The sequence below is a fragment of the Enterobacter sp. SENG-6 genome, assembly GCF_001605945.1.
GTDB lineage: Bacteria > Pseudomonadota > Gammaproteobacteria > Enterobacterales > Enterobacteriaceae > Enterobacter > Enterobacter cloacae.
The window spans coordinates 1-57,297 of sequence record NZ_LOMM01000019.1 but is presented as its reverse complement, the minus strand read 5'-3'; the positions used below and the strand labels follow the sequence as shown (position 1 = coordinate 57,297).

General features: G+C 56.6%; 54 protein-coding genes (1 of these 54 only partly in view). 24 read left to right on the top strand and 30 right to left on the bottom strand.

Going from position 1 to position 57,297, the window contains the following annotated elements:
• The 7 genes from AX755_RS10855 to mdcA all read right to left on the bottom strand — a co-directional run.
• Window positions 1-474: the 5' portion of a malonate decarboxylase holo-ACP synthase gene (locus AX755_RS10855; RefSeq protein WP_062856749.1), read on the bottom strand. Its footprint begins 144 nt before the window's first position; the window shows 474 of its 618 coding nt (coding positions 1-474); the start codon lies at window positions 472-474; the stop codon falls past the left edge of the window.
• A 2-nt stretch (window positions 475-476) separates the two neighbouring features.
• Window positions 477-1,436, bottom strand: a complete 960-nt coding sequence (locus AX755_RS10850; protein ID WP_029882149.1) for an AEC family transporter — start codon at window positions 1,434-1,436, stop codon at window positions 477-479.
• Window positions 1,437-1,559: 123 nt separating this feature from the next.
• Window positions 1,560-2,360 (bottom strand): biotin-independent malonate decarboxylase subunit gamma, encoded by an 801-nt coding sequence (mdcE, locus tag AX755_RS10845; protein ID WP_013099046.1) that lies wholly within the window; start codon window positions 2,358-2,360, stop codon window positions 1,560-1,562.
• Complete coding sequence (locus tag AX755_RS10840; protein ID WP_013099047.1) at window positions 2,360-3,193, bottom strand: biotin-independent malonate decarboxylase subunit beta; 834 nt, start codon at window positions 3,191-3,193, stop codon at window positions 2,360-2,362. The genes mdcE and AX755_RS10840 overlap by 1 nt, the downstream gene beginning before the upstream one ends.
• Window positions 3,186-3,485 carry a malonate decarboxylase acyl carrier protein gene (mdcC, locus tag AX755_RS10835; RefSeq protein WP_029882152.1) on the bottom strand — a complete coding sequence of 100 codons (300 nt, stop codon included), beginning with the start codon at window positions 3,483-3,485 and terminating at the stop codon, window positions 3,186-3,188. Before mdcC ends, AX755_RS10840 begins: the two co-directional genes overlap by 8 nt.
• A gap of 9 nt (window positions 3,486-3,494) precedes the next feature.
• On the bottom strand, window positions 3,495-4,352 hold the full coding sequence (locus tag AX755_RS10830) for a triphosphoribosyl-dephospho-CoA synthase (protein WP_038981571.1): 858 nt from the start codon (window positions 4,350-4,352) through the stop codon (window positions 3,495-3,497).
• Window positions 4,352-6,007 (bottom strand): malonate decarboxylase subunit alpha, encoded by a 1,656-nt coding sequence (mdcA, locus tag AX755_RS10825; RefSeq protein WP_013099050.1) that lies wholly within the window; start codon window positions 6,005-6,007, stop codon window positions 4,352-4,354. Before mdcA ends, AX755_RS10830 begins: the two co-directional genes overlap by 1 nt.
• 228 nt (window positions 6,008-6,235) lie before the next feature.
• Here mdcA and AX755_RS10815 point away from each other — a divergent pair, with 228 nt between their 5' ends.
• From AX755_RS10815 to AX755_RS10805, 3 genes are read left to right on the top strand one after another with little or no spacing between them, the layout of a single operon-like run.
• Window positions 6,236-7,258, top strand: a complete 1,023-nt coding sequence (locus AX755_RS10815) for a hydrolase (RefSeq protein ID WP_048972483.1) — start codon at window positions 6,236-6,238, stop codon at window positions 7,256-7,258.
• Window positions 7,255-7,473, top strand: a complete 219-nt coding sequence (locus tag AX755_RS10810) for a YheU family protein (RefSeq protein WP_013099053.1) — start codon at window positions 7,255-7,257, stop codon at window positions 7,471-7,473. Before AX755_RS10815 ends, AX755_RS10810 begins: the two co-directional genes overlap by 4 nt.
• A 30-nt stretch (window positions 7,474-7,503) precedes the next feature.
• The gene (locus AX755_RS10805) at window positions 7,504-8,373 is read left to right on the top strand and encodes a phosphoribulokinase (RefSeq protein WP_013099054.1); all 870 of its coding nucleotides are present in this window, start codon (window positions 7,504-7,506) and stop codon (window positions 8,371-8,373) included.
• 495 nt (window positions 8,374-8,868) lie between these two features.
• On the opposite strand, the gene AX755_RS10800 is transcribed toward AX755_RS10805, so the two are convergent.
• Window positions 8,869-9,273, bottom strand: a complete 405-nt coding sequence (locus AX755_RS10800) for an OsmC family protein (protein ID WP_028027906.1) — start codon at window positions 9,271-9,273, stop codon at window positions 8,869-8,871.
• Between the two features lie 310 nt (window positions 9,274-9,583).
• Here AX755_RS10800 and crp point away from each other — a divergent pair, with 310 nt between their 5' ends.
• Together crp and AX755_RS10790 are read left to right on the top strand one after the other, a co-directional pair.
• Window positions 9,584-10,216 carry a cAMP-activated global transcriptional regulator CRP gene (gene crp / locus AX755_RS10795; RefSeq protein WP_000242758.1) on the top strand — a complete coding sequence of 211 codons (633 nt, stop codon included), beginning with the start codon at window positions 9,584-9,586 and terminating at the stop codon, window positions 10,214-10,216.
• 57 nt (window positions 10,217-10,273) lie between these two features.
• Window positions 10,274-12,361 (top strand): YccS/YhfK family putative transporter, encoded by a 2,088-nt coding sequence (locus AX755_RS10790; RefSeq protein ID WP_062856748.1) that lies wholly within the window; start codon window positions 10,274-10,276, stop codon window positions 12,359-12,361.
• On the opposite strand, the gene argD is transcribed toward AX755_RS10790, so the two are convergent.
• From argD to ppiA, 4 genes are all read right to left on the bottom strand, one after another.
• Window positions 12,358-13,578 carry a bifunctional acetylornithine/succinyldiaminopimelate transaminase gene (argD, locus tag AX755_RS10785; protein ID WP_173647449.1) on the bottom strand — a complete coding sequence of 407 codons (1,221 nt, stop codon included), beginning with the start codon at window positions 13,576-13,578 and terminating at the stop codon, window positions 12,358-12,360. The two genes, AX755_RS10790 and argD, sit on opposite strands and share 4 nt — an antisense overlap.
• 86 nt (window positions 13,579-13,664) lie before the next feature.
• Window positions 13,665-14,228, bottom strand: coding sequence for an aminodeoxychorismate synthase component 2 (gene pabA / locus AX755_RS10780; protein ID WP_062856747.1), 564 nt, complete (start codon window positions 14,226-14,228; stop codon window positions 13,665-13,667).
• Between the two features lie 30 nt (window positions 14,229-14,258).
• Window positions 14,259-14,843 (bottom strand): putative adenosine monophosphate-protein transferase Fic, encoded by a 585-nt coding sequence (locus AX755_RS10775; protein WP_062856746.1) that lies wholly within the window; start codon window positions 14,841-14,843, stop codon window positions 14,259-14,261.
• Window positions 14,844-14,948: 105 nt separating this feature from the next.
• A complete protein-coding gene (ppiA, locus tag AX755_RS10770) occupies window positions 14,949-15,521 on the bottom strand; it encodes a peptidylprolyl isomerase A (protein WP_013099061.1) in 573 nt (190 codons plus the stop codon).
• A gap of 278 nt (window positions 15,522-15,799) precedes the next feature.
• Here ppiA and tsgA point away from each other — a divergent pair, with 278 nt between their 5' ends.
• Window positions 15,800-16,984: an MFS transporter TsgA gene (gene tsgA / locus AX755_RS10765; protein WP_021242206.1), complete on the top strand. Its 1,185-nt coding sequence runs from the start codon at window positions 15,800-15,802 to the stop codon at window positions 16,982-16,984.
• Window positions 16,985-17,002: 18 nt separating this feature from the next.
• Here tsgA and AX755_RS10760 read toward each other — a convergent pair whose 3' ends face one another.
• The gene (locus AX755_RS10760; RefSeq protein ID WP_062856745.1) at window positions 17,003-18,304 is read right to left on the bottom strand and encodes a cytosine deaminase; all 1,302 of its coding nucleotides are present in this window, start codon (window positions 18,302-18,304) and stop codon (window positions 17,003-17,005) included.
• A gap of 241 nt (window positions 18,305-18,545) precedes the next feature.
• Between AX755_RS10760 and nirB the strand changes: the two genes are divergently transcribed.
• The 4 genes from nirB to AX755_RS10740 all read left to right on the top strand — a co-directional run bounded on the left by nirB (window position 18,546) and on the right by AX755_RS10740 (window position 23,237).
• Window positions 18,546-21,089 carry a nitrite reductase large subunit NirB gene (nirB, locus tag AX755_RS10755; RefSeq protein ID WP_062856744.1) on the top strand — a complete coding sequence of 848 codons (2,544 nt, stop codon included), beginning with the start codon at window positions 18,546-18,548 and terminating at the stop codon, window positions 21,087-21,089.
• Window positions 21,086-21,412 carry a nitrite reductase small subunit NirD gene (gene nirD, locus AX755_RS10750; RefSeq protein ID WP_013099065.1) on the top strand — a complete coding sequence of 109 codons (327 nt, stop codon included), beginning with the start codon at window positions 21,086-21,088 and terminating at the stop codon, window positions 21,410-21,412. The genes nirB and nirD overlap by 4 nt, the downstream gene beginning before the upstream one ends.
• 135 nt (window positions 21,413-21,547) lie before the next feature.
• Window positions 21,548-22,921: a siroheme synthase CysG gene (cysG, locus tag AX755_RS10745; RefSeq protein ID WP_013099066.1), complete on the top strand. Its 1,374-nt coding sequence runs from the start codon at window positions 21,548-21,550 to the stop codon at window positions 22,919-22,921.
• A gap of 145 nt (window positions 22,922-23,066) precedes the next feature.
• Window positions 23,067-23,237: a YhfL family protein gene (locus AX755_RS10740; RefSeq protein WP_008503029.1), complete on the top strand. Its 171-nt coding sequence runs from the start codon at window positions 23,067-23,069 to the stop codon at window positions 23,235-23,237.
• 145 nt (window positions 23,238-23,382) lie between these two features.
• On the opposite strand, the gene trpS is transcribed toward AX755_RS10740, so the two are convergent.
• The 12 genes from trpS to AX755_RS10680 all read right to left on the bottom strand — a co-directional run bounded on the left by trpS (window position 23,383) and on the right by AX755_RS10680 (window position 33,339).
• Window positions 23,383-24,387 carry a tryptophan--tRNA ligase gene (trpS, locus tag AX755_RS10735; protein WP_020687783.1) on the bottom strand — a complete coding sequence of 335 codons (1,005 nt, stop codon included), beginning with the start codon at window positions 24,385-24,387 and terminating at the stop codon, window positions 23,383-23,385.
• Window positions 24,380-25,141 (bottom strand): phosphoglycolate phosphatase, encoded by a 762-nt coding sequence (gene gph / locus AX755_RS10730; protein ID WP_029882160.1) that lies wholly within the window; start codon window positions 25,139-25,141, stop codon window positions 24,380-24,382. Before gph ends, trpS begins: the two co-directional genes overlap by 8 nt.
• The gene (rpe, locus tag AX755_RS10725) at window positions 25,134-25,811 is read right to left on the bottom strand and encodes a ribulose-phosphate 3-epimerase (protein ID WP_008503032.1); all 678 of its coding nucleotides are present in this window, start codon (window positions 25,809-25,811) and stop codon (window positions 25,134-25,136) included. The genes gph and rpe overlap by 8 nt, the downstream gene beginning before the upstream one ends.
• Before the next feature lie 41 nt (window positions 25,812-25,852).
• Window positions 25,853-26,665 (bottom strand): adenine-specific DNA-methyltransferase, encoded by an 813-nt coding sequence (gene dam, locus AX755_RS10720; protein ID WP_013099069.1) that lies wholly within the window; start codon window positions 26,663-26,665, stop codon window positions 25,853-25,855.
• Window positions 26,666-26,732: 67 nt separating this feature from the next.
• The gene (gene damX, locus AX755_RS10715; protein ID WP_013099070.1) at window positions 26,733-28,034 is read right to left on the bottom strand and encodes a cell division protein DamX; all 1,302 of its coding nucleotides are present in this window, start codon (window positions 28,032-28,034) and stop codon (window positions 26,733-26,735) included.
• Between the two features lie 92 nt (window positions 28,035-28,126).
• Window positions 28,127-29,215: a 3-dehydroquinate synthase gene (gene aroB, locus AX755_RS10710; RefSeq protein WP_062856743.1), complete on the bottom strand. Its 1,089-nt coding sequence runs from the start codon at window positions 29,213-29,215 to the stop codon at window positions 28,127-28,129.
• 57 nt (window positions 29,216-29,272) lie between these two features.
• Window positions 29,273-29,794 carry a shikimate kinase AroK gene (gene aroK, locus AX755_RS10705; RefSeq protein WP_003861630.1) on the bottom strand — a complete coding sequence of 174 codons (522 nt, stop codon included), beginning with the start codon at window positions 29,792-29,794 and terminating at the stop codon, window positions 29,273-29,275.
• Window positions 29,795-30,080: 286 nt separating this feature from the next.
• Window positions 30,081-31,316, bottom strand: a complete 1,236-nt coding sequence (gene hofQ, locus AX755_RS25110; RefSeq protein WP_062856742.1) for a DNA uptake porin HofQ — start codon at window positions 31,314-31,316, stop codon at window positions 30,081-30,083.
• Window positions 31,231-31,623, bottom strand: coding sequence for a HofP DNA utilization family protein (locus AX755_RS10695; protein WP_062856741.1), 393 nt, complete (start codon window positions 31,621-31,623; stop codon window positions 31,231-31,233). The genes hofQ and AX755_RS10695 overlap by 86 nt, the downstream gene beginning before the upstream one ends.
• The gene (locus tag AX755_RS10690; RefSeq protein WP_062856740.1) at window positions 31,613-32,074 is read right to left on the bottom strand and encodes a HofO family protein; all 462 of its coding nucleotides are present in this window, start codon (window positions 32,072-32,074) and stop codon (window positions 31,613-31,615) included. Before AX755_RS10690 ends, AX755_RS10695 begins: the two co-directional genes overlap by 11 nt.
• Before the next feature lie 3 nt (window positions 32,075-32,077).
• Window positions 32,078-32,566 (bottom strand): PilN domain-containing protein, encoded by a 489-nt coding sequence (locus AX755_RS10685; protein ID WP_062856739.1) that lies wholly within the window; start codon window positions 32,564-32,566, stop codon window positions 32,078-32,080.
• Window positions 32,563-33,339 carry a hypothetical protein gene (locus AX755_RS10680; RefSeq protein WP_062856738.1) on the bottom strand — a complete coding sequence of 259 codons (777 nt, stop codon included), beginning with the start codon at window positions 33,337-33,339 and terminating at the stop codon, window positions 32,563-32,565. The genes AX755_RS10685 and AX755_RS10680 overlap by 4 nt, the downstream gene beginning before the upstream one ends.
• A gap of 120 nt (window positions 33,340-33,459) precedes the next feature.
• Here AX755_RS10680 and mrcA point away from each other — a divergent pair, with 120 nt between their 5' ends.
• Entirely contained in the window at window positions 33,460-36,012 is a 2,553-nt protein-coding gene (gene mrcA / locus AX755_RS10675; protein WP_013099079.1) for a peptidoglycan glycosyltransferase/peptidoglycan DD-transpeptidase MrcA, read from the top strand.
• Window positions 36,013-36,094: 82 nt separating this feature from the next.
• Here the strand turns inward: mrcA and nudE are convergent, their stop codons facing one another.
• Window positions 36,095-36,655, bottom strand: a complete 561-nt coding sequence (gene nudE / locus AX755_RS10670) for an ADP compounds hydrolase NudE (RefSeq protein ID WP_029882167.1) — start codon at window positions 36,653-36,655, stop codon at window positions 36,095-36,097.
• A 325-nt stretch (window positions 36,656-36,980) separates the two neighbouring features.
• On the opposite strand from nudE, the gene AX755_RS10665 reads away from it, so the two are divergent.
• The 4 genes from AX755_RS10665 to hslO all read left to right on the top strand — a co-directional run bounded on the left by AX755_RS10665 (window position 36,981) and on the right by hslO (window position 41,166).
• Complete coding sequence (locus AX755_RS10665; RefSeq protein WP_013099081.1) at window positions 36,981-39,119, top strand: intracellular growth attenuator family protein; 2,139 nt, start codon at window positions 36,981-36,983, stop codon at window positions 39,117-39,119.
• A gap of 62 nt (window positions 39,120-39,181) precedes the next feature.
• Complete coding sequence (gene yrfG, locus AX755_RS10660) at window positions 39,182-39,865, top strand: GMP/IMP nucleotidase (protein ID WP_062856737.1); 684 nt, start codon at window positions 39,182-39,184, stop codon at window positions 39,863-39,865.
• Window positions 39,862-40,263: a ribosome-associated heat shock protein Hsp15 gene (gene hslR, locus AX755_RS10655; protein ID WP_013099083.1), complete on the top strand. Its 402-nt coding sequence runs from the start codon at window positions 39,862-39,864 to the stop codon at window positions 40,261-40,263. The genes yrfG and hslR overlap by 4 nt, the downstream gene beginning before the upstream one ends.
• A 24-nt stretch (window positions 40,264-40,287) precedes the next feature.
• Window positions 40,288-41,166: an Hsp33 family molecular chaperone HslO gene (gene hslO, locus AX755_RS10650; protein WP_013099084.1), complete on the top strand. Its 879-nt coding sequence runs from the start codon at window positions 40,288-40,290 to the stop codon at window positions 41,164-41,166.
• Between the two features lie 34 nt (window positions 41,167-41,200).
• On the opposite strand, the gene AX755_RS10645 is transcribed toward hslO, so the two are convergent.
• Window positions 41,201-42,949 (bottom strand): DUF4153 domain-containing protein, encoded by a 1,749-nt coding sequence (locus AX755_RS10645; RefSeq protein ID WP_062856736.1) that lies wholly within the window; start codon window positions 42,947-42,949, stop codon window positions 41,201-41,203.
• Between the two features lie 335 nt (window positions 42,950-43,284).
• Between AX755_RS10645 and pckA the strand changes: the two genes are divergently transcribed.
• Window positions 43,285-44,904, top strand: a complete 1,620-nt coding sequence (gene pckA / locus AX755_RS10640) for a phosphoenolpyruvate carboxykinase (ATP) (RefSeq protein WP_014833557.1) — start codon at window positions 43,285-43,287, stop codon at window positions 44,902-44,904.
• Between the two features lie 96 nt (window positions 44,905-45,000).
• On the opposite strand, the gene envZ is transcribed toward pckA, so the two are convergent.
• Entirely contained in the window at window positions 45,001-46,347 is a 1,347-nt protein-coding gene (envZ, locus tag AX755_RS10635) for a two-component system sensor histidine kinase EnvZ (RefSeq protein WP_029882169.1), read from the bottom strand.
• On the bottom strand, window positions 46,344-47,063 hold the full coding sequence (gene ompR / locus AX755_RS10630; RefSeq protein WP_006177890.1) for an osmolarity response regulator transcription factor OmpR: 720 nt from the start codon (window positions 47,061-47,063) through the stop codon (window positions 46,344-46,346). The genes envZ and ompR overlap by 4 nt, the downstream gene beginning before the upstream one ends.
• Window positions 47,064-47,295: 232 nt before the next feature.
• Here ompR and greB point away from each other — a divergent pair, with 232 nt between their 5' ends.
• The 5 genes from greB (at window position 47,296) to feoC (ending at window position 53,345) form a co-directional block, all read left to right on the top strand.
• Entirely contained in the window at window positions 47,296-47,769 is a 474-nt protein-coding gene (gene greB, locus AX755_RS10625; protein WP_013099090.1) for a transcription elongation factor GreB, read from the top strand.
• Between the two features lie 86 nt (window positions 47,770-47,855).
• Complete coding sequence (locus AX755_RS10620; RefSeq protein ID WP_062856735.1) at window positions 47,856-50,186, top strand: Tex family protein; 2,331 nt, start codon at window positions 47,856-47,858, stop codon at window positions 50,184-50,186.
• Window positions 50,187-50,520: 334 nt separating this feature from the next.
• The gene (gene feoA, locus AX755_RS10615) at window positions 50,521-50,748 is read left to right on the top strand and encodes a ferrous iron transporter A (protein ID WP_010436417.1); all 228 of its coding nucleotides are present in this window, start codon (window positions 50,521-50,523) and stop codon (window positions 50,746-50,748) included.
• Between the two features lie 30 nt (window positions 50,749-50,778).
• Window positions 50,779-53,097: a Fe(2+) transporter permease subunit FeoB gene (gene feoB / locus AX755_RS10610; protein WP_062856734.1), complete on the top strand. Its 2,319-nt coding sequence runs from the start codon at window positions 50,779-50,781 to the stop codon at window positions 53,095-53,097.
• A gap of 8 nt (window positions 53,098-53,105) precedes the next feature.
• Complete coding sequence (gene feoC / locus AX755_RS10605) at window positions 53,106-53,345, top strand: [Fe-S]-dependent transcriptional repressor FeoC (protein ID WP_013099093.1); 240 nt, start codon at window positions 53,106-53,108, stop codon at window positions 53,343-53,345.
• Here feoC and bioH read toward each other — a convergent pair.
• Window positions 53,317-54,099: a pimeloyl-ACP methyl ester esterase BioH gene (gene bioH / locus AX755_RS10600; protein WP_062856733.1), complete on the bottom strand. Its 783-nt coding sequence runs from the start codon at window positions 54,097-54,099 to the stop codon at window positions 53,317-53,319. The two genes, feoC and bioH, sit on opposite strands and share 29 nt — an antisense overlap.
• Window positions 54,100-54,134: 35 nt before the next feature.
• Between bioH and gntX the strand changes: the two genes are divergently transcribed.
• From gntX to gntT, 3 genes are all read left to right on the top strand, one after another.
• Window positions 54,135-54,818 carry a DNA utilization protein GntX gene (gene gntX / locus AX755_RS10595; RefSeq protein ID WP_044157723.1) on the top strand — a complete coding sequence of 228 codons (684 nt, stop codon included), beginning with the start codon at window positions 54,135-54,137 and terminating at the stop codon, window positions 54,816-54,818.
• A 61-nt stretch (window positions 54,819-54,879) separates the two neighbouring features.
• A complete protein-coding gene (gene nfuA / locus AX755_RS10590; protein WP_013099096.1) occupies window positions 54,880-55,455 on the top strand; it encodes a Fe-S biogenesis protein NfuA in 576 nt (191 codons plus the stop codon).
• Window positions 55,456-55,843: 388 nt separating this feature from the next.
• The gene (gene gntT / locus AX755_RS10585; RefSeq protein ID WP_013099097.1) at window positions 55,844-57,160 is read left to right on the top strand and encodes a gluconate transporter; all 1,317 of its coding nucleotides are present in this window, start codon (window positions 55,844-55,846) and stop codon (window positions 57,158-57,160) included.
• Window positions 57,161-57,297 lie beyond the last annotated feature (137 nt).

Below are 57,297 nucleotides of genomic sequence, written 5' to 3'. Positions count from 1 at the left end.
ACTCAACTGCGACTGCCAGGCGGTAAACGCGTCGGGTGATATCGGCTGCGGGGCGCGGATCAGCAGATCAAGATCGCTGTCGGCATGGATCACCGGAATGCCGGTCGCCAGCGCATAGCCGGTGCTGCCGGTTATGCCCCATGTCCAAGGCCACGACTGCTGAGCAAGCTGTAACGCCACCTGAACCGGTGGCTGGGTGACAAACGGCGAACGCAGCAGATCGGCGGTGACGCACAGCTCTTCAGGTGACACCACGCGTAACACATTCCCGGGCTTCACCCATCCAGCCGCCCGCTGGTCGCGGCGCAGTCCGCGCACGCCAACGGGGATTCGGTCATCGTTATCAACATCACGCCGCACCACCACCGGCAGGCCGGTATGCCAGGCGGCATCCACCCAGGTTTCAGTAATACCTTCCAGCGCGTCGCGCGAGGTAAGCCAGATGAGGTCGTGGGGGCGTAATGTTGTGGTCATGATTACATTCCTGAAGTCAGCGAGATAAACAGCGGCAGCGACAGGATACACAGGACTGAGCTTAACAGCAGTACCGCTTCTGCATCCGGTGACTGCACGCCAAAGCGGTTACCAAACACGACCCCGAAGAAGCCCGCAGACAGTGCAATCATCAGAATGGCGGTGATCGCCACGGAGCCGTGCAGACCGAAGATTAAAACGATACCCCAGGCAATGGCTGGCTGGATCAGCAGCTTAGCGATGGTGGAAGTGATCACCATGGTGTTGATCTGCAGCTTACGGGCAGAGAGGATCACCCCAGTCAGGAACAGCGCCGCAGCGGTGGCAGACAGCCCCAACGGTTTAATTGCAGAGAGGACCAGTTCCGGCATTTTGATGCCGATGGCGGATAAAATCACGCCCAGCAGAGGCCCCATCACGATCGGTTTTTTAATGGATCGCCACATCAGCACCGGCAGCATAGAGAGGGTTGAGCCGGAGGTATTGCCCTCAGCGCGCGCTTTTTCCCGCTCCAGGATCAGCAAACAGAACGGCGTCATCAGCACGGACCCGCAGGCAATAGAGACCGCCACAGACAGAGACGTGGTAGATCCTTCACCCAGCACGCTGCCCAGAATCGGCAGACCAAGCGCCGCATAGTTTGGCAGCGCGACGGTGAGCGTCAGCACGGCCGCATCCTGGGGGGATTTTTTAAAGACCTTCGTGGCAAGGAAATAGATGGCTGCGTAGGTGATCCACATCGCCAGGGTCAATACCAGGATCAGTGGCGACTGCGCCACGATGCCGGTCCACGGGGTTTGTACGGTCGCGCTGAACAGCGCGGCAGGCAGCGCAAAATCCATGACGAAGATATTGAGCAGGGAAACATTTTTGTTATCGACCATCTTTGCCTTACCGGCCCAGAATCCCAGCAGCATGATGACGAAAATCGGTGCGAGAGCATGAACAATTACGTAAGTCATAAATCACCTGTGATTAAAAAGAAGTAGCACTGGCGCGATGATTATTATTTTCAGGATGCAGTTTCCCGCACGGGCGTAACGGATACGCCCGTGAGGTTGTGCATCTGGCAGGTCTCTTTTTACTTACCAGCTGGCGCGCATACGTTCGCGTACAAGCGCCGAGCTGCGGCGATTGTCAGCACCCAGACGGCTTTTCAGCGTCGGATCCTGACGAGCGTCACTGATGGCCTGTTGCAGGGTGGTTTTCACCAGCGTCAGGTCGCTATCGGATGGGGCATCCGGGTTGCTGATATCCAACAGGCTCGAGAGCAGCCCCAGCGTGGCGTAGTTGCTGATGTCATACGCCATAGGTGGAATAGTGGCGGCCAGTTTTTCCAGCGCCTCCACGCTGCGCAGGGTGATCCGCGCGGCAGACGCTTTCCCCATGGCATGGATGAGCACGCCTTTATCGTTAAAAGCAATCAGGCGGTTGGCCTGGTAGCCATGCGCCAGAAACGCGCCGGACATGGCTTTACCCACAATCAGGCCAATCACCGCATGACCCGCCAGGCGCGCGTTGGCGTAGGCGGCCGCAGCGCCTGCCAGCGCCTGGTGGATACCAAACGCCTCTTCGCGACGGCCATAAGCCTGGCTTGGGACGTCGATCACCGCCACAATCGGGCGCTTAACGGCTTTATCAGCATCTGCCGCGACGGTTTCGCTGACCACTTTCGCCAGCGTCCAGCCTTCAAGCAGGCCGACTTCCCCTTTCGCCGCGCGCGGGAAGTGGTTGTTGGCATCCGGCACTACGGCGATAAAACGCACCGTTTCACCGTTCAGCTCGCCGTCTGCCGCCTGCACGGACGGGCACAGCCCCTCAATACGTTTAGCATTCGGGGCGAGGGTTTCCAGCCAGCGTTCGCCACGGCTCATTGCGTTACTCATCATTTCACCTCCCGGGCAAAAAGCGCGTTAATCTGTTCGGCATCGGCCTGTTTGCGGGTGTCGAAATTCATCAGGCGGTTCAGGTAATCGTCGTAGTTATCGGTGCGATGTTTTGCCGGGACGCCTTTGGCGATGGCCTCGTTCATCGCGGCTTTCACCGCATTCACGCCATCGCCGACCAGCGCGTCCACCAGCCCGCTCTGATAGCGCACCTCACCGCCGGTCATGCTCCAGATAAACGGACGGTCGCGGGAGTCGTACTCTTCAATGCCCGCTTCCTGCTCAATAACCTGCGGACCGTTTAACCCCAGACGCGCTTCGCGGGTCACAATCAGGTAGCTGCAAAGCGCCGCCGCGATGGACATGCCGCCGAAGCAGCCCACGGTCCCGGCCACAATCCCGATAACGGGCGTGTAGCGACGCAGGTCAACAATCGCCGCGTGGATATCGGCAATCGCCGCCAGGCCGAGGTTAGCTTCCTGCAGGCGTACGCCGCCGGTTTCGAGGCACAGCACCGCCTGAGTCGGAATGCCGTTGCGGTTATCTTCCGCCGCCAGCTCCAGCGCTGCGGCCATTTTCGCGCCGGAGACCTCGCCCATGCTGCCGCCCTGGAACGCGCCTTCAATCGCCACGACGACCGCAGGCTGGCCGTTGATAGTCCCTTTCGCGACCACCATGCCGTCATCGGCCTGCGGCACAATGCCCTGTGGCCCCAACCACGGAGAGATAATGCCTGCAAACGGATCCAGCAGTTCGCGGTAGCTGCCCTCGTCGAGCAACGCCTGCGCACGCTGGCGCGCTTTTAATTCGATAAAGCTGCTGTCATCACGCATGGCTCACCCCTTCAAAAACCTGTTCGATACGAATGCGCGCCACGCCCGGCGTCGCGCCAAAGTCGTGGATGGTCAGTTTGCCTGCGGGCAGACTGCTGACGGTCTCCAGGCGGCTGAATAATGCCTCCCAGCGTCCGCGGCTGTTGTCGACGGAGGTGGTGATATCAATGGTTAAGGTCTGGCCCGGTTCGGCGGTGAACAGCACCTCCATATCCCCGGATCCAACTACCCCTGCCAGCGCCCGGCCGCTTAACGTGCGGCTGGCTGGCATGGTCAATGTGATTTTTTCCATAACATCCTCTTAATGCTTTGAATAGGGCGTTTCGACACGGTCAAGAAACAGCGTGGCGGCGAGCAGGTCGGCGGCACCACCCGGTGAGGCATTGAGCGTCAGCATCTGGCGATCTAACCGCGCCAGCGCCTGCTGCCCCGCGAGCGTTGTGCATCCTCCGGCGTTCAGTACCGCCCGGGCGCCGTTCTGCATGGCGTCCAGCCCCTCCATTCCGGCGCGCGACAGCACGCAGGTATCGGTGAGCGAAGTCATGATTGCCATCAGCGCGTCGAGTCTGGCGTTTGTTTCGCTGCTGCCGTTGAGACGGCTCAGGCGAAGCTGCGGCAGCGCGCGCTGCATGATGTGCGGAAACGCCTGCTGAGCCTCTTCACGCGCGCCCGGTACGCGGTAGCGGTGCGTGGCGCGTAACCCCTTACTGAACACCTTCGGTGCGGCGTCGTCCGGGAGTTTCGCCAGCTGTGCGGCGGTGTTAGCGACGGTTTGCGCGCGGGCATCGCCGCCCAGCATCGCCACCGCGCTCACCAGCAGTCCCAGCGCCCAGATTGCGCCACGGTGCGTATTCACGCCGTCGGTGGCGATCATCATCTGCCGTTCGCCTTCACGGCCAAGGCGGCCAACGGTTTGCCGTAGGGCAATATCCGCCGGACGCTGCCAGCTCTGCTGCGCCAGCGCCTGAAACGTGGAGGTCAGGCTGTGCGCGGAGCGCTCCATCAGCGCAAGCGATAAATCGTGGTGCGCGCCGTTCCCCCGACTGTCCACCAGACCGGGTTTCGGGCTTAAGCGTGCTTCGTCAATCAGACACTGCGTGGCGGTTCGCGCCAGCCATTCGGCACCGCCTTCAACCTGAATCTGGGGCAGAAGTGTCATTACCAGCTCCGGAATTTCGCAGGTGGGTTGTAGAGACCGCCGGACCACTCAACGAGGTCAGCCACGCTACCCGCCGCCAGCAGAGAGCGGGTGGCATCGGTACGGCGAATCCCCATGTCTTCCGGGTACACGACCTTACCGCTCTGGCGCAGTTCCGCCACGCGTCTGGCATCCACGCCCAGACCGATATCGGTGATACCGGCCACGGCTGCGACCATGGCGCGACGCTCTTCCAGATCTTTTGCCCGGTAGAGGTAGGCAATCCCCTCTTCCGTCAGCACGTGGGTGACGTCATCGCCGTAAATCATCACCGGTGCCAGCGGCATGCCGGAGGCTTTCGCCACGTCAACGGCGTCCAGTTTTTCCACGAAGGTGGGCTTCACGCCCGCCTGGAAGGTTTCCACCATCTGCACGACCAGTTTTTTACCGCGTTGCATCGGGTCGGGTTCGGTGATCATGTTCAGCCAGGCCGGAGTGGCGTGGCGACGGCCGTGTGGATCATGGCCCATGTTCGGCGCGCCGCCGAAGCCGGAGAGACGACCGCGGGTCACCGTTGAGGAGTTGGCGTAACCATCCACCTGCAGGGTTGAGCCGATAAACATATCCACCGCGTACTGGCCCGCCAGCTGGCAGAAGGCGCGGTTGGAGCGCATGGAGCCGTCAGCACCGGTGAAGAAGACGTCCGGACGGGCGCGGATGTACTCTTCCATCCCCAGTTCGCCGCCGAAGCAGTGCACGCTCTCCACCCAGCCGCTTTCAATTGCCGGGATCAGCGTCGGATGCGGGTTCAGCGTCCAGTGTTTACAGATTTTGCCCTTCAGGCCGAGCTGTTCACCGTAGGTGGGCAGCAGCAGCTCAATTGCCGCGGTGTTAAAACCGATCCCGTGGTTCAGAGACTGCACCTGGTGTTCAGCGTAGATGCCTTTGATGGCCATCATCGCCATCAGGATATGTTCCTGTTTGATCAGGCGCGGGTCGCGGGTAAACAGCGGTTCGATAAAGAATGGCTTGTCGGCCACCACCACGTAGTCAATCCAGGAGCCTGGGATATCAACACGCGGCAGGTCGCATTCGTCGTCCACCAGCTCGTTAACCTGTGCGATGACGATGCCATCGTGGAACGCGGCGGCCTCCACCAGCGCCGGGGTATCTTCGGTACTTGCCCCGGTGTAGAGATTGCCTTTGCGGTCTGCTTTAAACCCGGCGATCAGCGCCACGTTTGGTGAAAGGTCGACGTAGAGACGCGAATACAGTTCGATATAGGTATGAATAGCACCGATTTCGAGTTGACCATCCTCCAGCAGCTGGGAGATGCGCAGGCTCTGTGTGCCGGAGAAGGAGAAGTCCAGCTTACGGGCAATGCCCTTCTCAAAGATATCCAGATGTTCACTGCGGCCAACGCTTGGCATGATCATGTGCAGGTCATGCACAATTTGCGGGTTTACTTCGGCCAGCGAGCGGGAAAGAAAATCCGCCTGCTTCTGGTTGTTGCCTTCCAGAACGACCTTATCGCCTGGCGCGATCAGCTTTTCCAGCATGGCGACAAGGTCGCCGGTTGGCAGAACCTTGCCCTGCACCGGTACGGAGGCCAGACGACGCGCTTTTTCGCTGCGTCGGGTGTTCCATTGCCGGGTGGGTATTTGCCCAGATAACATTATTAACCTCCTGATTCAGCACATCATTTTGATTTGCTTAACGCTGAGTAAAGTCTGCACCCTGGCGGAAAAGGCATCAATTAAGCGTAGAGTGGAATCATTAGCCTGAGAGTAATAATCAAGGTAAATATTTGTGATCGGGATCAGTTCATGCTTCGGAAAACCAGGCTAAACGGGGTACAATTCGGAAGGTATAGTAAATTTCTGACAAGAATCAGCATCGCCCTTATGACCCAAATCATTCCCTCAGACTTCGACCTCACCGCCGAAGACAGCACTGATTTCGTGCCCATGCGCGGCGTGGCCAACTGCCACCTGCAGACCATGCTGCCGCGCCTGATCCGCCGCAAGGTGCAGTTCACTCCGCACTGGCAGCGGCTGGATTTGCCGGACGGTGATTTTCTGGATCTCGCCTGGAGCGAAGATCCCGAACAGGCGCGCCATAAACCCCGCCTGGTGGTGTTTCATGGTCTGGAAGGCAGCCTGCACAGCCCGTATGCCCATGGGTTAATCCAGGCGGCAAAAATGCGCGGCTGGCTGGGCGTGGTGATGCATTTTCGGGGATGCAGCGGCGAGCCGAATCGTCAGAAACGCATCTATCACTCCGGCGAAACCGAAGATGGCACCTGGTTTTTGCACTGGCTGCGGGATAATTTCGGCACCGTGCCGACGGCGGCGGTGGGCTATTCGCTCGGCGGAAATATGCTGGCCTGTCTGCTGGCCAAAGAGGGAGACGCGGTACCGCTGAATGCCGCGGTGATTGTCTCTGCCCCCTTCATGCTGGAACAGTGCAGTTACCACATGGAGAAAGGCTTTTCCCGGGTCTATCAGCGCTATCTGCTCAACCTGCTAAAAGCCAATGCGGCGCGCAAGCTGAAGGCCTATCCGGATACCCTGCCAGTAAGCCTGCGTCAGTTGAAAAAGGTCCGCCGCATTCGTGAGTTCGACGACCTGATCACCGCCAAAATTCATGGGTTCGCCGATGCCATTGACTACTATCGTCAGTGCAGCGCCATGCCGCTGCTCAGCAAGATTACTCAGCCGACGCTGATCATTCACGCGAAAGATGACCCGTTTATGGATCATCACTCCATCCCTGCACAGGAATTTCTGCCCGACAACGTTCACTACCAGCTGACCGAGCACGGCGGTCACGTGGGGTTTGTCGGCGGAACGCTGCGTCGCCCGAAAATGTGGCTGGAGACGCGCATTCCTGACTGGTTAACCCCTTACCTGGACGGTGCAACATGATTATCCCCTGGCAGGATCTGGCGCCCGAAACGCTCGATAATCTGATTGAAAGCTTTGTCTTGCGTGAAGGCACCGATTATGGTGAACATGAACGCTCGCTTGAGCAAAAGGTCAACGATGTTAAACGCCAGCTTAAAAGCGGCGACGTGGTGCTGGTGTGGTCTGAACTGCATGAGACGGTCAATATCATGCCCCGCAACGCGTTTCACGGCTGATCTTTCAACCTTTCCAGTCAGGGAGTTGCTATGTCTGCCAGACATCCGGTTATTGCCGTTACGGGGTCGAGTGGTGCGGGAACCACCACCACCAGCCTCGCGTTTCGCAAGATTTTCGCCCAGTTGAATCTCCGCGCGGCGGAGGTCGAAGGCGACAGCTTTCACCGCTATACGCGCCCGGAGATGGACATGGCCATCCGCAAAGCGCGTGATTTGGGCAAACACATCAGCTACTTCGGCCCGGAGGCCAATGACTTCGGCCTGCTGGAGCAAACGTTTCAGGAGTACGGCCTAAGCGGCAAAGGCCAGTCCCGCAAATATCTGCACACCTACGACGAAGCCGTTCCCTGGAATCAGGTCCCGGGCACCTTTACCCCCTGGCAGCCGCTGCCGGAACCTACCGACGTGCTGTTTTACGAAGGATTACACGGCGGCGTTGTGACGCCGCATCACGACGTGGCGCGACATGTGGATCTGCTGGTCGGCGTGGTGCCAATCGTTAACCTGGAGTGGATCCAGAAGCTGACGCGAGACATCAGCGAGCGCGGCCATTCACGCGAGGCGGTGATGGATTCGGTCGTGCGCTCAATGGAAGATTACATCAATTATCTGACACCACAGTTTTCCCGCACCCACATCAACTTCCAGCGTGTGCCGACGGTGGACACCTCCAACCCGTTCGCGGCCAAAAGTATCCCGTCGCTGGATGAGAGCTTTGTGGTGATCCATTTCCGCAATCTCGACGGCATCGATTACCCCTGGCTGCTGGCGATGCTGCAGGGTTCGTTTATTTCTCACATGAATACGTTAGTGGTGCCCGGCGGAAAAATGGGGCTGGCGATGGAGCTGATCATGACGCCGCTGGTGCAGCGGTTGATGGAAGGGAAGCAGATCGCATAATCATATTCCCTCTCCCGGTGGGCTGAGGGTTCCCCACAAAATAATACCTGCACGGAGGACTCCCTCTCCCTTGAGGGAGAGGGCTGGGGTGAGGGGGAACATATGGCTGTAGAGGTAATTCCGTTCACTTTACGTTCCTTGCAGCTCTGTAACAACATGACCCGTGAACGTGCCAGGGTGGCTCAGTCGCCACCACCCTGGCAACCCGGGCTCCCGGCGGTAAATCGCCGCTTCGCGGTGCCTTCGGTTTATTCCTTCCGGCTTATCGGGGACGGGCGGATGTAACGTCCCTGTAAAGCCGCCCTCTCGGCGCATCCATGCGCCTCGCCCCGGCCTGCAGGAAACGCCTCAGCGATTTACAGCCGGACCAGGGCGTCGCTGTAAATCATTCATTTTCCTGAAACAACTTTCGTCGCTTTCGGTAAAAAAATTACTGGGGATCCCTCAGCCCGGTGGGAGAGGGTGAGGGCATCAACACGCACGATGCCCCATCAATCACGCCTCGATCACTTCATACGAATGGGTAATTTTTACCGCTTTCTCCAGCATTAACGCCACAGAGCAGTATTTCTCCGCAGACAGATCCACCGCGCGTGAGACGGCAGCATCTTTCAGCGCTTTCCCGGTGACAACAAAATGCAGGTTAATGTGCGTGAACAGGCGTGGCGCCTCTTCGCGACGTTCTGACGTGAGCTTGACTTCACAGTCGGTCACATCATGACGGCCCTTTTGCAGAATCGACACCACGTCAATCGCGCTGCATCCCCCTGCCGCCATCAGCACCATCTCCATTGGGCTGGGTGCTTTATCGCCGGAGTTACCGTCCATCAAAATCTGGTGTCCCGACGAAGACTCGCCCAGGAACGTTAAACCTTCTACCCATTTCACGCGCGCTTGCATATTCATTAGCTCCAACGTTGCATTTTTGGTGACAGATTACGCGTGCGTTACATTTCTCGCAATGGAAGGCGACCTGCGTCATGCTGAAGCGAGACACCAGGAGACACGCGGCGAAAGCTATGCTAAAACACTCTGGATGCTACAGTAATACATTGACGTTACACATGTATGCAGAGGACATCAAACTTTACTGGCTGCGAAACGTTACGACAGCCGACTTCCCAGGTATGGGTAAGAATTCGATTGCAACCCCAGAGTCCGGATGCATCTTATGACTCTGGTGACAGCTTATAACAGAGGATAACAGCGCATGGTGCTTGGCAAACCGCAAACAGACCCGACTCTCGAATGGTTCTTGTCTCATTGCCACATTCATAAGTACCCATCGAAGAGCACGCTGATTCACCAGGGTGAAAAAGCGGAAACGTTGTATTACATCGTCAAAGGCTCGGTGGCAGTGCTGATCAAAGATGAAGAAGGGAAAGAGATGATCCTTTCTTATCTGAACCAGGGCGATTTTATCGGTGAACTGGGCCTGTTTGAAGAAGGCCAGGAACGTAGCGCCTGGGTTCGTGCAAAGACAGCATGTGAAGTGGCTGAAATTTCCTACAAGAAATTCCGTCAGTTGATTCAGGTTAACCCTGACATCCTGATGCGTCTTTCTTCGCAGATGGCTCGCCGTCTGCAGGTGACATCAGAGAAAGTGGGTAACCTCGCCTTCCTGGACGTGACCGGCCGTATCGCGCAGACCCTGCTGAACCTGGCGAAACAGCCAGACGCTATGACCCACCCTGACGGCATGCAAATTAAAATTACCCGCCAGGAAATTGGTCAGATCGTCGGTTGCTCCCGTGAAACAGTGGGCCGTATCCTGAAAATGCTGGAAGATCAGAACCTGATCTCCGCCCACGGTAAAACCATCGTGGTTTACGGAACCCGTTAATCCCGATAAAACGGCGTGCCATCGCAAGGTGTCACGCCGTTTTTGTCTCTACTCCCCATGTGGCGCAGGCTGATTTATCACCCGGAAGTTAGCTACGCACTGCGACAAACGCTGGTGTTGTGCCTTCCTGTGGCCGTGGGCCTGATCCTTGGGCATCTTCAGCAGGGGCTGCTGTTTTCACTGGTTCCCGCCTGCTGCAACATTGCCGGTCTCGACACCCCGCATAAGCGTTTTTTCAAACGTCTGATTATCGGCGGTTCGCTGTTTGCCGGGTGTAGCCTGGCCGTGCAGCTTTTGCTGGCCCGCGATATTCCGCTGCCGCTGATCCTGAGCGTGCTGGCGATGACGCTGGGGGTGACCGCCGAAATCAGTTCGCTGCACGCGCGTTTACTGCCCGCCTCACTCATCGCGGCCATCTTTACCCTGAGTCTCGCAGGTAATATGCCGGTGTGGGAGTCGCTGCTGATCTACGCCCTTGGTACGCTATGGTATGGCCTGTTTAACTGGTTCTGGTTCTGGCTGTGGCGGGAACAACCGCTGCGTGAATCCCTGAGCCTGCTCTATGTCCAGCTTGCGGAGTACTGCGAAGCCAAATACACGCTGCTGACCCAGCATAGCGACCCGGAAAAATCGCTACCGCCGCTGCTGACGCGCCAGCAGAAGGTGGTGGATCTGATAAGCCAGTGCTACCAGCAACTACACATGCTGGCCGCTAACAAGAACCACGAATATAAACGGCTGCTGCGCACCTTCCAGGTGGGGCTGGATCTGCAGGAGCATATCTCCGTGAGCCTGCACCACCCGAAGGAGGTGCAAAAGCTGGTGGAGCGCAGCCATGCCGAAGCGGTGATCCGCTGGAACGCGCAGACCGTGTCCGCACGCCTGCGGGTACTGGCCGACGACATTCTTTATCACCGCTACCCCACCCGCTTTAACATGGACAAGCAGCTCGGCGCACTGGAGAAAATCGCCCGCCAGCACGAGGATAACCCGGTAGGCCAGTTTGCCGCCTGGCACTTCAGCCGTATTGCCCGCGTCCTGCGTACCCAGCGCCCGCTCTATCCCCGCGATCTGATGGCGGATAAGCAAAAGCGCCTGCCGCTGCTGCCTGCGCTTAAAAGCTATCTCTCGTTTAAATCTTCCGCCCTGCGCAACGCCGCCCGGATTAGCGTGATGCTGAGCATCGCCAGCCTGATGGGCATGGCGCTGCATCTGCCCAAACCCTACTGGATATTAATGACGGTACTGTTTGTTACCCAGAACGGCTACGGCGCCACGCGAGTGCGTATTCTGCACCGGGCGGGCGGAACCATGGCGGGGTTGATTATCGCGGGCGTAACGCTGCACTTCCACGTGCCGGAAGGCTATACGCTGGCAGGCATGCTATTGATTACCCTGGTGAGCTACCTGATCATCCGCAAAAACTACGGCTGGGCGATGGTGGGCTTTACGGTCACGGCGGTATACACCCTGCAGTTGCTTACGCTCAATGGCGAACAGTTTATTGTCGCCAGGCTTATTGATACCCTGATTGGCTGTCTGATTGCCTTTGGTGGTATGGTCTGGCTGTGGCCACAATGGCAAAGCGGCCTGCTCAGGCAGAACGCCCACGACGCGCTGGAGGCCGACCAGCAGGCTATCCGCCTGATCCTGAGCGACGATCCGCAGCCCTCCCCGCTGGCGTATCAGCGGATGAAGGTCAACCAGGCACATAACGCCCTGTTCAACTCGCTGAATCAGGCGATGCAGGAGCCCGGCTTTAACTCGCACTATCTGGCGGATATGAAGCTCTGGGTGACGCACAGCCAGTTCATCGTCGAACATATCAACGCGATGACCACGCTGGCGCGTGAGCATACCATGCTGACGCCAGACCTGGCGCAGCGCTATTTGCAGTCGTGTGAGATTGCCCTGCAGCGGTGTCAGCAGCGTCTGGAGTATGACGCGCCGGGTGAATCGGGGGATTCGAACATTCTGGAAGCGCCGGAAACGCTCACCCACGGGCCAATGAGCACCCTGGAGCAGCATCTGCAGCGCATTCTGGGGCATCTGAACACCATGCACACCATTTCGTCGGTGGCATGGCGTCAGCGTCCGCATCACGGCATCTGGTTAACGCGGCGGTTAAAACGAACCGAGTATTAGCCTTTAACGATCTTCGCGACCGCCGCAGCAAAGCGGGTTAATCCATCTTCAATATCCTTCTCTTCAACCACCAGCGACGGCGCAAAGCGCATCACGTCCGGGCCGGCGTTGAGTACCATCACCCCTTCGTGAGCAGCGGCGTGCAGGAAATCGCGTGCGCGGCCTTTGTACTGCGGCTTCAGCTCAGCGCCAATCAGCAGTCCCATGCCACGGATCTCGCTGAAGACGTCGTACGTTTCGTCGATCTGCTGCAGATGTTTCACGAACAGCTCGCGCTTCGCCTGAACGCCGCTTAATACCTCCGGCGTATTGATGATATCAAACGCCGCACCGGCGATGGCGCAGGCCAGCGGGTTTCCACCGTAGGTGGAGCCGTGTGAGCCGACATGGAACGCGGAAGCGATCTCCTGGGTGGTGAGCACCGCGCTGACCGGGAAGCCGCCGCCGAGCGCTTTGGCGCTGGTCAGAATATCCGGCGTCACGCCGTAGTGCATATAGGCGAACAGGGAGCCTGTACGCCCCATCCCGCTCTGGACTTCATCAAACACCAGCAGCGCCTGATGCTGATCGCACAGCGCGCGCAGCCCTTTGAGGAATTCCGGCGTTGCCGCCGTCACGCCACCTTCACCCTGAATCGGCTCAACCACGACCGCGCAGGTATGGTCATCCATCACAGCTTTCACCGCATGCAGATCGTTAAACGGCACATGAATGATATCGGCGGGTTTCGGACCAAAGCCGTCGGAATACTTCGGCTGGCCGCCAACGGAAACGGTAAACAGTGAACGACCGTGGAAAGCGTTATGGAAAGCGATGATTTTGGTTTTGTATGGGCTGTGGCGTGTGGAAGCGTAGTAGCGCGCCAGCTTGAAGGCGGTTTCGTTGGCTTCGGTCCCGGAGTTCATAAACAGCACGCGCTCGGCGAAAGTCGCGTCAATGATCTTGCGCCCCAGGCGCAACGCCGGTTCGTTGGTAAAGACGTTGCTGGTGTGCCACAGGGTTTCGCCCTGGGTTTTCAGTGCCTCGACCAGTGCAGGATGGCAATGCCCCAGCGCCGTCACCGCAATCCCCCCGGCGAAATCCACGTACTCTTTCCCCTGCTGATCCCAGACGCGGCTGCCTTTTCCCTTTACCGGGATAAACTCGGCCGGTGCATAAATCGGCAGAATGACTTCATCGAATGTCGCGCGGGTAATTGCAGATTGTTCAGTTGCCATGTCATGACCATCCATTTTATGTCACATTGATTGTGAAAATATAATCACAAAATATGCATAAAAAATCACAGCAAGGCAACAGATATTCAGCGATTGAGGAAATTAGCCAGCAGCTGGTGCCCCTGTTCGCTGAGAATACTCTCCGGGTGGAACTGCACCCCTTCGAGATCCCATTCACGATGGCGAATGCCCATGATCTCCTGCGTCTCGCTCCAGGCGGTCACCTCAAAGCAGTCGGGCAGCGTCGGCGGGTCAATCACCAGAGAATGGTAGCGCGTGACGGTTAACGGGTTATTTAACCCACTAAACACGCCTGTGCCGGTGTGGGTAACCGGTGAGGTTTTACCGTGCATCACCCTGGCAGCGCGGACGATAGTGGCGCCAAACACCTGCCCGATGGCCTGATGGCCAAGGCAGACGCCAAGAATCGGCAGCCTGCCGGCGTAGTGGCGGATCACATCCAGAGAAATACCCGATTCCGATGGGGTACACGGCCCCGGCGAGATAACAATTTTCTTTGGGGACAGCGCGTCAATCCCGGTCAGGCTGATGTCGTCGTTACGGCGGACAACCACCTCTGCACCCAGTTCACAAAAATACTGGTAAAGGTTCCAGGTGAAGGAATCGTAGTTATCAATCAGCAGAATCATGGCGGCTCCCGAAAAAAATGCCGCCCTATTCTACTCAGATTCCCGCGCTTCGCTCACTACTTTGGCAAAGATAGCGTTCAGGGCGGACAAATCTCCCGTTGCGCCGCTCTGGTTAGCCGCGACCCACTGCTCAGGATCGATATCGCGCCAGTCCAGCAGGTAACCCGCATGGATCGCCAACTGTTCAAAGAAAACACGTTGCGCAATGCCATTACCGCTGGCAAAAGGATGCAGCATATTGATTTCACAATAGTAATGGCTTATCCGCTCGATAAACTCCTCTTTCTGAAGACCCACCAGGTACCGGTCGCTTTCCAGTGCCGACATCAATTCATTGCCCATCTTCTCAATGTATTCGAAATGGCAAAAAGGAATCTCCCCTTTGAAAATATCGTCCGTACGGTATTCACCTGCCCGTTTCATCTCTCTGCGATACAGATGGCGGTGAATAAGGCACAGATGGGGCAACCCAGGCGCTGAAGGCCCAAGTTCCAGCGTCTCAATATGGGGATCTGAAGGACCATGACCCTTTTCAAGGAGACAACTGGCCTGAAAATTGACGTTACGCTGCTGCTCCCAGAGACGGGATTTTTGCTTATCGGTGAGTTTTTTCACTTAACGCCTCCCTGAATATGTCCGTTTGCCAAAGTATAAGCAGCAAAACGCGCTTTCGCAGGGAGGGCTAACAACACGGGCGAGACGCGCCCGTGTCAAAGAGGATTACGGCAGTACTTTTGCAGAGAGGATCACGACCGGTTTGGATGGTACATTCTGGTATGGCCCAACGTCGTGGGTCTGTACCTGAGAAATCTTGTCCGCCACGTCCATCCCTTTTACCACTTTACCAAACACCGCATAGCCGAAGTCACGCTGGCCGTGGTCGAGGAAGGCGTTATCCGCCACGTTGATAAAGAACTGGCTGGTAGCGCTGTCTTTATCCGCCGTACGCGCCATGGCGATGGTGCCACGGGTGTTCAGCAGGCCGTTGTCCGCTTCGTTTTTGATCGGTGGATTCGGCTGTTTCTGCTGCATCTGCTCGTTGAAACCGCCGCCCTGCACCATAAAGCCTGGGATCACGCGGTGGAAGGTGGTGTTGTTGTAAAAGCCGCTATTTACGTAGTCGAGGAAGTTTTTCACAGAAACCGGGGCTTTCTGGCTATTCAGTTCCAGCTCAATATTCCCTGCGGAGGTGGTCAGCAGAACATGAGGGTCCCCTTTTGCTGCCAGCGCAGCCGGGGAAACGGCAGAAAGAGCAAACACAGCTGCGACAGCCGCCAGTGTTGATTTGAGCATGAGAATTCCTTAACAAAGCGCAGTATAAAAAGCGAATGGCTTGATTCTAAAGAGCAGTATGAACGGAGACCAGCCTTTTACCTAATTTTACGAAATTGAAACAGTTGTTACCGCGCAAACGATTGGTTATGACGCAATTTTATGTGATCACGATCACATAAAAACCTGCAATGAAGCTCATATTTTCTTTAAAAGATATGAATGGATCACTTTCGCGACTAAAATCTGCCCGCTCTCAGCGCCTATCCGGCGCTTTTCTTTTCCTGAACAGGCCAGACATGACTAACAGCAATCGTATCAAGCTCACATGGATCAGCTTCTTCTCCTACGCCCTGACCGGCGCGTTGGTGATCGTCACCGGGATGGTGATGGGAAATATCGCAGACTACTTCCAGCTGCCCGTTTCCAGCATGAGTAACACCTTCACCTTCCTCAACGCGGGGATCCTGATCTCCATTTTCCTGAATGCCTGGCTGATGGAAATTGTTCCGCTGAAAACGCAGCTGCGTTTTGGTTTTGTGCTGATGGTCGCCGCCGTGGCGGGTCTGATGCTGAGCCACAGCATCGCCCTGTTCTCCGCCGCCATGTTCGTGCTCGGTCTGGTCAGCGGGATCACCATGTCGATTGGTACCTTCCTGATTACCCATATGTATGAAGGCCGTCAGCGCGGCGCGCGCCTGCTGTTTACCGACTCCTTCTTCAGCATGGCCGGGATGATTTTCCCGATGGTCGCGGCCGTTCTGCTGGCGCGCAGCATTGAGTGGTACTGGGTCTACGCCTGTATCGGCCTGGTTTACGTGGCCATCTTCATCCTGACCTTCGGCTGCGAATTCCCGGTTCTGGGTAAAAAAGCACAGACCACGGCAGAGCCTGTGGCGAAAGAGAAATGGGGTATCGGCGTACTGTTCCTCTCCATTGCCGCACTGTGCTACATCCTGGGTCAGCTGGGCTTTATCTCCTGGGTGCCGGAATACGCCAAAGGTCTGGGCATGAGCCTGAACGACGCGGGTAAACTGGTGAGCGATTTCTGGATGTCTTACATGTTTGGCATGTGGGCGTTTAGCTTCATCCTGCGCTTCTTCGATCTGCAGCGCATCCTGACCGTGCTGGCAGGCCTGGCTACCGTGCTGATGTATCTGTTCATCAACGGTTCGCCGGAGCATATGCCGTGGTTCATTCTGACCCTGGGCTTCTTCTCAAGCGCCATTTACACGTCGATCATCACTCTGGGCTCCCTGCAGACCAAAGTGGCCTCGCCGAAGCTAGTGAACTTCGTACTGACCTGCGGCACCATCGGCACCATGCTGACCTTTGTGGTGACGGGCCCGATCGTCGCCCACAGCGGTCCGCTGGCGGCGCTGCACACCGCTAACGGCCTGTACGCCGTGGTGTTCATCATGTGCTTCATCCTGGGCTTTGTAACCCGCCACCGCCAGCATAACGCTGCAGCGGCGTCGCACTAATCCCTGCGCCCCTCTGCGCTACGCAGAGGGGCTGTTTCTGGCAAAACTTATCTCTTCTCCCCCGCTATCCATCTTGATCCAGGTCTGCGCCAGCTGCGTGGTGGCAATAATCCGCCCCTGCCGAATGGACCAGCGCACCGGCACCTGACAGCGTACCGCCTCAAACCCACTCTCTGCAGGCAAAATCACCAGGTTCGCCGGGTTCCCCGTCTCAATACCGTAATCGCTCAGGCCAAAGGTGCGGGCGCTGTTATGGGTGATCAGGTTCAGGCCGCTGTCAATTTGCGGGTAGCCCATCATCTGACAGACGTGCAGCCCCATATGCAGCACCTGCAGCATATTGCCGGTACCGAGCGGATACCATGGATCAAACACATCATCATGACCAAAGCAGACGTTAATGCCCGCCGCCTGTAGCTCCTTCACGCGGGTAATGCCCCGACGCTTCGGATAGTCGTCAAAACGCCCCTGCAGGTGGATATTCACCAGCGGATTCGCCACAAAGTTAATGCCCGACATCTTCAGCAGGCGGAACAGCCGCGAGGTATACGCGCCGTTGTAGGAATGCATGGCGGTGGTGTGGCTGGCCGTGACCCGCGCGCCAATGCCAGCTTCATAGGCCAGCGTGGCGACCGTCTCCACAAAGCGGGACTGCTCATCGTCGATTTCATCACAATGAATATCCAGCGGACGGTCGTATTTCTTCGCCAGGTCAAAGGCGATATGCAGGGACTGCACGCCGTATTCCCGGGTGAATTCGAAGTGCGGGATGGCACCCACCACATCCGCGCCCAGCGTTAATGCCTCTTCCAGCAGCGCCGCGCCGTTCGGGTAAGAGAGAATGCCTTCCTGCGGGAATGCCACGATTTGCAGCGTCACCCACGGGGCGACCTCCTGTTTAACCTCCAGCATCGCCTTCAGGGCGGTAAGCGTCGGGTCGGAGACATCCACGTGGGTGCGGACAAACTGGATCCCGTTGGCAATTTGCCACTTCAGCGTTTTCCATGCGCGCGCTTTGACATCTTCATGGCTGAGCAGCGCCTTACGCTCCGCCCAGCGTTCAATCCCTTCAAACAGCGTGCCGGACTGGTTCCAGTGTGGCTCGCCCGCCGTCTGCGTGGTATCCAGGTGAATATGCGGCTCAATAAACGGTGGAATGGCAAGTCCGCCGCGGGCATTCAAGACCTCATAGCTTTCGCTGTGGGTCTCGTCCATGGGCGTGATAGCACCAAACCGACCGTTCTCGATGGCGATCTGCCACAGCCCTTCGCGATCCGGTAAACGAACATTCTGCACAAGCCAAAGCGGTGTTGTAGACATACCTTTCCCCTGAAAAACGCGGCTGAAATTAAGGAGTACCTGTTTTTCCAAAAATAGCCACTCTTTTTGTACATAAAATCGACGACAACGAAAAGCCAGCGATTTCCATAACTTAGAAAAATCCTGACAAATCATACATCTACCACCTAGGGAGTAGGCGAAGGCGTATTTGATTTGCATCAATAAGTGCCCCTGCTGAATCGTTAAGGTAGGCAGTAATAGAAAAGAAATCGAGGCAAAAATGAGCAAAGTCAGACTCGCTATCATCGGTAACGGCATGGTCGGCCACCGCTTTATTGAGGATCTTCTTGATAAAGCCGATGCTGACCAGTTCGATATTACCGTGTTCTGTGAAGAACCCCGCAAGGCGTACGACCGTGTGCACTTGTCTTCCTACTTCTCCCATCATACCGCCGAAGAGCTCTCTCTGGTGCGTGAAGGTTTCTATGAGAAGCATGGCGTAAAAGTGCTGGTGGGCGAACGCGCTATCACCATCAACCGTCAGGAGAAAGTGATCCACTCCAGCGCTGGCCGTACGGTTTTTTACGACAAGCTGATCATGGCGACTGGCTCATATCCGTGGATCCCGCCAATTAAAGGTTCGGAAACACAGGATTGCTTCGTTTACCGTACCATTGAAGATCTCAACGCCATTGAATCCTGCGCACGTCGCAGTAAACGCGGCGCAGTGGTCGGGGGCGGCCTGCTGGGTCTGGAAGCAGCGGGCGCGTTGAAAAACCTCGGCGTTGAAACGCACGTCATCGAATTTGCCCCGATGCTGATGGCCGAACAGCTGGACCACATGGGTGGCGATCAGCTGCGCCGTAAGATTGAAAGCATGGGCGTGAAAGTCCACACCAGCAAAAACACCAAAGAGATTGTGCAGGAAGGCACCGAAGCGCGTAAAACCATGCGCTTTGCCGACGGCAGCGAGCTCGAAGTTGACTTTATCGTCTTCTCCACCGGTATTCGCCCACGCGACAAACTGGCCACCCAGTGCGGTCTGGCGGTTGCCCAGCGCGGCGGGATCATGGTGAACGATACCTGCCAGACCTCCGACCCGGATATCTATGCTATCGGCGAATGTGCCAGCTGGAATAACCGCGTGTACGGTCTGGTGGCGCCGGGCTACAAAATGGCGCAGGTCGCCGTTGACCATATCCTCGGAAACGAAAACGCCTTCGAAGGCGCGGACTTGAGCGCCAAGCTGAAGCTGCTGGGCGTGGACGTGGGCGGCATCGGCGATGCGCATGGCCGCACGCCGGGCGCGCGCAGCTACGTTTATCTCGACGAGAGCAAAGAGATCTATAAACGCCTGATCGTCAGCCAGGACAACAAAACCCTGCTCGGTGCGGTGCTGGTGGGCGACACCAGCGACTACGGCAACCTGCTGCAACTGGTGCTGAACGCCATCGAACTGCCGGAGAATCCGGACGCGCTGATCCTCCCGGCGCACGCTTCCAGCGGCAAGCCGTCTATCGGCGTCGATAAACTGCCGGACAGCGCGCAGATCTGCTCCTGCTTCGACGTCACCAAAGGCATGTTGATCTCCGCCATCAACAAAGGCTGTCACACCGTTGCGGCGTTGAAAGCGGAAACCAAAGCCGGGACCGGCTGCGGCGGCTGTATCCCTCTGGTCACTCAGGTGCTTAACGCCGAACTGGCGAAACAGGGCATCGAAGTGAACAACAACCTGTGCGAGCACTTCGCGTACTCTCGCCAGGAGCTGTATCACCTGATCCGCGTGGAAGGCATTAAATCCTTCGACGAACTGCTGGCCAAGCACGGCCAGGGCTATGGCTGCGAAGTGTGTAAACCGACCGTCGGCTCCCTGCTGGCCTCCTGCTGGAATGAGTACATCCTCAAACCAGAACATACGCCGCTGCAGGACACCAACGACAACTTCCTGGCAAATATCCAGAAAGACGGGACTTACTCCGTTATCCCACGCTCTGCGGGCGGTGAAATCACCCCGGAAGGGCTGGTGGCCGTGGGCCGTATCGCGCGTGAATTTAACCTCTACACCAAAATCACCGGTTCCCAGCGTATCGGCCTGTTTGGTGCACAGAAAGATGACCTGCCGGAGATCTGGCGTCAGCTGATTGAGGCGGGCTTCGAAACCGGTCACGCGTATGCCAAAGCGCTGCGCATGGCAAAAACCTGCGTGGGCAGCACCTGGTGCCGCTACGGCGTGGGCGACAGCGTGGGCTTCGGCGTCGAGCTGGAAAACCGCTACAAAGGCATTCGTACCCCGCACAAAATGAAGTTCGGCGTCTCCGGCTGTACCCGTGAATGTGCCGAAGCGCAGGGGAAAGACGTGGGGATCATCGCCACCGAGAAAGGCTGGAACCTGTACGTCTGCGGTAACGGCGGGATGAAACCACGCCACGCTGACCTGCTGGCGGCCGATCTTGACCACGACACGCTGATTCAGTATCTCGACCGCTTCATGATGTTCTACATCCGTACCGCCGACAAACTGACCCGTACCGCTTCCTGGCTGGATAATCTGGAGGGTGGCATCGACTACCTGAAGTCGGTCATCATCGACGATAAGCTGGGCCTGAACGAACATCTGGAAGCGGAGATGGCGCGCCTGCGCGCGGCGGTGATTTGCGAGTGGACGGAAACCGTCAACACGCCAGCGGCACAGACACGCTTCAAACACTTCATCAACAGCACCCAGCGCGACCCGAACGTGCAGGTAGTAGCAGAGCGCGAACAGCATCGTCCGGCGACACCTTATGAACGTATTCCGGTGACGCTGGTGGAGGAAAACGCATGAGCCAGTGGGTAAACATCTGCAACATTAACGACATTCTGCCGGCAACCGGCGTCTGTGCGCTGCTGGGAAACGAGCAGGTCGCGATTTTCCGCCCTCGCCACGACGAACAGGTTTTTGCCATCAGCAATATCGACCCGTTTTTTGAGGCCAGCGTCCTCTCCCGCGGGCTGATTGCCGAGCATCAGGGTGAACTGTGGGTCGCCAGTCCGCTGAAAAAACAGCGTTTCCGTTTAAGCGACGGATTGTGCATGGAAGATGAAAGCTACTCGGTGAAGCACTACGACGTTCGCGTGAAGGACGGCCAGGTGCAGTTAAAAGCCTAACCCCCCGCCTTTCCTATAGGAAAGGCTTATGACCCCTTATGGGTAACGGCAGGAAAAACCGTATGTTTCCGGCGATTCCTGCTGTTATTCTGACGTCAATTCTTACCCCCTCCATGAATGCTGTGAGGTAATGTCGTGGACCACCTGCCGATTTTCTGTCAATTACGCCATCGCGACTGCCTGCTTGTGGGTGGCGGCGATGTGGCTGAACGCAAAGCCCGCTTGCTGTTAGAGGCAGGTGCCCGTCTTACGGTTAACGCCCTCGCCTTCGCACCACAGTTTGAAGCCTGGGCGAAGGAAGGGATGCTCACGCTGAATCAGGGGGAGTTTAACGAGTCCCTGCTGGATACCTGCTGGCTGACTATTGCCGCGACGGATGACGATGAAGTGAATCAGCGCGTCAGCGATGCCTGCGAAGCGCGCCGTATATTCTGCAACGTGGTGGATGCGCCGAAAGAAGCCAGCTTTATCATGCCGTCGATAATCGACCGTTCACCGCTGATGATTGCGGTGTCGTCAGGTGGCCGCTCGCCGGTTCTCGCCCGCCTGCTGCGGGAAAAACTGGAAGCACTGCTGCCGCAACATCTTGGACAAATTGCCCACTATGCAGGGCAACTGCGTTCACGAGTGAAGCAGACCTTCGCGACCGTGGGCGAGCGCCGTCGCTTCTGGGAAAAATTCTTCGTCAATGACCGGCTGGCCCAGTCGCTGGCCAATCAGGACGTGAAGGCGGTTGAAGAGACGACCGAGCAGTTGCTCTCTGAACCGCTGGATCATCGTGGCGAGGTGGTGCTGGTAGGCGCAGGCCCCGGCGATGCGGGATTACTGACGCTGAAAGGACTCCAGCAGATCCAGCAGGCCGATACCGTTGTGTATGACCGTCTGGTCTCCGATGAGATCATGAATCTGGTACGTCGCGATGCGGACCGGGTGTTTGTGGGTAAACGTGCGGGTTATCACTGCGTGCCGCAGGAAGAGATTAATCAGATCCTGCTGCGGGAAGCGCAAAAAGGAAAACGTGTGGTGCGCCTGAAGGGCGGGGATCCGTTTATCTTTGGTCGCGGCGGCGAGGAACTGGAAACCCTCTGCAACGCAGGTATTCCGTTCTCTGTGGTGCCTGGCATTACGGCGGCATCCGGCTGTTCGGCATACTCCGGTATTCCATTGACCCATCGTGATTACGCGCAGAGCGTGCGTCTGGTGACGGGGCACCTGAAAACCGGCAGCGAACTGGACTGGCACAACCTTGCCGCCGAAAAGCAGACGCTGGTCTTCTATATGGGGCTGAATCAGGCCGCTACGATCCAGGCGAAATTACTGGAACACGGCATGGAAGCGGATATGCCCGTCGCGCTGGTGGAAAACGGCACCTCCATTAAGCAGCGCGTGGTAAATGGCGTGCTGACACAGCTGGGTGAGCTGGCGCAGCAGGTTGAAAGCCCGGCGCTGATTATTGTCGGCCGCGTGGTCGAGCTGCGCGATAAACTCAACTGGTTCTCAAATCACTAGCGCATATTCTCCCTTCTTCGAGTAGTCCTTAACCGGACTACTCCCCTGTTACTGCTGTCGATAACATACCTCCCGCGAAATGGAACTTTTCCATTTATTCCCTCGTGTTACATCCAATTTAGTTTTTTTAAGACAAGGAATGCGTATGTTCAAACTGGCTAAAGCTGCCGTTCTGGTAGGCCTGTTATCGACTCTGACGGCCTGCACTGGCCACGTGCAAAACACCAAAAATAACTGCAGCTACGATTACCTGCTGCACCCGGCGATCTCCATTTCGAAGATCATCGGGGGTTGTGGCCCGGCGGCACAGCAGTAAGCTGTTTTACAGGTGTAAAAAAACCGGGGATTCCCCGGTTTTTTTGTTTAGAAAAGTGCGGCGTGATGCCCTCACCCTGGCCCTCTCCCACAGGGAGAGGGTACAAACCCTAAAAACGGTAACGCCGTTACCGTTTTGCTTTTACCTACGGCTTCGCAACAAACCCAATCGCTTCGTACACCGCTTTCAGGGTTTCTGACGCGCGCGCGCTGGCTTTTTCAGCGCCCTCTTTCATCACCTTCTGCAGGAAGGCTTCATCGTTACGGTAGCGATGATAACGCTCCTGCAGCTCGGTCAGCATACCGGAAACGGCATCCGCCACTTCGCCTTTCAGGTGGCCGTACATCTTGCCTTCAAAGTGCTGTTCCAGCTCAGGAATGCTCTGGCCGGTCACACCGGAGAGGATATCCAGCAGGTTAGAGACCCCCGCTTTGTTCTGCACATCGTAGCGCACAACAGGCGGCTCGTCGGAGTCAGTCACGGCACGCTTGAGCTTTTTAACCACCGATTTCGGATCTTCCAGCAGGCCGATTACGTTGTTGCGGTTATCGTCAGACTTGGACATCTTTTTGGTCGGCTCCAGCAGCGACATCACGCGTGCACCGGATTTTGGAATAAATGGCTCTGGCACTTTGAACACTTCGCCATACAGGGCATTAAAGCGCTGGGCGATATCACGGCTCAGCTCCAGGTGTTGCTTCTGGTCTTCACCCACCGGCACCTGGTTAGTCTGATACAGCAGAATGTCAGCCGCCATCAGCACCGGATAGTCAAACAGACCGGCGTTAATGTTCTCGGAATAGCGCGCGGATTTATCCTTGAACTGCGTCATACGGCTCAGTTCACCAAAGTAGGTGTAGCAGTTCAGCGCCCAGCCAAGCTGTGCATGTTCCGGCACGTGAGACTGAACGAAGATGGTGCTCTTTTCAGGATCGATCCCGCAGGCCAGATAGAGCGCCAGGGTGTCCAGCGTGGCTTTACGCAGCTTCTCAGGATCCTGACGGGCGGTAATAGCATGCAGATCCACAATGCAGTAAATGCAATGGTAGTCATCCTGCATGCTAACCCACTGACGTAACGCACCCATGTAGTTACCAATGGTCAATTCACCTGACGGCTGGGCGCCACTAAAAACGATGGGCTTAGTCATTTTTCAATTCCTGATGTTCACTGTATGAAAGCCCGAGTGCGGGCAACAAATCTTTGAAGCGATCGAACACGACGTCCGGCTCACTCAGGGTAATGGCCTCACCGTAGTTGTAGCCATAGGTTAACCCCACGGAGGGACAACCCGCCGCTCTGGCAGCCAGAATATCATTGCGTGAATCACCGACAAAGAGCAGCTCAGCAGGTGTTAAGGATAATTTTCCTGCCACCAGCAACAGCGGTTCCGGGTGCGGCTTTTTATTCTGTACGTCATCACCGCCCACAATCACGGTGAAGTATTTCGCGATATCCAGCGCGTCCAGCAATGGCGCAACAAACGGCGTCGGCTTGTTGGTAACCAGCCCCAGCGGAATGCCTTTCGCATGCAGCGCGCTCAGCGTTTCCTTCACGTCCGGGAACAGGAAGCTGCCTTCTTCAACGGTTTCTGCGTAGAAACGGTCAAACAGTTTGCGCAGAATACGCAGCTGTTCTTCCTGCGGGATATCCGCGTGATCAACGCTCGGTTTACCCTGTGCGGAACGTTGTGACGCACGCTCCTGGCGAGCCCACGTCAGGGCGCGCTCCATCAGGACATCTGCGCCATTACCAATCCACGTCACGACGCGATCTTCGCCCGCGACGGGCAGTTCAAGGGCGTACAGCGCCTGGTCGACGGCGCTCGTTAAGCCCGGCGCGCTGTCAACCAGCGTGCCATCGAGGTCAAATGCAATACCCCGGGTTGCCTGCAATTTATCCATGACTTACCTTCGCCAGCTCGCGGCGCATTTCATCTATAACTTTTTTGTAATCCGGTTGGTCGAAAATTGCCGAACCGGCAACGAACATATCCGCGCCCGCAGCCGCAATTTCACCAATGTTATTCACCTTCACGCCACCATCCACTTCCAGACGGATGTCATAACCTGACTCATCAATACGACGGCGCACTTCACGCAGTTTATCAAGCGTGTGAGGAATGAATGACTGCCCGCCAAAGCCCGGGTTAACGGACATCAGCAAGATAACGTCCAGCTTATCCATCACATAGTCGAGATAGCTCAGCGGCGTTGCCGGGTTAAAGACCAGGCCCGCTTTACAGCCGTTTTCTTTAATCAGCTGCAGCGTGCGGTCAACGTGTTCAGACGCTTCCGGGTGGAAAGTAATGATGCTGGCGCCCGCCGCGGCAAAATCAGGCACGATGCGGTCAACCGGTTTCACCATCAGATGGACGTCAATGGGCGCGGTAATACCGTAGTTACGCAGCGCCTTGAGCACCATGGGGCCAATGGTCAGGTTAGGAACGTAGTGGTTATCCATAACGTCGAAATGGACGACATCCGCACCCGCGGCGAGCGCGTTAGCAGTGTCCTCACCCAGGCGGGCAAAATCGGCCGACAGAATTGAGGGAGCAATCAAAAACTGTTTCATCCGCATCTCCTTGAAATGTGTTTACCGGCGGGCAAAACGGCTCAGGGGCGATAAAGAGCCAGGAGTTCGTCCACCTTTTTACGTGTGCCGCCGTTGCTGCTAATGCTACGCCGCACTTTGACCTGAAAATGCTTCGCGGCTTTGTACCATTCGCGCGTATCAGGGGTATCGTGATTCGAAATTAACACCGGAATTCTTTTGCTGACCAGCTTTTCCGCCATCTCCGCCAGACGGGCCTGCTCGGCCGGACTGAAGCTGTTGGTGTGATAGGCGGTAAAATTCGCCGTCGCAGACAGCGGGGCGTACGGCGGATCGCAGTAAACCACCGAGTCTACGCCCGCCAGTTCCATACACTCTTCATATGAGAGGCAGTGGAATTCTGCATTCTGCGCTTTTTCAGCAAAGTGATACAGCTCGTCCTGCGGGAAGTAAGGGCGCTTATAGCGGCCAAACGGCACGTTGAATTCCCCACGCAGATTATACCGGCACAGGCCGTTGTAACCATGGCGGTTGAGATAGAGGAACAACAGCGCCCGACGGAACGGATCCTGGCTCTGGTTAAACTCAGTGCGCAGCTGGTAGTAAACATCCGGATGATTGTTCTCGGGCGTAAACAGCTTGCGCGCCTCTTCCACATACTCATCGGTACGCAGTTTGACGATGTTATAGAGGCTGATGAGATCGCTGTTGATATCCGCCAGGATATAACGAGAAAAATCGGTGTTCAGGAACACCGATCCTGCGCCCACAAAGGGCTCGATAAGACACTCGCCTTTAGGCAGGTGCTTTTTAATATCATCAAGCAGGGGGTATTTCCCCCCTGCCCATTTCAGAAAAGCGCGATTTTTTTTCATGCTGACTAACTGATTACACCTTCTCCGGCTGTGGAGAAAGCTCCGACAGCATCCTGCGCTTTAAACATTACTTAAGATCGGCCTGAACCTGATGAATGGGCTTCGCCCACGGGTTTTTCGCCTGAACGTCTGCTGGCAGTGTCGCCACGGCACGTTTCGCTTCATCTTTAGAAGCATACACACCGCTCACCAGCACATACCACGGCTGCCCGTTACGGGTCGTCTGATAAACCACGTAGTTTTTCAGATTCGATTTCTTCGCCCAACCGTTGAGGTTGTCATAGTTGGACGAACTGCTCAGCTGCAGCGTGTAGTTACTGGATGGCGCAGATTTCAGTGAACCGACGTTACCCGTCGTTTTACCGGTTGTGCCAGCCGATGCTGTGGCGGTTGCAGCTGGAGCCGTTGTCGCCGCAGGTGCAGTGGTGGTGGCCGTGGCTTTCGGTGCAGTCTGCGTCACTGGCGCTTTTGCAGGCTCGCTTGCCGCAGCGGTTTCAGTCCGTTTCGGCTGCGCCGGGGTCGCTTTGACTTCTGGTGCTTTTACCACAGCCTGAGGTTTGGTTTCACGCTTAGGTTCAATGACCGCCTGCTTACGTTCCTGACGTGGTGCAGTCTGAGTCTGACGCGGCTTGCTTTCGGTTGCTGCGGTTTGTGGCTGAGCGTTGCCACCGCGAACAGGCGCAACGGTTGCAGGTTCAGTTGGCAGCGTAGAGTTCACCACGACGTTATCCACCTGCTGCTGGTTTTGCGGCTGCATCAGCGCGTTGTTCAGATCGCCCTGAACCTCTACACGCTGCTGGCCTTCTGGCGTGGCAGGTGCCTGATTCTGAGCGGGGGTAGAAGAGACTGGCGGCAGGGAAACATCCTGCGGCGTCGTTGTGTTACTGGCGGTCTGCTCTGCGGAGGTGGTCCCCGGCGCTGGCTGTGCACCATTTGCCTGATCTGCCGCATCGTTACCGGAGAGGTTGATGCTCTTCTCAGTGGAAGCCGTTTGCTCGCCAGAATTCGTGGAAGGCGCTTTCAGCGCGGAGCCAATGCCGACAATCAGCAGCACAAGCACCAGAACGCCCAGTCCCATCATGATGTACTGGCGGGAGGCCGGTTTCTGCGCGGCCGCTTTTTTACGTTTACGCGGGCGACGCTCTACTGGCTCTTCGTCCATTGAATCTTCTTCGGACTCATAATCCTCTTCTTCTCGCTCATCACGCGCATTGCGGCTACGTGAAGGGCGACGATCGTCTGCATCCAGATCAACATCGTCAAAGTTGATCTGCGGCTCGTTATCACGTTCTGAAGATTGACGAGAACGACCAGTACGACGATCGCTGGGATCGGGTTTCAGCTCGTCTTCTGGTTTGAATTCATCCATTTAACACCCCACTCAAAGGCTTATGCCTACGACTTTGCATTTCGCCTGAAGCTAAACGACCACTGATAACAGTGGCCTGACCTTTCTAGTTGTTACGCCTGCTGACAATCAGCGATAGCGCCAAGAACGACATCGTGCGGCACTCCGCCGCGCACTTCACTCTTCCCTATTGCAAGCGGGAGTACAAGACGCATCTCACCTGCCAATACTTTTTTATCGCGCATCATGTGGGGTAAATACGCTTGCGCCGACATCTCCTGCGGCCCGGTTACCGGCAAGCCAGCACGTTCCAGCAGTGCGATGATACGTGCCGTATCTTCCGGTTTGAACTGACCCAGACGTTCGGAGGTACGGGCAGCCATCACCATGCCAGCAGCGACAGCTTCACCGTGGAGCCAGTTTCCGTAACCCATTTCGGCTTCAATCGCGTGGCCAAACGTATGCCCAAGATTCAGTAAAGCACGTAAGCCCGTTTCACGCTCGTCTGCTGCAACAACTTCTGCTTTCAGCTCACAACAACGGCGAATGCAGTATGCCAGTTTAGCCTCATCCAGGCGCAGCAGCGCATCCATATTCTCTTCCAGCCAGTTAAAGAACTCGCCGTCGAGAATAATGCCGTATTTGATCACTTCAGCCAGGCCAGAGGCCAGTTCGCGTGCTGGCAGGGTTTTCAGACAGTCGAGATCCACCACCACCGAAGCAGGCTGGTAGAACGCGCCAATCATGTTTTTGCCGAGCGGATGGTTGACCGCGGTTTTGCCGCCAACGGAAGAGTCGACCTGAGACAGTAAGGTGGTCGGAATCTGAATAAAACGGACACCACGTTGATAGCTTGCTGCCGCAAAGCCCGTCAGATCGCCCACAACACCGCCGCCGAGAGCAAGCAGTGTCGTATCGCGACCATGGGGTTTTTGCAACAATGCGGTAAAGACGGTATCCAGTACCGTCAGGCTTTTATACTGCTCGCCATCGGGCAGAATTACACTGTCGACCTTCACGCCCGCCTGCTCAAGCAGGTGGCGAACGCGGTCAAGATAAAGCGGAGCCAGCGTCTCATTGGTGACCAGCATCGCCTGATCACCCGCTTTCAGTGGTAAAAAGGAAGCTGGGTCGTTAAACAAACCAGCCGCGATGGTGATAGGGTAACTACGTTCCCCGAGAGTAACTGTAATCCTCTCCATGACGCGACATCCACCTTTAATGCTTTTACCCGCAGGCGAGTGTATATAAAGCCAGAATCAGTTGCTTTCCAGCATATGAATAATCTGGTTTGCAACCACTTTAGCGCTCTGATCATCAGTACGAATGGTCACATCAGCAATCTCTTCGTACAGAGGATTGCGTTCATCGGCCAACGCTTCCAGAACTTCGCGTGGTGGCGTTTCAACCTGCAGCAGCGGGCGCTTTTTATCGCGCTGCGTACGTGCCAGCTGTTTTTCAATGGTCGTCTCAAGATAGACCACTACGCCACGGGCGGAGAGACGGTTGCGGGTTTCGCGAGATTTTACAGAACCGCCGCCGGTCGCCAGCACGATGCCCTGTTTTTCCGTGAGTTCGTTGATCACTTTTTCTTCTCGGTCACGGAAACCTTCTTCGCCTTCTACATCGAAGACCCAGCCCACATCAGCTCCGGTTCGTTTCTCAATCTCTTGATCAGAATCGTAAAATTCCATATTGAGTTGTTGAGCTAACTGACGCCCAATAGTGCTTTTGCCGGCACCCATAGGCCCAACCAGAAAGATATTGCGTTTCTCTGCCATTTTTTCGGTACTACTAAGACTATTCGTTAATGGTAATCCCCGCTTCGCAGACACCCGGCGTAGCAGGACATGAACTGAAACCTCATATGCAATAGAGCGAGAGTCAGACTAAAAATTATCTCAATACTCCGGCTTGTTTGGCAACTGATTAAATCACCGCACCAGACGCATAAGACAACAAGACGTCAGTCCAACTCAAATCGGTACTCCTTGTATGCTAATTCATGCCCCACGTCAAACATCTGCAACAAACTGAATGCAAAATCATTGCGGGGATCGTTACCCGTCAGTGAATAGCCACCAGACGTGGTGTTATAAACACCACTAATTCACGCCGTTCGTTGTCTTTACCGTCATGACGAAAAAGCTGCCCAAGCCAGGGGATTTTACCGAGCCCGGGTACGCTATCACTTCCGGTTTTATTCTTTTGCGAGAAAATACCGCCCAGCGCCAGCGTTTCTCCACTTTTTACCTCCACCTGAGTCTCTATTTCTTGTTTGTCGATAGCCAGCGTTTCGCCATCGGCCTGTTGCAACACCTGCCCCGGCATATTTTCACTGATATGTAATTTCAGGCGCACGCGCCCGCCCGGTAGCACCACTGGGGTGACCTCCATACCTAATACCGCCTCTTTGAACTCCACAGAGGTAGCCCCACTCTCCCCGCTGGAGACCTGGTATGGGATCTCACTGCCCTGTTTGATACTGGCCGGCTGCATATGTGAGGCCAGCAGTCGCGGGCTGGCGATGATATCGACCTGCTGTTTTTGCTCCAGTGCTGACAGCTCCAGATCCAGCAGCCTGCCGTTAATACGCCCGATGTTAAACCCCACATGGCTGGTGGCGCTGGCCACGGACAAATCACTGCCAAGGGATGTCATTTGCCCAACCTTGCCCGCTTCGCTGGCCTCGGCAAGATTCCATTTCACCCCCAGCTCCCGCAGACTTTTTTCGTTGATGGTGACGATATGCGCCGCCAGTTCGACCTGCTCGACGGGAATATCCATCTGTGTTGCCCAGCGCTGTAGCGTCTCCAGTACGGCTTTATTATCCCTGACCAGCAGCCGGTTGGTGCGTTTATCAAGAGACAGACTGCCCTTCGGACTGAGCAGTTTCTCCGCTGCGTTTTGCAGCTCCCCGGCATCAGCGTATGAAAACGAAATGCTTTGCGAGAGCAGCGGAGCCTCAAGCTGCCTGCGGGCCCGGTCCTGTGCTTTACGCTCCTGCTGTTCGCGCTGCCAGGCCGCCGTATTGACATAGAAAATGCCGCCCTCCTCGCGCAGAACCAGCCCTGCGCTGGCGATCACCGTCTGTAATGCCTGTCGCCACGGAACATGCGTCAGACTGAGCGATAATGTGCCGCTTACGTCGGGTGACACCACCAGATTACGATTCTCCTGCGCCACCAGCGCCTGCAGGACCTGAACCACAGGAACGTCATCCACCACCAGCGTGACCGGCTTCGGTGCGGCGGCCAGCGGAGTGACGATCGTCAGTAACAGCAGCGTTATCCTTAAATTCATTTTTCTTCGTTCCTTCTCGTTGCCACGTCCATTGCGCTGGCTCACAGGTTTCACCCACGTCTACGACGAGTTGCGTCTCATTCATTGCGCTGACCCGCCAGCCCGCCGGTAAACGTTCCTCTAAGTGCAGGCGATACCAGCGCTGTTTCCCGTCCTGCAACAGGCCAACCCCGCCGACCATGCCGCGATAGTGCCACTGCGTCAGCTCGCCAACGGCACAGGGATCGTCGGGCGGATGAAACGGATCGCGCATCCCGGTGAGTAACAGCACTGAGCAAACCAGCAGGTAACGCAGGCTATTTCGCATGGTCTTGCTCCAGCTGCACTCGCAGACGTAACGCCGCGCCCTGAGGCGCAAGCGTAAAGGCGGCAATCCGGACATCTTGCTGCGCCAGCCGGGCGAAAGCCGTCAGGATTGCTGGCCACTCGGCATCCAGCGCCAGCTCTCCACCGCCCGGAAGGGGTTTCCAGTGCACCAGCGTTGCGCCATCAGCCTGAAAATCCAGCGGGGAAAAGCGCACCACCGGGCGTGCGTCAGGCTCAGGTGTCCGGCGCGGCGCGTTGCTGGCGACAGGCCAGAGCGTCGTATGGCGCTGTACGGCGTCGGCCATTTGCTTCTGAAGCGCAGCAAGCTGTGAATTAAGCGGCCTCAGGAACAGGCCCCATGCGGTTCCCCACAACAAGGCAACGCCCAGCCCACCGCACAGGAGCCGGTACCGGCGACGGCTCTCACACCAGCGTTCAAATATTCTGTTCACACGTTACCCCTGGCCTGTGAGCTGAAAAGTGAACATCCAGCGCCCGTGATTATCCTGCCGTATCTCCCCTGCTGACCCTGGGGTAAAACCCGCTATTTGTCGCAGAGCATCACCCATTGCCGACAGGGCGGGCAGTGCTGAGGCATAGCCGTTAATCATCAAAGAGGGCGGTTGGTAACGAAGCTCAGTGAACCAGGCCTGCGCCGGAATGGCATCGGAGAGTGACGCCAGCACCGGGTGCCACGCCATACGCTGTGTCTGGCGCGTGGGAGCGGGTGTGGCAAGAGGTAGACGAGAAGACAGCGCGCGCTGCACGGTCTGTATGCCCGCCAGTTCAGCCTGCAGGGCGTGCAGTTTCAGGTGGGCGTGCATGCTCAAACTGAAGACCGTTGCCAGCGTCAGAATACAGGTGGCCGCAGACAGACCTCCCCAGAACCGCAGGCGGCGCACGCGTCGTTGCTGTCGCCACGGAAGAAGATTGATCATGCTCATTCAGGCACCTCGCTCATGGCCAGCGCCAGCGCGACGGCATAATCGGCACCGCACTCCGGCAGCGGGGGCTGACAGCGAGAGACGATCTCCCACGGGTCGCGCTGGCTATCAAACAGCGCGATATCGTCCGGCGCGAGAGCCAGCAGTGCCGCCAGTTCAGCCACGCTTTTGGCCTCGGTAACGAAGCGGCGCCCCCACTGGTGGCGCATTGCCCACAACCACTGATGTTCGTCTCGCCACGCGACACACTGCGCCGGTGCCACCGCAGGAAGAAAATTTGCCAGCGCGCTGGCATCCGGAGTAATCGTCACCAGCCGTAAATGCAGCGTTTTCGCGAGCGTCAGTAGTGTTTCAACCTCTTTGTTTTGCGCAGCGGTGACATGAAATGTGTTGCTGAACGTGTCCTGCGCGTAATCGAAGCACAGCGCATCAGGGGACATCTCCAGCTCACGCGAGAGCGCAGCCCCTAGCCAGGAGAGCTGTTCGCTGTCGCGCAGGGTGATAGCCGGGCGGGGTAACGATCTTTGCAGGGTACGCGCCGCCGGAAATGAGAGGAACACCCGGTGCTGATGCGGCAACGTACGCCGCCAGCCGCGTAATGCGTCAAACAATTGTTCTGGCTGACAAATTTTCCCGTCGAGGATGATGCCTTCCGTCAGCGGTATCGCCCACCAGCAGCGCAGACACCAGCTGAGACGCTCACGAACCAGCGCGACAATCAGCACCCTATCTTGTTGAATATGAACGCCCGTTTGCCATGTTTTGAAAGCCATGCTTCACGATCTCCTTATCGCCCGTCGCCGTGACGGCTATATCAATGAATCAGGCTTGCCTTTATACTACCGCGCGATTGTTTAGAAACTGCCCAAGTGAAACCAGATGGGAAATCTCCGGTGAAGTTCGTAAAGTATTTATTAATCCTTGCAGTGTGTTGCATTCTGCTGGGAGCAGGCTCGATTTACGGTTTGTACAAATATATTGAGCCGCAGCTACCTGATGTCGCTACGCTTCGTGATGTGCGGCTCCAGATCCCAATGCAGGTCTACAGCGCCGACGGCGAGCTTATGGCGCAGTACGGCGAAAAACGCCGTATCCCGCTGACCTTAAACCAAATTCCCCCTGTGATGGTGAAGGCCTTCATCGCCACAGAGGACAGCCGTTTTTACGAGCACCACGGCGTTGACCCGGTGGGGATTTTCCGTGCCGCAAGCGTTGCGCTGTTCTCCGGGCATGCCTCTCAGGGGGCAAGTACCATTACGCAGCAGCTGGCGCGTAACTTCTTCCTCAGCCCTGAAAAGACGCTGATCCGTAAGATAAAAGAGGTGTTCCTCGCGATCCGCATTGAGCAGTTGCTGAGTAAAGACGAAATCCTTGAGCTTTACCTCAACAAGATCTATCTCGGTTATCGCGCCTATGGCGTGGGTGCTGCGGCACAGGTGTACTTCGGCAAGCCCGTGGAGCAACTGACCTTAAGCGAAATGGCGACCATTGCCGGCCTGCCTAAAGCCCCGTCCACGTTTAACCCGCTCTACTCGCTCGATCGCGCCACCGCACGTCGCAATGTCGTTCTGTCACGTATGCTGAGCGAAGGCTACATCAGCCAGAGTGAATATGAGCAGGCACGCAACGATGTCATCGATGCCAACTACCATGCGCCGGAGATCGCCTTCTCTGCCCCGTATCTGACCGAAATGGTTCGCCAGGAAATGGTCAGCCGTTATGGGGATAAGGCCTATGAAGATGGTTATCGCGTATACACCACGGTTACCCGTAAAGGGCAGCAGGCGGCACAGGATGCGGTGAGAAATAACGTGATGGACTACGATATGCGTCACGGCTATCGCGGCCCGTCCAACGTGCTGTGGAAGGTGGGCGAAAGCGCCTGGGACAGTAAAAAAATCACCAGTACGCTGAAAGCGCTGCCTACCTACGGCCCGCTGCTGCCTGCGGTGGTGACGCAGGCCACGCCTCAGGAAGCCGTTGCAACGCTTGCGGATGGCACCTCAGTCTCCTTGCGTATGGACGGGATCCGCTGGGCGCGTCCGTACCGCTCTGACACCTTACAGGGACCAACACCACGCAAAGTGACCGATGTCGTACAAACCGGACAACAAATCTGGGTGCGTCAGGTAGGCGATGCCTGGTGGCTGGCGCAGGTGCCAGACGTCAACTCCGCGCTGGTCTCCATTAACCCGCAAAACGGTGCCGTGCTGGCGCTGGTGGGTGGGTTTGATTTCAACCAGAGCAAATTCAACCGCGCGACGCAGGCGCTGCGTCAGGTCGGTTCGAATATCAAACCGTTCCTCTACACGGCGGCGATGGATAAAGGCTTAACGCTTGCCAGTATCCTCAATGACGTGCCGATCTCTCGCTGGGATGCCGGTGCCGGTTCCGACTGGCAGCCGAAGAACTCGCCGGCGGAATACGCAGGCCCTATTCGCCTTCGTCAGGGGCTGGGTCAGTCGAAAAACGTGGTGATGGTGCGTGCAATGCGTGCGATGGGCGTCGATTACGCGGCAGAGTATCTGCAACGTTTTGGCTTCCCGGCACAGAACATCGTGCGCACCGAATCGCTGGCGTTAGGCTCGGCATCGTTCACGCCGCTGCAAGTGGCGCGGGGGTATTCGGTCATGGCCAACGGCGGCTTCCTGATCGACCCGTACTTCATCAGTAAAATCGAAAACGACCAGGGCGGTGTGCTGTTCGAAGCGAAACCGAAAATTGCCTGTGCGGAGTGCGATATTCCGGTGATTTACGGCAATACGCCGAAGTCTGACGTGCTTGAAAACAAGGACATGGAAGATGTCGCCGTGTCGCAGGAGCAGCCGAACGGCGTGGTGCCGCAGCCACAGCTGGAACAGGCAAACCAGGCGCTGGTGGCGCAGAGCGGTGCGCAGGAGTATGCCCCACATGTGATCAACACCCCGCTGTCATTCCTGATCAAGAGCGCGTTGAATACCAACATCTTCGGTGAACCGGGCTGGCAGGGTACCGGCTGGCGTGCCGGGCGTGATTTACAGCGCCACGATATCGGCGGTAAAACCGGGACCACCAACAGCTCGAAAGATGCCTGGTTCTCCGGCTACGGTCCGGGCGTGGTGACTTCGGTCTGGATCGGTTTTGACGATCACCGCCGCGATTTAGGCCGCACCACGGCGTCTGGCGCGATCAAAGATCAGATTTCCGGCTACGAAGGTGGGGCCAAAAGTGCGCAACCGGCCTGGGATGCCTATATGAAATCCGTTCTTGAGGGTGTGCCGGAGCAGCCGCTGACGCCACCGCCGGGCGTGGTCACGGTCAATATCGACCGCAGCACCGGGCAGTTAGCCAACGGTGGCAATAGCCGTGAGGAGTATTTCATCGAAGGTACGCAGCCAACCACGCAGGCGGTACATGAGGTGGGTACAGAGATTATTGATAACGGCGAGACGCACGAGCTGTTCTGACAACAAAGCAAAACGGCAACCTCGGGTTGCCGTTTTTGTGTTTGCTCCCTCTCCCGTGGAAGAGGGTTGGGGCATCAGGCCACTACAGCCGCCCCTGCCCCTTCAGCCATTCCCGCACCAGGAACAGCGCGCTCACGTTACGCGCCTCATTGAAGTCAGGATCTTCCAGCAAATCCATCAGGTGCGCCAGTGGCCAGCGAACCTGGGGCAGCGGCTCCGGCTCGTCACCTTCCAGCGATTCAGGGTAAAGATCTTCAGCCACCACAATGTTCATTTTGCTGGAAAAATAGGAGGGAGCCATGCTCAGCTTTTTCAGGAACGATAGCTCTTTCGCGCCAAACCCAACCTCTTCTTTCAGCTCACGGTTTGCTGCTTCAAAGACCGTTTCACCGGGGTCAATAAGCCCTTTCGAGAAACCCAGTTCATAAGATTCCGTGCCCACTGCATATTCGCGGATCAAAATCAGATGGTCATCAACAATGGGGATGATCATCACCGCTTCACGCGATGAGGGGCGCATACGTTCATAAACGCGACGCACGCCGTTGCTGAACTCCAGGTCCACACTTTCGACATTAAACAGCCGGGATTTCGCGACAGTTTCAACACTCAGAATGGTGGGTTTTTGTAGTGGTTTGCTCATCTTGACGGGTCTTTGAAGTGTGAACTGACTTTATTGTGCGATACGCCGCACGGTTTCGGCAATGTCAATTGTTCTTTATTTACATTTGTGCAACCTGACAGGAATCAATCCTCAAATCAAAACAAATGTCAAGAGGTTGAAATGTTTCCAGGAATTTGCTGATATCGCGCCATGACAGGCTTTGCTATCATCATCGGTCACTGGGATGCGCTGCAGAATGCTCAAGTTCGACTCCATGCTTGCCGATAGCCAACCACAGACTCTCATTCATTGTTAAAGGTGCACTGACTACACCTGTAAGAAGATAAAGTAAGATGGGGAAAGCATGAGCACCATTTTGATCGTTCTCGCTGCTATGCTGGCCGGCGCTTTAGTTGCAGGGTGGGTATACAGGCGTCGCGTACAGCGTCGTTTCAGGCTGCCCTTTTTAACGGCCTTTGCCGGTGCCACAACGCGTAAACTCACGCAAGAAGAGCGCGATGCTGTTGAGAACTATCTCGAAACCCTCAACCGTTCCCAGTTAACGCCCGGGCCAACGGGGGCTACGGCTGCGCCTGTCACCCTCAATCTGAACGCACAAAGCGACACCGTGCTCTGCGTGACGCGCTCCATCACCCGTTATGGCATCACGACGGACGATCCCAATAAATGGCGTTACTACCTCGACTCCGTTGAAGTGCATCTGCCTCCCTCCTGGGAGCAGTACATTAATGATGAAAACAGCGTTGAGCTTATCCATACCGATTCGCTGCCGCTGGTCATCTCCCTGAACGGCCATACGCTGAATGAGTACATTCATGAAGCACCGCGCTTTGCGCTGGAACGCGCGAGTTCAAAGCAGGCCTCCATTCGCGGTGAAGAGACCGAGCAAATTGAACTGCTGAACATTCGTCAGGAGACTCATGAAGAGCACGCCCTGAGTCGTCCGGATGGCATTCGCGAGGCGGTCCTGATTGTGGCCGCCTTCCTGCTCTTTTTCTTCTGTCTGTTGACGCCGGATGTGTTTGTCCCATGGCTCGCGGGCGGTGCGCTGCTGCTGTTGGCCGCCGGGCTGTGGGGGCTGTTTGCGCCTCCGGCCAAAACCTCTTTGCGTGAAATTCACTGCCTGCGCGGCACCCCTAAGCGCTGGGGCCTGTTCGGTGAGAACGATCAGGAACATATCAACAATATCTCCCTCGGGATTATTGACCTTATCTATCCGCGCCACTGGCAGCCATGGATTGCACAGGATTTGGGGCATAAAACCGATATTGATATCTACCTTGACCGCCATGTTGTGCGTCAGGGGCGCTTCCTCTCCCTGCACGATGAAGTGAAAAACTTCCCGCTTCAGCACTGGCTACGCAGTACGGTTATCGCCGGGGGCGCAGCGCTGGTCTTTGCTCTGTTGCTGCTGTTCGTGCCGCTGGATATGCCCATCAAATTCACCCTGTCGTGGATCAAAGGGGCACAAACCGTAGAAGCCACCAGCGTTAAGCAGCTGGATGACGCTGGCGTGCGGGTGGGTGATACGCTCCGTCTGAAGGGTACCGGGATGTGTAACATCCACACCCCAGGGGCATGGAATACCCGTCAGAACTCGCCGTTCATGCCGTTCGACTGCTCGCAAATCGTCTGGAACGATGCGCCGCCGTTGCCGCTGCCAGAATCGGATGTCGTCAATAAAGCCACTGCGCTCACCCAGACGCTCAACCGCCAGCTGCACCCGAAAACCGATGATGATTCACGCGTCAGCCCTGCCCTGCGTTCTGCCATTCAGAAATCCGGGATGGTACTGCTGGATGACTTTGGCGAAATCGTATTGAAAACGCAGGATTTATGTTCAGCACAGGATGAGTGCGTTCGCCTTAAAAATGCGCTCGTGAACCTGGGTAACAGCAAAGACTGGGACTCGCTGGTGAAGCGCGCCGAAGCGGGTCGTCTGGACGGCGTGAACGTGCTACTGCGCCCGGTGAGTGCCGAATCGCTGGATAACCTGGTGGCGACCTCTACCGCGCCGTTTGTGATGCGTGAAACCACCCGTGCGGCCCAGGCGCTGAATAGCCCGGCGCCTGGCGGTTTTGTGATTGTCAGCGATGAAGGCAGCGACCTGGTCGATCAGCCTTATCCGCAGATTGCCCTGTACGACTACCCGGCTCAGGAACAATGGGGGCAGTTCCAGCGTCTGGCGCAGATGCTGATGCAAACGCCATTCAGTGCCGAAGGGATTGTGACCAGTATCTTTACCGATGCCAACGGTACGCGCCATATCGGCCTGCACCGGATGCCTGACAGCGCGGGTTTATGGCGTTATATCGGTACATCACTGCTGATGATCGCCATGCTGGTGTCTATTTTCTGGAACGGCATCATGGCCCTGCGCCGTTACCAGCGTTCGCGCACCCGGCTTGCTGAGATCCAGCAATACTACGAAAATTGCCTTAATCCTAAGCTGGTCCCCTCCTCTGAGAGCCTGATCGGATAACATCGCTGCGCGACAAGTTGTGCTACCCTGTCGCGCACGTTTCTTCTGGCTGGAGTTCCCCTATGCATCTTGATATCGCCTGGCAGGAGGTTGATACCGTCCTGCTGGATATGGACGGCACGCTGCTCGATCTCGCCTTTGATAATTACTTCTGGCAAAAGCTGGTCCCGGAGACCTATGGCGAACAGCAGGGTATCTCCCCGGCAGAAGCGCAGGAATTCATTCGTTCGCAATATAGCGCGGTGCAACATACGCTAAACTGGTACTGTCTGGACTACTGGAGCGAACGACTCGGTTTGGATATTTGTGCCATGACCACCGCCCAGGGCCCGCGCGCCGTACTGCGTGAGGACACTGTGCCCTTCCTGGATGCGCTGAAAGCAAGCGGCAAGCGCCGTATTTTGCTGACCAACGCCCATCCGCATAATCTGGCCGTGAAGCTGGAACATACGGGTCTTGCGTCACACCTTGATTTATTACTTTCCACCCACACATTTGGTTATCCGAAAGAGGATCAGCGGTTGTGGCATGCGGTGAAGGAAGAGACCGGTATACAGCCGGAACGCACGCTGTTCATTGATGACAGCGAGCCCATTCTGGATTCCGCCGCGGCGTTTGGCATTCGCTACTGCCTGGGCGTGACCAATCCTGACTCCGGCCTGGCGGACAAAAGCTATCTGCGGCATCCGGGGCTGGGTGACTATCGTCAGATGATCCCCTCACTGACCGTGAAGGAGACGCCATGAAAGAAAAACCCTCAGATGGGGTAAGACTGGATAAATGGCTGTGGGCAGCCCGTTTTTATAAAACGCGCGCCCTTGCCCGCGAGATGATCGACGGCGGAAAGGTGCATTACAACGGCCAGCGTAGCAAGCCGAGTAAGCTGGTTGAACTGAATGCCACCTTAACGCTGCGTCAGGGCAACGATGAACGAACGGTGGTGATTAAAGCCATTACCGAACAACGACGGCCCGCATCTGAAGCCGTACAGCTTTATGAAGAGACGGCTGAGAGCATTGAAAAGCGCGAAAAGACCGCGCTGGCGCGCAAAATGAATGCGCTGACCATGCCCCACCCGGACCGGCGACCGGATAAAAAAGAGCGCCGCGATCTGATGAAATTTAAACACGGTGAGACCGAGTAACCCTCACCTGCACGAGAGACTATTATGGCCCAACACGACCAATTACACCGCTATCTGTTTGAACAATTCGCCGTGCGTGGCGAGCTGGTCACCGTATCCGAAACCTGGAAACAGATTCTGGAAAACCACAACTACCCGCTGCCGGTGAAAACCCTGTTGGGCGAACTGCTGGTTGCCACCAGCCTGCTGACCGCCACGCTGAAGTTTGCCGGTGATATCACCGTGCAGCTGCAGGGTGATGGCCCGATGTCGCTGGCCGTGATCAACGGTAACAATCAGCAGCAGATGCGCGGCGTCGCACGCGTTCAGGGCGACGTTCCTGAAAATGCCGACCTGAAAACGCTGGTGGGCAATGGCTACCTGGTGATCACCATCTCCCCGGAAGAAGGTGAACGCTATCAGGGCGTGGTCGGTCTGGAAGGCGATACCCTGGCCGCCTGTCTGGAAGATTACTTCATGCGTTCAGAACAGCTGCCAACTCGCCTGTTCATCCGTACCGGTGAAGTAGACGGGCAACCCGCTGCGGGCGGTATGCTGCTGCAGGTTCTGCCCGCACAGGATGCGCAGACCAATGATTTTGAGCACCTGGCGACGCTGACCGAAACCATCAAGGCGGAAGAGCTGTTCAACCTGTCGGCGACCGATGTGCTGTGGCGTCTGTATCATGAAGAAGAGGTGACGGTTTACGATCCACAAGCCGTGGAGTTTAAGTGCACCTGTTCACGTGAACGCTGCGCTGGCGCACTGAAAACCCTGCCGGATGAAGAGATCGACAGCATTATGGCTGAAGACGGTGAAATCGATATGCACTGTGACTACTGCGGTACGCACTATGTGTTCAACTCGATGGATATCGCTGAGATCCGCAACAACGCCTCTCCGGCGGATCCGCAGGTTCACTGATCATAAAGCAACGGCTCCACAAGGAGCCGTTTTGTTAACGCACCAGTGCATTATCGTAGTTTATCTCTACGCGTTCACCGAAGATCTCAATATCTGCCCACGGCTTCACAACGGGTTTCACCTTCCCCTGCTGCACTGCGCGTTCCAGCTCTTCCCGTGATAAACCATCAGGCATTTTCCAGGTATCGCCTGCCAGCTTCCAGCCGGTACCGGTTTGCGTGTACACCACAATCGTGCGGTCGCTAAACTGATAAATCACCGCTTCAGGCTTGCCGTCGCCGTTCAGATCCAGCGACATCAGTAAACAGGTTTTCCGCTCGCGGCTGCAGGAATCAAATCGGTACTGGTTATTCAGCATCGCCTGCCATAACCCCTTGTCGGGGCGAGACGTACCCGGTGCGAGTGTGAACTGCTTCTCAAGCATCCCGGCTGTCATCTTCCCTGCTCCGTCCCGGTTTCCGCTGAGAAGGCCGTACAGCTCACGCTGGCGCTTTGGCTCAGCCATAAACTGCCGATCGTATTGCAGCGTCTGCATGGCTTCGCGTCCCTTACGCCCGCTGTTGCTGAGCATATACAGGCTGACCTGATCCGCGTTGATGCGCCCGTCATGATAACGGGACATGTGGCTTTCAACGCTGATACGCCACGGATCAAGCACCGGCGTATGAATCAGGATCAGGAGAATAAGCGCAAGTAACCCCGTTAGCGGGATAACGGACGCCTGCAGCTTTTGTGCCTGGCGGCGACAGAAGACAACGCTTATGCAAAATCCTACCGCCCAGACCAGCGCCACCAGCGTAATGAGCACGCCATACAGACGCTCCGGCGACCAGCCATATTGCGAAATGCGCAGCCATAACGCCCACCCTGCTAACACCGGATAGGCGGGAACGATAGCGATGGCGAGACGAACCATCCCGTTGAGAAGCGCATAGTAAGGTAGCGTCTGACGCTGCGGATGCCAGACAATCGTCACCAGAAAAAGGAGCAGTAGCGCTAAGGCGGTCAGCAGGCCCGCCGCGGATATCCGTGCGGAAATGGCCTCAAAGCCCATCACGGGCAATGCGCCAATGAACAGCAGGGCTAAGGCCGCCATCAGAGGCAACAGGCCGGTGGCGATCAGGGTAAGCAGGTTCTGTAATGCGCGCATCAAGCGCACCTGCATACGCGCCAGCACGGCGACACTGGCAGAAACCACGCCAATCGCCACTGAAATAAACCAGTCAGACTGGAAGAAAAGGCGATCAAAAAACTGAATGCCAATGAGTTTGAAGAGTTCAGCCCAGAGGAAAAGCACCAGCCAGAAGAGGCCGTTGGAGATAAAAATAGTGAGTATAGTCAGCGCGTTGTGCCAGTGCTTATCGTAAAAATCACTGTAGAACGAGGCCGTCGTCGCAGGCGACAGACGCCTTTGCAGCCATGGCAACATCAATAGCATCATCAACAGAAGATGAAAGCCCCAGACAAGCACGGCCTCTTTAATTTCCCAGTGTTCAAGCCCGGACACGCTCCACTTAAGCCAGGCGCCCATACCGGCGACAACAGCGCCAACGATCGCGAGCGCCAGCCAGAGTAACGGTTTTCTGAATGACGTCACGGAAAGCGCGACAGTGGCGGTCATCGCCACCGTTGCAGGCATCACGCACAAAGACCACACCGTATCGGATGGCAATTTCGCATACGCGATGTACTCGCTGATCCCGTAGCAAATCAGTCCCTGTAAAGCACCCACCAGCACGACGGCCAGGCGCATTGAAGGGGATAACGTTTCACTGTTTTCCATCTCTCATCCCTTTTCCAGAAAAGCGTATTGTTTCATCAATCCGCGGACGACATGAATCGTTTTCATACTGTAACCCTTACGTAATTTTCTTACGTGTATGCGATTACATTCACATTCTTTCCGATAAAATCACCAGCCATTAACCTTTTCGGAACATTTTCCCCAACAAAAAAGCGATTCCTGCGATAATCCGCCTGCCCTGTGACTGGAGTCGCAGCGTTTTCCGTTAGTAAGGGTTTTGACCAGATACGTAAATCTATGAGCCCCGTCGCGGTTAACAACCTCAGAAAAACCCTACAATTTCAGGCAGTACATATTGGCTAAGGAGCAGTGATATGCGTGTTACTGGTTTAACCCCGCAAGATCTCAAGGCTTATGGTATTCACGACGTCCAGGAAATCGTCTACAACCCCGATTACGATACGCTGTATCAGGAAGAGCTCAATCCAGCACTGGAAGGATACGAGCGAGGTGTGTTGACTAACCTTGGTGCTATCGCCGTCGATACCGGTATCTTTACCGGTCGTTCGCCGAAAGATAAGTATATCGTCCGAGACGAAACCACCCGCGATACGCTGTGGTGGGCTGACAAAGGCAAAGGGAAGAACGATAACAAACCGCTCTCCCCGGAAACCTGGCAGCATCTGAAAGGGCTCGTCACCCAACAACTTTCCGGCAAGCGTCTGTTCATTGTCGACGCTTTCTGCGGCGCTAACGCCGACACCCGTCTTTCCGTGCGTTTTATCACCGAAGTGGCCTGGCAGGCGCATTTCGTGAAAAACATGTTTATTCGTCCAACCGACGAAGAGCTGCAGACGTTCAAACCCGATTTCATCGTGATGAACGGTGCCAAATGCACCAACCCACAGTGGCAAGAGCAGGGCCTGAACTCCGAGAACTTTATCGCCTTTAACCTGACCGAGCGTATCCAGCTGATTGGCGGTACCTGGTACGGCGGCGAGATGAAGAAAGGCATGTTCTCGGTCATGAACTACCTGCTGCCGCTGCGCGGTATCGCCTCTATGCACTGCTCAGCGAACGTCGGTGAAAAAGGGGATGTGGCGGTGTTCTTCGGCCTGTCCGGCACCGGTAAAACCACCCTGTCTACCGATCCAAAACGTCGTCTGATTGGGGATGACGAGCACGGCTGGGATGACGACGGCGTGTTTAACTTCGAAGGCGGTTGCTACGCGAAGACCATTCGTCTGTCTGAAGAAGCTGAGCCGGATATCTTCCATGCCATCCGCCGCGATGCGCTGCTGGAAAACGTCACCGTACGTGCCGACGGCTCTATCGACTTCGACGACGCATCCAAAACCGAAAACACCCGCGTTTCCTACCCGATCTACCACATCGACAACATTGTGAAGCCGGTGTCGAAAGCGGGTCATGCGACGAAGGTGATTTTCCTGACGGCGGATGCGTTCGGCGTGCTGCCGCCGGTTTCCCGCCTGACCGCCAGCCAGACGCAGTATCATTTCCTCTCCGGTTTTACCGCCAAACTGGCGGGCACCGAGCGGGGCGTGACGGAGCCAACCCCAACGTTCTCCGCCTGCTTCGGCGCGGCCTTCCTGTCGCTGCACCCGACGCAGTACGCAGAAGTGCTGGTAAAACGCATGCAGGCCTCCGGGGCGCAGGCGTACCTGGTTAACACCGGCTGGAACGGTACCGGCAAGCGTATCTCCATCAAAGATACCCGCGCCATTATCGACGCCATTCTGGATGGTTCTCTGGATAACGCTGAAACCTTCACCCTGCCGATGTTTGATCTGGCTATTCCAACGGCGCTGCCGGGCGTGGATACGCATATCCTTGACCCGCGTAACACCTACGGTTCCCCGGAACAGTGGCGTGAGAAAGCGGAAACGCTGGCGAAGCTGTTTATTGAGAACTTCGAGAAGTATACCGATACCCCGGCGGGTGAAGCGCTGGTGAGTGCGGGACCGAAGCTGTAGGTAAAAGCAAAAAGGCAACGAAAGTTGCCTTTTTTAATGGTTTCGCCCTCTCCCCGTGGGAGAGGGCCGGGGTGAGGGCATCAGGCCGCACCCCGATTACCCCTCTTTCACTTGCCCCCGCGTCACCGGCACCGGCAACCAGGCGCGAATGCTCAACCCACCCCGCTCGCTGGTACCAATCTCCAGCAACCCGTTATGGTTATCAACAATACGCTGCACAATCGCCAGGCCTAAACCGGTTCCGCTGGTGCTGCGCGCGCTGTCGCCGCGCACAAACGGCTGGAACAGATGCTTACGCTGCTCGGGCTTGATACCCGGACCGTCATCTTCCACCTGGAACCAGGCGCGGTTGAGTTCCGATCCGCTGCTGACTTTAATCCAGCCATTACCGTAGCGGGCCGCATTCACCACCATGTTTGCCACCGCGCGCTTGATGGAGAGCGGGTGCATGCGAACCTGAATTTCACCGGCCTGAAGGTCGGTATCAATCTCACGCTCGTAGCCGCTTTCAGCCGCCACCACTTCGCCCAGCACCGCGTTCAGGTCAGCCATCTCCATCGGCATCTCCTGCCCGGTACGCAGGTAGTCAATAAACTGCTCAATGATGGCGTTACACTCTTCGATATCCTTGTTGATGGACTCGGCGAGATAACCGTCCTCTTCGCCCATCATCTCCGTCGCCAGTCGGATACGCGTGAGTGGCGTACGCAGATCATGGCTGACGCCCGCCATCAGCAGCGTACGGTCATCCGCCAGCTGTTTGACGCCAGCCGCCATATGATTAAACGCGCGCGTCACCGAACGCACCTCCGATGCGCCATATTCACGCAGCGGCGGCGGAATGATCCCTTTACCGACCTGGAGCGCAGCGTGTTCCAGGTCGACCAGCGGTCGGTTCTGTATACGGATAAACAGCCACGCGCCGCCTATCGCTAACAGCATGATGGCGAGGGTGTAGCGGAACAGCGGCGAGAAGTCGCCCTGGTGGATTTCGGTCAGCGGAACGCGCACCCAGATATTGGGTGACAGCCAGGTTTTCAGCCAGACGACCGGCGAGCTTTTGTTGACCTCAACACGCACCTCCGTCGGGCCCCCCAGCTGCTGCGCCATCTGCTGGCTGAGGAATTCATAGTGCTGCGCCCAACGCAGACCCGCGTCTTCCGCCGCTTCATTCGAGTAGAGCGAAATGCCCAGTTCACGGTAGATTTCACGGCGAAACGCCGGAGGAACCACTAACTGCGTGCCGTCCTCCAGCTGCAGTTTATCGGTCATCAGCATACGTACTTCGTACGCCAGGACCTTATTAAACTGCTGAAGGCTCGGCAGGATCGCAAAGTTCAGCACCACCAGGTAGGTTGTCACCAGGCTGACAAACAGCAAGGTGACAATCAAAAGCAGGGTACGGGCAAACGAGCTTCGCGGTGAGAAGCGCATTCGCCTCATGCTTTAGCGCCGTCCGGGACGAACACGTAGCCCAGACCCCATACGGTCTGAATATAACGAGGATGCGCCGGATCTTCTTCCACCATGCGGCGCAGACGAGAGATCTGCACGTCGATGGAACGTTCCATTGCCGAGTATTCACGGCCGCGCGCCAGGTTCATCAGCTTGTCACGGGAGAGCGGCTCACGCGGGTGGCTGACCAGCGCTTTCAGTACCGCGAACTCACCGCTGGTGAGCGGCATTGGCTCGTCTTCACGGAACATCTCACGCGTACCGAGGTTCAGCTTGAACTTCCCGAACGCAATCACCGCTTCTTCCTGCGACGGTGCGCCTGGCAGTTCGTTCGCCTGACGGCGCAGCACGGCCCGAATACGCGCCAGCAGTTCACGCGGGTTAAACGGTTTAGGAATGTAGTCGTCAGCGCCAATTTCGAGGCCCACGATACGGTCAACCTCTTCCCCTTTCGCCGTCACCATAATGATTGGCATGGGGTTGCTCTGGCTGCGCAGACGGCGACAGATAGAGAGCCCGTCTTCGCCCGGCAGCATCAGGTCGAGGACCATCAGATGGAAGGATTCACGGGTCAGCAGGCGGTCCATCTGCTCAGCGTTCGCGACGCTACGAACCTGGAAGCCCTGCTCGGTCAGATAACGTTCCAGCAGCGCACGCAGGCGCATGTCGTCATCCACGACCAGAATTTTGTAGTTCTCTTGCATTGTGTGTACTCCCAAAGGTTCGGATAGTCTAATAACAGCGTATTCTAAAAAAGTGCACGGGTTCGACCAGCGAATTCTGGTATAAATTCTAGTCGAAATTGTTACAAAGCATATTTAACAGCAGCTTATCTGCACAATTCATCACATAAATGATTATTAACGCTGTCTGATAGACTACGTGATACGTAATGTGCGCAATGTTTGCAATGAAGTCGAGTCTGAAGGTCACAGTATGAAAACGCCCCTGATCACCCGCGAAGGGTACGAAAAACTCAAAAAAGAGATGGATTACCTGTGGCGCGAAGAGCGTCCGGAAGTGACCAAAAAAGTTACCTGGGCGGCAAGCCTGGGCGACCGCAGCGAAAATGCTGACTACCAGTACAACAAGAAGCGGCTGCGTGAGATCGACCGTCGGGTACGCTATCTGACCAAATGTCTCGAGAATCTTAAAATTGTCGATTATTCACCGCAGCAGGAGGGCAAAGTCTTCTTCGGCGCGTGGGTTGAGATCGAGAATGATGATGGCAATACCCTGCGCTTTCGCATTGTCGGGTACGACGAAATTTTTGGCCGTAAGGATTACATCTCCATCGACTCGCCGATGGCCCGCGCGCTGCTGAAAAAGGAGGTGGGTGATTTAGCCGTTGTCCAGACGCCTGCCGGAGAAGCGAGCTGGTACGTCAATGAGATCACCTACGTAAAATAGTCCGAGAGCGCCCTCCACGGCTGGCATTTTACCGTGTCAGCCCGTATAACTATCCCCTGATTTTTGACCCACAAGATGATAAAGCCATGATGAAAGATTCGCTCTGCCGCATTATTGCGGGTGAACTTCAGGCCAGAGCCGAACAGGTAGAAGCTGCCGTTCGCCTGCTTGATGAAGGGAACACCGTGCCGTTTATTGCACGTTATCGTAAGGAAGTCACCGGCGGTCTGGATGACACGCAGTTGCGTAACCTGGAGACCCGTCTGGGCTACCTCCGTGAACTGGAAGACCGCCGTCAGGCAATCCTCAAATCCATCGGCGAACAGGGCAAACTGACCAGCGATCTGGAAAAGGCCATTAACGGCACCCTGAGCAAAACTGAACTCGAAGACCTCTATCTGCCCTACAAACCGAAGCGCCGTACGCGCGGGCAGATTGCAATTGAAGCAGGTCTGGAGCCGCTGGCCGAGCTGCTGTGGAACGAACCGTCACACGACCCGGAAACCGAAGCGGCCAAATTTATCGACGCTGACAAAGGCGTGGCAGACACCAAAGCGGCCCTTGATGGCGCACGCTACATTCTGATGGAGCGCTTCTCCGAGGATGCCGCCCTGCTCTCCCGTGTGCGTGATTATCTGTGGAAGAACGCCCACATCGTCTCTACCGTGGTGGCAGGCAAAGAAGAGGAAGGCGCGAAATTCCGCGACTACTTCGATCACCACGAACCGATTTCAACTGTGCCTTCTCACCGTGCGCTGGCCATGTTCCGCGGCCGTAATGAAGGCGTGCTGCAGCTCTCTCTCAACGCCGACCCGCAGTTTGATGAGCCGCCAAAAGAGAGCCACTGCGAGCAGATCATCACCGATCACCTCGGCCTGCGCCTGAATAACGCCCCGGCGGACAGCTGGCGTAAAGGCGTGGTGAGCTGGACATGGCGCATTAAGGTGCTGATGCACCTCGAAACCGAACTGATGGGCACCGTGCGCGAGCGTGCGGAAGACGAAGCAATCAACGTCTTTGCCCGTAACCTGCATGATCTGCTGATGGCCGCACCTGCTGGCCTGCGTGCGACCATGGGTCTCGATCCGGGTCTGCGTACCGGCGTAAAAGTGGCGGTGGTTGACGGTACCGGCAAGCTGGTGGCAACCGACACCATTTACCCGCATACCGGTCAGGCGGCGAAGGCTGCTGTAGTGGTGGCCGCGCTGTGCGAGAAATATAACGTTGAGCTGGTGGCTATCGGCAACGGTACGGCCTCCCGTGAAACCGAACGTTTCTACCTCGACGTGCAGAAACAGTTCCCGAAAGTGACGGCGCAGAAAGTGATCGTCAGCGAGGCCGGGGCGTCCGTCTATTCTGCGTCAGAGCTGGCGGCCCAGGAGTTCCCGGACCTGGACGTCTCCCTGCGCGGTGCGGTCTCTATCGCCCGTCGTCTGCAGGATCCGCTGGCGGAACTGGTGAAGATCGACCCGAAATCCATCGGTGTGGGCCAGTATCAGCACGACGTGAGCCAGACGCAGCTGGCGCGTAAGCTGGATGCGGTGGTGGAAGATTGCGTAAACGCCGTGGGCGTGGACCTGAACACCGCCTCCGTTCCTCTGCTGACCCGCGTGGCAGGCTTAACCCGCATGATGGCGCAGAACATCGTTGCCTGGCGTGATGAGAACGGCCAGTTCCAGAACCGCCAGCAGTTGCTGAAGGTAAGCCGTCTGGGGCCGAAAGCGTTTGAGCAGTGTGCGGGCTTCCTGCGCATCAACCACGGCGATAACCCGCTGGATGCGTCAACCGTTCACCCGGAAGCCTACCCGGTGGTTGAGCGCATACTGGCAGCGACCCAGCAGGCACTCAAAGACCTGATGGGCGACAGCAACGCGCTGCGCAACCTGAAAGCGGTCGATTTCACCGACGAGCAGTTCGGCGTGCCGACCGTGACCGACATCATCAAAGAGCTGGAAAAACCGGGCCGCGATCCGCGTCCTGAGTTCAAAACCGCGACCTTTGCCGACGGCATCGAGACCATGAACGACCTGCTGCCGGGCATGGTGCTGGAAGGCGCCGTCACCAACGTCACTAATTTTGGCGCTTTTGTCGATATCGGCGTGCATCAGGATGGCCTGGTGCATATCTCATCGCTCGCCGATAAGTTCGTTGAAGATCCTCATACGGTGGTCAAAGCGGGCGATATCGTGAAGGTGAAAGTGCTGGAAGTGGACCTGCAGCGCAAGCGAATCGCCCTGACCATGCGTCTGGACGAGCAGCCAGGTGAAACCAACGCGCGCCGCGGCAGTAACGGCGGTGGCCGTGAGCAGCAGCGCCCTGCCGCTAAAGGCGCGAAGCCGCGCGGGCGTGATGCGCAGCCAGCGGGTAACAGCGCAATGATGGATGCGCTGGCGGCCGCGATGGGTAAGAAACGCTAAGGTTGTAAATGCCCCTCACCCTAACCCTCTCCCCAAAGGGGAGAGGGAACTTGAACACCCTCTCCCTGTGGGAGAGGGCCGGGGTGAGGGGACAAATTATATCGCAAGAGATGAAACCGATTGCATATCCATATTTAAACCACCATTTATCACTCCGTTAACAAATACATTTATTATTCCCTGCCCCGTAATTCAGCAAATATTGAGCAAGGTCAAACAGGCCGTAAATTAATACGCTTAACAACATTCCGTCACAGTTTTCATATTGCTGATAAAAACTATTCTCATTATCATCCCATAGTAGATAATTTAACCTTCCGTGGAATCAGGCATTATGCAATTCACTCCAGACAGTGCATGGAAAATTACCGGTTTTACCCGCGAAATTAGCCCGGCCTATCGGCAAAAGCTGCTGTCGCTGGGCATGCTCCCCGGCTCGTCATTCCAGGTGGTGCGCGTGGCCCCGTTAGGTGATCCCGTTCATATCGAAACCCGGCGCGTGAATCTGGTACTGCGTAAAAAAGACCTCGCATTAATTGAAGTCGAAGCCTTATCCCAATAACAAGCCAGCGGTTTCAGTGAGTCGAAAACAATGAAAAAATTAACTATTGGCTTAATTGGCAATCCTAATTCCGGCAAGACAACGTTATTTAACCAGCTCACCGGTGCACGCCAGCGTGTGGGTAACTGGGCGGGCGTAACGGTTGAACGTAAAGAAGGCCAGTTCACCACGACAGACAATCAGGTCACGCTGGTGGATCTGCCCGGCACCTACTCCTTAACCACCATTTCGTCACAAACCTCGCTCGATGAGCAGATTGCCTGTCACTATATTCTGAGTGGCGATGCGGACCTGTTAATCAACGTGGTCGATGCATCTAACCTGGAGCGTAACCTCTATCTGACGCTGCAGTTGCTTGAGCTTGGGATCCCCTGCATTGTGGCGCTCAACATGCTCGACATCGCAGAGAAACAAAAGCTGCGTATCGACGCCGACGCCCTCTCCGCGCGTCTGGGCTGCCCGGTAGTGCCGCTGGTTTCTACCCGTGCCCGCGGAATTGACGCACTGAAGCTGGCCATTGACCGCCACGCGGGCAACGCCGACGTTGAGCTGGTGCACTATGCGCAACCGCTTCTGCGCGAGGCCGGTCTGCTGGCGCAGGAGATGGACAACAGCATGCCCGCCAGACAGCGCCTGTGGCTCGGCCTGCAGATGCTGGAAGGCGATATCTACAGCCGCGCCTATGCGGGCCATGCCGCAGACAAACTGGACGTGGCGCTGGCGCGTCTGAGCGATGAGCTCGATGACCCGGCCCTGCACATCGCCGACGCGCGCTATCAGGCCATCGCCGCCATTTGCGACGTGGTCAGTAATGCCCTGACGGCCGAGCCAAGCCGCTTTACGGCCGCCGTGGACAAGATTGTGCTTAACCGCTTCCTCGGTTTGCCGATCTTTTTACTGGTCATGTACCTGATGTTCCTCCTCGCCATTAACATCGGTGGCGCGCTACAGCCTATTTTCGATGCTGGTTCTGTGGCGATATTTGTCCACGGTATTCAGTGGCTGGGCTACACCCTGCACTTCCCGGAATGGCTGACCATTTTCCTCGCCCAGGGGATCGGTGGTGGTATCAACACCGTTCTGCCGCTGGTACCGCAAATCGGCATGATGTACCTGTTCCTCTCGTTCCTTGAGGACTCCGGTTACATGGCGCGTGCGGCTTTCGTGATGGATCGTCTGATGCAGGCCCTGGGTCTGCCGGGTAAATCCTTCGTCCCGCTGATTGTCGGCTTCGGCTGTAACGTGCCGTCTGTAATGGGTGCGCGCACGCTTGATGCCCCCCGCGAACGTCTGATGACCATCATGATGGCGCCATTTATGTCCTGCGGGGCGCGACTGGCTATCTTTGCGGTCTTTGCCGCGGCCTTCTTTGGTCAGGAAGGGGCACTGGCGGTCTTCTCGCTGTATGTGCTGGGCATCGTGATGGCGATCCTGACCGGGCTCATGCTTAAACACACCATCATGCGCGGGGAAGCGTCACCGTTTGTGATGGAACTGCCGGTGTATCACGTACCGCATCTGAAAAGCCTGGCGATCCAGACCTGGCAGCGCCTGAAAGGTTTTGTTCTGCGCGCCGGTAAAGTGATTGTTATCGTCAGCATCTTCCTGAGCGCGCTGAACAGTTTCACCCTGAGCGGGCAGGCGGCGGATAACATCAACGACTCCGCCCTCGCCTCCGTGAGCCGCGTCATTACCCCGGTGTTTAAACCGATTGGCGTGCATGAAGACAACTGGCAGGCGACCGTTGGCCTGTTTACCGGCGCGATGGCAAAAGAGGTGGTGGTCGGCACCCTGAACACGCTTTACACCGCTGAGAATATCCAGGAAGAAGAGTTTAACCCGGCGGCATTCCACCTCGGTGATGAACTGCTCGGCGCGGTGGAAGAGACCTGGCAGAGCCTGAAAGACACCTTCAGCCTGAGCGTACTGGCGAACCCGATTGAAGCCAGCAAAGGCGACGGCGAAATGGCCACCGGTGCCATGGGCGTGATGAGCGAGAAATTTGGCAGCGCGTCAGCGGCCTACAGCTACCTCATCTTTGTCCTGCTCTATATTCCGTGCATCTCGGTGATGGGGGCGATAGCCCGTGAGTCCAGCCGCGGCTGGATGGGGTTCTCCATCCTGTGGGGCTTAAACATCGCCTACTCGCTGGCGACGCTCTTTTACCAGACCGTTAACTTCAGCCAGCATCCGCGCTACAGCCTGGTCTGCATCCTGGCGGTTGTGCTGTTTAACGTGCTCGTTCTCGGTCTGCTACGCCGGGCACGCAGCCGCGTCGATATCAACCTGCTGGCAAACCGTAAAACCGCCGCGACCTGTTGCAACAGCCCGGCGGGCGACTGTCACTAGGGGGAGCCATGGCATCGTTGATTCAGGTTCGTGATTTACTGGCGTTGCAGGGGCGTATGGAGGCAAAACAGCTAAGCCTCAGCCTGCATACGCCGCAGCCGATGATCGATGCCATGCTGGAAAGACTGGAAGCGATGGGGAAAGCCATACGTATTCAGGAAGAGCCGGACGGTTGTCTGTCCGGCAGTTGTAAACATTGCCCGGAAGGGAAAGCCTGTCTCAGGGAGTGGTGGGCACTTCGTGACTGAAGGCGATCAACGCTGAACAAAATTCGGCAGGATGCGAGATAAACGGCGCATGGGCCGCTTTGGCGATTGTCAGCGATTGACTCGCTGGCCACAGTTCATCCAGCAGTGGTACCACTTTGCGTGGAACCAGCCCATCCAGATAACCATAAATGCGCAGGTGCGGCACCGCCAGCGCGGTCAGCGGCTCACGCAGGTCGACCGTTTTCAGTAATTCGAGTCCCCCGTTCAGTACCTCCACATCCGGCATCGGCAGCGACAGCACGGTCTGCTTCAGCAGACGGGCATCCTTACGGGCGCTCTCTGTCCCCATCGTCTGCAGGGCCAGGAAGCGTTCTACCGTTCGCTGGTAATCTTCGCTCAACTGGCGCTGGAAGTTGCTCAGTACGTCCGGCTTAATACCCGGCCACTCCTCCTGCGCACTGAAGTTCGGCGACGAGGCCACCGTTACCAGCGCCTGCACGCGTTCAGGGTTTGTTAATGCAACCTCACTTGCCACCAGCCCGCCCAGACTCCAGCCGAGCCAGATGGCCTGTTGCGGTGCGGCGGCCAGAACCTGCTGCGCCATTTCGTCAAGCGACATCGCCCCATAGCCGCGGCTGCGGCCAAAACCGGGTAAATCCACCAGATGCAGCGTGAAATGCGAGGCAAGTTCCTCATTTACGCAATGCCATACTTCCGCATTCAGTCCCCATCCGTGCAGCAGCACAAGATGGCGATTTCCCGTCCCTACGGTCTGCCACCACAGCGTCTTCATCAGTTACTGTTCTCTTTTTTACATGGAGGTTGTCTATGCTAACAGTGCCCGGCTTGTGCTGGCTATGTCGAATGCCACTTGCGCTGAGCGCGTGGGGAGTCTGTTCCGTCTGCACGCGTTCGCTGGCAAGCCGCATCACGACCTGCCCGCAGTGCGGTTTACCGGCGTACAGTCCACAGTTTCCCTGCGGTCGCTGCCTGAAAAAGCCACCACCGTGGAGCGCCCTGGTGGCGGTCGATGATTACGTTCCACCGTTAAGCAGGCTTATCCACGCGCTGAAGTTTTCCGGCCAGATTGCGCTGGCTCGCCCTCTCGCCCGCCTGTTATTGCTGGCGGTGTTGCAGGCACGGCGCACGCGCGCGCTGCCGAAAGTGGATATGGTGCTGAATGTGCCCTTATACCGGCGCCGTCACTGGCGACGCGGCTACAACCAGAGCGACCTGCTCTGTCGCCCGCTCGCCCGGTGGCTCGGCTGTCAGTACCCAGCCGCTGCGCTGACGCGCCGCCATGCCACCGCCATTCAGCATCAGCTGAGCGCCCGGCTTCGCAAAAGGAACCTCAAAAACGCCTTTCGCCTTGAATTCGCCGTCAAAGGGCTCCATATCGCGATTGTGGATGATGTCGTCACCACAGGCAGTACCGTTGCTGAACTTTCCCGACTGCTTTTGCAAAGCGGCGCCGCGTCGGTTCAGGTATGGTGTCTGTGCCGTACCTTGTAGCCCTTCTCCAATGGGCGTATGATTATACCCAGGTAATTTAGTCAACTATTAGGCCAAAGCTATGATCCGTATTTCCGATTCTGCACAAGCGCACTTTGCCAAACTGCTGGCAAATCAGGAAGAAGGGACGCAGATCCGCGTGTTTGTGATCAATCCAGGCACTCCGAATGCAGAATGTGGTGTCTCCTATTGTCCGCCAGACGCGGTGGAAGCAACTGACACTGCCCTTAAATTTGACCAGCTCACGGCATATGTTGATGAGCTGAGCGCGCCGTATCTTGAAGATGCGGAGATCGACTTCGTCACCGACCAGCTGGGCTCGCAGCTGACGCTGAAAGCGCCAAACGCCAAAATGCGTAAAGTATCTGACGATGCCCCGCTGATGGAGCGCGTAGAGTATCTGCTGCAATCCCAGATCAACCCGCAGCTGGCCGGTCACGGTGGTCGCGTTTCCCTGATGGAAATCACCGACGAAGGCTACGCAATTCTGCAGTTTGGCGGCGGCTGTAACGGTTGTTCCATGGTCGATGTGACCCTGAAAGAAGGGATCGAGAAGCAGCTGCTGAACGAGTTCCCGGAACTGAAAGGCGTGCGTGACCTGACCGAACACCAGCGCGGCGAGCACTCTTACTACTGATTCATTGCCAGTCTGTATTGCCCGGTGGCGCTGCGCTTACCGGGCCTACAAAAATAGTGCGGTCTGATGCCCTCACCCCGCCCTCTCCCACGGGAGAGGGTGAAAACATTAAAAACGGTAACCTTGCGGTTACCGTTTTGCGTTTACCTCCATATGTTGACCTGCGTCTCATAATTTAAATTTTGCCCTCCAGGGTGATTCTCAATCACGTCATGTTACCCGTATCATTCTCATGGGCACTAAACACACTCATAACAGCCGACTAAACTAAATAGTTTCCAAGGTATCAGTATTAGTGCCGTTAACCACTCTGTTCCCAGTTGGGACAACCGGAACGTGTCGTTGAAACAATGACGTTACCCATAACAATTCAAAGGCCAGGTAAATCATGCCATTAGTCATCGTTGCTATCGGTGTTGTGTTATTACTGCTCTTGATGATCCGTTTCAAAATGAACGGGTTTATCGCTCTGGTTCTGGTGGCACTTGCAGTCGGTCTGATGCAAGGGATGCCGCTGGTCAAAGTTATTAGCTCCATTAAAGCGGGTGTCGGCGGTACGCTCGGCAGCCTGGCGTTGATCATGGGCTTTGGCGCCATGCTCGGCAAAATGCTGGCGGACTGCGGTGGTGCACAGCGTATTGCCACCACGCTTATCGACAAGTTTGGTAAGAAGAACATCCAGTGGGCAGTTGTGTTAACCGGTTTTACCGTCGGTTTCGCACTGTTCTATGAAGTGGGCTTCGTGCTGATGCTGCCGCTGGTCTTCACCATTGCGGCGGCGGCGAGCATTCCGCTGCTGTATGTCGGTGTGCCAATGGCAGCAGCGCTGTCCGTGACGCACGGCTTCCTGCCACCGCACCCGGGCCCAACCGCTATCGCCACCATTTTCCACGCCGATATGGGTAAAACCCTGCTGTTCGGTACGATTCTGGCCATCCCAACCGTGATTCTGGCAGGCCCTGTTTATGCCCGCTTCCTGAAAGGCATTGATAAGCCGATTCCGGAAGGTCTGTACAGCGCGAAAACCTTCACCGAAGAAGAGATGCCAGGCTTTGGCGTCAGCGTCTGGACCTCTCTGGTCCCGGTGATCCTGATGGCGATGCGCGCCGTGGCAGAGATGGTTCTGCCGAAAGGTCACGCGTTCCTGTCCGTTGCTGAGTTCCTCGGCGACCCGGTGATGGCCACGCTGATTGCGGTGTTGATCGCGATGTTCACCTTCGGCCTGAACCGCGGTCGTTCCATGGATCAGATCAACGACACGCTGACCTCTTCCATCAAAATCATTGCCATGATGCTGTTGATCATCGGCGGTGGCGGTGCGTTCAAGCAGGTTCTGGTCGATAGCGGTGTGGATAAATACATCGCGGCCATGATGCATGAAACCAACGTGTCGCCGCTTCTGATGGCCTGGTCTATCGCCGCAGTTCTGCGTATCGCGCTGGGTTCTGCAACCGTTGCGGCAATCACCGCGGGCGGTATCGTTGCGCCACTGATTGCCACCACGGGCGTCAGCCCTGAGCTGATGGTTATTGCCGTCGGTTCCGGTAGCGTAATTTTCTCACACGTGAACGATCCGGGCTTCTGGCTGTTCAAGGAGTACTTCAACCTGACTATCGGTGAAACCATCAAGTCCTGGTCCGCGCTGGAAACCATTATTTCGGTGTGCGGTCTGGTCGGGGTGCTGCTGTTGAATATGGTGGTCTGATGCCATAAGTCGGGTGGCGGCTTCGCCTTACCCGACCTACCCGCTCCATGTAGGCCCGGTAAGCGTAGGGTATGAACCGGAAACATGGGTGACACTTTAGACCGGATACATGGGTAACAGTTATAACTGGCATAGAA

Bases quoted from the DNA above. Each gene is read 5' to 3' on its own strand.
- AX755_RS10850 (WP_029882149.1), bottom strand. From the start codon at position 1,436: ATGACTTACGTAATTGTTCATGCTCTCGCACCGATTTTCGTCATCATG.
- mdcE (WP_013099046.1), bottom strand. From the start codon at position 2,360: ATGAGTAACGCAATGAGCCGTGGCGAACGCTGGCTGGAAACCCTCGCC.
- AX755_RS10840 (WP_013099047.1), bottom strand. From the start codon at position 3,193: ATGCGTGATGACAGCAGCTTTATCGAATTAAAAGCGCGCCAGCGTGCG.
- mdcC (WP_029882152.1), bottom strand. From the start codon at position 3,485: ATGGAAAAAATCACATTGACCATGCCAGCCAGCCGCACGTTAAGCGGC.
- AX755_RS10830 (WP_038981571.1), bottom strand. From the start codon at position 4,352: ATGACACTTCTGCCCCAGATTCAGGTTGAAGGCGGTGCCGAATGGCTG.
- mdcA (WP_013099050.1), bottom strand. From the start codon at position 6,007: ATGTTATCTGGGCAAATACCCACCCGGCAATGGAACACCCGACGCAGC.
- AX755_RS10815 (WP_048972483.1), top strand. From the start codon at position 6,236: ATGACCCAAATCATTCCCTCAGACTTCGACCTCACCGCCGAAGACAGC.
- AX755_RS10810 (WP_013099053.1), top strand. From the start codon at position 7,255: ATGATTATCCCCTGGCAGGATCTGGCGCCCGAAACGCTCGATAATCTG.
- AX755_RS10805 (WP_013099054.1), top strand. From the start codon at position 7,504: ATGTCTGCCAGACATCCGGTTATTGCCGTTACGGGGTCGAGTGGTGCG.
- AX755_RS10800 (WP_028027906.1), bottom strand. From the start codon at position 9,273: ATGCAAGCGCGCGTGAAATGGGTAGAAGGTTTAACGTTCCTGGGCGAG.
- crp (WP_000242758.1), top strand. From the start codon at position 9,584: ATGGTGCTTGGCAAACCGCAAACAGACCCGACTCTCGAATGGTTCTTG.
- AX755_RS10790 (WP_062856748.1), top strand. From the start codon at position 10,274: ATGTGGCGCAGGCTGATTTATCACCCGGAAGTTAGCTACGCACTGCGA.
- argD (WP_173647449.1), bottom strand. From the start codon at position 13,578: ATGGCAACTGAACAATCTGCAATTACCCGCGCGACATTCGATGAAGTC.
- pabA (WP_062856747.1), bottom strand. From the start codon at position 14,228: ATGATTCTGCTGATTGATAACTACGATTCCTTCACCTGGAACCTTTAC.
- ppiA (WP_013099061.1), bottom strand. From the start codon at position 15,521: ATGCTCAAATCAACACTGGCGGCTGTCGCAGCTGTGTTTGCTCTTTCT.
- tsgA (WP_021242206.1), top strand. From the start codon at position 15,800: ATGACTAACAGCAATCGTATCAAGCTCACATGGATCAGCTTCTTCTCC.
- AX755_RS10760 (WP_062856745.1), bottom strand. From the start codon at position 18,304: ATGTCTACAACACCGCTTTGGCTTGTGCAGAATGTTCGTTTACCGGAT.
- nirB (WP_062856744.1), top strand. From the start codon at position 18,546: ATGAGCAAAGTCAGACTCGCTATCATCGGTAACGGCATGGTCGGCCAC.
- nirD (WP_013099065.1), top strand. From the start codon at position 21,086: ATGAGCCAGTGGGTAAACATCTGCAACATTAACGACATTCTGCCGGCA.
- AX755_RS10740 (WP_008503029.1), top strand. From the start codon at position 23,067: ATGTTCAAACTGGCTAAAGCTGCCGTTCTGGTAGGCCTGTTATCGACT.
- trpS (WP_020687783.1), bottom strand. From the start codon at position 24,387: ATGACTAAGCCCATCGTTTTTAGTGGCGCCCAGCCGTCAGGTGAATTG.
- gph (WP_029882160.1), bottom strand. From the start codon at position 25,141: ATGGATAAATTGCAGGCAACCCGGGGTATTGCATTTGACCTCGATGGC.
- rpe (WP_008503032.1), bottom strand. From the start codon at position 25,811: ATGAAACAGTTTTTGATTGCTCCCTCAATTCTGTCGGCCGATTTTGCC.
- dam (WP_013099069.1), bottom strand. From the start codon at position 26,665: ATGAAAAAAAATCGCGCTTTTCTGAAATGGGCAGGGGGGAAATACCCC.
- damX (WP_013099070.1), bottom strand. From the start codon at position 28,034: ATGGATGAATTCAAACCAGAAGACGAGCTGAAACCCGATCCCAGCGAT.
- aroB (WP_062856743.1), bottom strand. From the start codon at position 29,215: ATGGAGAGGATTACAGTTACTCTCGGGGAACGTAGTTACCCTATCACC.
- aroK (WP_003861630.1), bottom strand. From the start codon at position 29,794: ATGGCAGAGAAACGCAATATCTTTCTGGTTGGGCCTATGGGTGCCGGC.
- hofQ (WP_062856742.1), bottom strand. From the start codon at position 31,316: ATGAATTTAAGGATAACGCTGCTGTTACTGACGATCGTCACTCCGCTG.
- AX755_RS10695 (WP_062856741.1), bottom strand. From the start codon at position 31,623: ATGCGAAATAGCCTGCGTTACCTGCTGGTTTGCTCAGTGCTGTTACTC.
- AX755_RS10685 (WP_062856739.1), bottom strand. From the start codon at position 32,566: ATGAGCATGATCAATCTTCTTCCGTGGCGACAGCAACGACGCGTGCGC.
- AX755_RS10680 (WP_062856738.1), bottom strand. From the start codon at position 33,339: ATGGCTTTCAAAACATGGCAAACGGGCGTTCATATTCAACAAGATAGG.
- nudE (WP_029882167.1), bottom strand. From the start codon at position 36,655: ATGAGCAAACCACTACAAAAACCCACCATTCTGAGTGTTGAAACTGTC.
- AX755_RS10665 (WP_013099081.1), top strand. From the start codon at position 36,981: ATGAGCACCATTTTGATCGTTCTCGCTGCTATGCTGGCCGGCGCTTTA.
- yrfG (WP_062856737.1), top strand. From the start codon at position 39,182: ATGCATCTTGATATCGCCTGGCAGGAGGTTGATACCGTCCTGCTGGAT.
- hslR (WP_013099083.1), top strand. From the start codon at position 39,862: ATGAAAGAAAAACCCTCAGATGGGGTAAGACTGGATAAATGGCTGTGG.
- hslO (WP_013099084.1), top strand. From the start codon at position 40,288: ATGGCCCAACACGACCAATTACACCGCTATCTGTTTGAACAATTCGCC.
- AX755_RS10645 (WP_062856736.1), bottom strand. From the start codon at position 42,949: ATGGAAAACAGTGAAACGTTATCCCCTTCAATGCGCCTGGCCGTCGTG.
- pckA (WP_014833557.1), top strand. From the start codon at position 43,285: ATGCGTGTTACTGGTTTAACCCCGCAAGATCTCAAGGCTTATGGTATT.
- envZ (WP_029882169.1), bottom strand. From the start codon at position 46,347: ATGAGGCGAATGCGCTTCTCACCGCGAAGCTCGTTTGCCCGTACCCTG.
- ompR (WP_006177890.1), bottom strand. From the start codon at position 47,063: ATGCAAGAGAACTACAAAATTCTGGTCGTGGATGACGACATGCGCCTG.
- greB (WP_013099090.1), top strand. From the start codon at position 47,296: ATGAAAACGCCCCTGATCACCCGCGAAGGGTACGAAAAACTCAAAAAA.
- AX755_RS10620 (WP_062856735.1), top strand. From the start codon at position 47,856: ATGATGAAAGATTCGCTCTGCCGCATTATTGCGGGTGAACTTCAGGCC.
- feoA (WP_010436417.1), top strand. From the start codon at position 50,521: ATGCAATTCACTCCAGACAGTGCATGGAAAATTACCGGTTTTACCCGC.
- feoB (WP_062856734.1), top strand. From the start codon at position 50,779: ATGAAAAAATTAACTATTGGCTTAATTGGCAATCCTAATTCCGGCAAG.
- feoC (WP_013099093.1), top strand. From the start codon at position 53,106: ATGGCATCGTTGATTCAGGTTCGTGATTTACTGGCGTTGCAGGGGCGT.
- bioH (WP_062856733.1), bottom strand. From the start codon at position 54,099: ATGAAGACGCTGTGGTGGCAGACCGTAGGGACGGGAAATCGCCATCTT.
- gntX (WP_044157723.1), top strand. From the start codon at position 54,135: ATGCTAACAGTGCCCGGCTTGTGCTGGCTATGTCGAATGCCACTTGCG.
- nfuA (WP_013099096.1), top strand. From the start codon at position 54,880: ATGATCCGTATTTCCGATTCTGCACAAGCGCACTTTGCCAAACTGCTG.
- gntT (WP_013099097.1), top strand. From the start codon at position 55,844: ATGCCATTAGTCATCGTTGCTATCGGTGTTGTGTTATTACTGCTCTTG.